The following is a 54,919-nucleotide window of genomic DNA, read 5'->3' on the forward strand; positions in this document are numbered from 1 at the left end:
TTCGGGCTGTTCCAGCGCCGGTTCTCGGTCAGCCAGCGGCGGATGAAGGCGCCCAGCGAGGCGGCGTCCTCGCGCACGCCCCAGAACTCGCCCGTATCCGTATCGCCGACCGGATGGCTCCAGCCCGTGCCGACCGGATCGACGAAGACCAGATCGGCGACGTCGAGGATGGAATGCTCGTTCGCCACGATCGGATAGGGCGGCGCGCCGTCATCGGTGGCGTCGGACGGCAGCACCACCCGGCGCGGGCCGAACACGCCCATGTGCAGCCACAGGCTGGCCGAGCCCGGTCCGCCATTGAAGATGAAGGCGACCGGCCGCTCGGTCGGGTCGCCCGTGCCCTCGCGGATATAGGCGGTGTGGAAGATCGCCGCATTCGGCTCGCCATCCTCGCCATTGAGGATCATCTCCCCGGCGGTGACGCGGTAGCGGATGCGCTGGCCGTTGGCCGTCACCTGCCCGTCGCTGGCGAAGACGCGCGCGCCGTCCGTGCTGGCGGTCTCGGTCTCTTCCTGCGCACCGGCCGAACAGGCGGCAAGCGCGACGCCGAGCGCCGCGGCGATCCAGAATTTCATGGCAATCCTCCCCGAAGTCTCTCCGGGGCCGAACCTAACGGCGATGACCGGGCAGGGCTAGCTGGCGCGCTTCTTCGGGTTCAGGTGGGCCGTCATCCATTTCGACCCGAAGCAGACGATGTCATTGGCGGAGAACAGCTCGGCGCGCGCCCGGCCGACCCGGCCGAACGACGCTTTTCCGCTAGCGAGGAACTCGTTGAGAATATCGCCGAAATAATCCCCGTCCCACGCGGCGATCCCGTCGGAATTGTCGAGGCTGTCGACATGGACCACGCGCGACCCGGCGTCGTCCGTGATGTGGTACCAGCGCCGGGCGCGGCGCTTGTCCGCCACGCCGGCATAGTATTCCGCCAGGTGCAGCGCCGTGACCGTGTTCTCGTCAGCCCCGAGACGCAGGATCTTGCCCTGCTTGTCGCACAGCCGATCGAGCGGCGAGTCAGGGCCGAGATAGTCGTGCAGGGGAATGTCCCTGACGATGCGCTCCGCGGCCGGTCCGATCGCCGCGAAGCGTGAATCGGGATGCAGTCCGACGATCACGCCCGGCGTGGTTCGGAACGCCTCGGCCAGCGCGCCGATTTCCGGATCGGCTGCGGCCGTGCGGATGTCGACCGGTGCCTGTGCCTTGAGCGCTTCGACCTGTTCGGCTTCGGGAAGATGCTTCACGGCTTCTCGCGCCGAATGATCGACGCCCAGCACCATCACCATCGTGCCTTCGGGGCCGATCGTGTCGAGGATGGCGCCGATCACGCTGTCTGCCCCACCCTCGACCGGGCCGATGGCGCGCAGTGAAGCATGCACCATGACCAGGTCCCCGGGCTTCAGCGAAAGCCGGGCGAGATCCTCGGAAAGATGGGTGCGGGTCGCGGTCATTCCGTCACGTTAAGCCGGTCTGGCGCGCACGTGACCGCACAAATCCGTGAACGGGCCGGGGTCTATTCGCTTTCGGGCACGAAGACCGTGTGCGTGACCAGCACGCCGATCGCCGGTTCCAGCAGCAGGAGACGTTCGCGCAGCCCTTCCTCGTCGGGTCCGTCAATCAGGCCCTGATAGAGGGCGTAATGCCCGTTCCGGTCCATCTGGTAGATCACGCCGGCGGTCAGCCGGCCGGTTTCTGCGTCCTGCTCGCCGCCCCAGCAGCCGCGGAAACGCAGCGCGTTGCCCGCGCTGTCCTCGACCGTCTGGTCGACCATGGTCGAGGGCACGCCCTCGGCGCAATACATGCCTGACGGCGTCGCGCCCTCCGCGACCGAGAAGAAGGTCGCGCGCATTTCCATGTTGTAGTCGCCCGGTTCCGCGTCGCCATAGGTCATCACGACGGCGAAATGCTCGGCCAGTTCGGCGGCCAGCGTCTCGGTATTGATGAGCGCATAGTGACCGCCCGCCTCGCGCTCGACGGTTTCCGCGGCGAAACCGGCGATCTGCTGCGCATAGGCATAAGCGGCCGCGCGGGCCTCGTCGCTGATCTCCTGCTCGGCCTGCGGTGTGACCGGGGCCTGAGCGGTTTGCGCGTCCTGCGTGTCGAGCGCGAGCGCGAGAAGGGCGAGGGATAAGATCATGAAAGCCTCCTGAAGTCCCGCGCAGCCTAACCGATCGTCATTCTGCGTCGAGGGCAGGCTGCGGCTCCTGCTCGCCGCGCGCGATCACCGTGTGCCGGACCAGCGGCTCGATCAGGCGCTCGATATTCACCAGACGCTCGCGGATGCCGGCCTCGTTCGTGCCGGACACGCCGCCGCGATACTGGACGTAATAGATGCCGTTGTTGATCTGGTAGATATAGCTGCCGATCAGCTCGCCTTCCTCCTCGCCCTGACGGCCATACCAGCAGATACGGATGTTCAGTACATTGCCGTCCGGATCGGTCGTCGGCTCGTCAACGATCGTGTCGGGCGATCCGGCCATGCAGAAGGGGTATTCGTCGGACTGGCCTTCCCGGTTCCGGAAGGCGTTCACGGCATAGTCGAGCGAATAGTCGCCGTCATGTTCGCCTTCGAAATTGATCAGCGCGTCCATTGCCGGAGTAATCCGGGCAATGACGTCGTCGCGGTCGCGCAGGGCGAACACCTCGAAGGGCGAGTTCTCGAACACGGTCTCCGAAAGCCGGACAAGTGACCGGGCCGTGCTCTCCGACCCGTCATCCTCTTCCAGTTCGTCAGACATCTCGGTGAGGTCGCCCATCATGGTGTCGAGCGTTTCGACGAGCTCTTCCGGGCTCAGAACCTGCTCCTCCTGCATCAGAAGCGCGGCGGCCATTGCAATGATGATCATCGGAATCTCCCTGTCCGCCGTGAAATCTGCCCTGCAACTGGCCCGGCGTCGATCCCCTGAACAGGTGGGAGCAAGGCACTGGCCATTGACCGCGATTTGGCGCTAGAGGGGGGTCATGAATTACCGCCACGCCTTCCATGCCGGAAACTTCGCCGACGTGCTCAAGCACGTCGTCCTGTCGCTCTGCCTCGCGCATCTGAACAAGAAGCCGAAACCCTACCGGGTGATCGACACCCATGCCGGGATCGGCGTCTATGACCTCGCCGGCAACGAGGCGACGCGCAGCCCGGAATGGAAGGAAGGCGTGGGCCGCATCCTCAAGGCCGACCGCCCGGCTGAGGTCGACCGGGTTCTGAAACCCTGGCTCGACATCGTCCGCGCGATGAATTCCGGCAAGGATCTGACCACCTATCCCGGCTCGCCGGAGATCGCCCGCCGCCTGACCCGCAAGTCTGACCACATCCATCTGTGCGAATTGCACGAGGCCGACGCGAAGACGCTCGACAAGCGCTACGCGCTCGAAGGCCGGATCAAGGTCGAACGCCGCGACGGCTATGGCGCGATGGAGGGCCTGCTTCCGCCCAAGGAGAAGCGCGGCCTCGTCATCGTCGACCCGCCCTTCGAGCATCGCGACGAGATGGCCCACATGGCCGAGGCCATCAAGGATGCGCTGCCGAAATGGCCGACCGGCACCTATATCTTCTGGCGTCCGCTGAAGGATATGTGGGCGGCGGAGCGCTTCGATACCGGCCTCGCCGAGTGGCTGTTCGACGAGGAATACGCGACGCCGGAGAAGGTGCTGCGCGCCGACCTCTGGGTCCGCGACCTCGAGTCCGAAGGCAAGCTGGCCGGGGCCGGCGTCGTCGTGGTCAATCCGCCTTTCACGCTGGAAGAAGACCTCGTCACCGTGATGCCGTGGCTTTGCGACCTGCTGAAACAGGAGGCCGGAGCGGGCTGGCGCGTCGATGGCGCGCTGGCGGAAGAGGATTTCGAGGGCGAACCGGAAGCCTAGGCGGCTTCGTCGTCCTCACCGGTGCCGAACAGCGCTCCGCGCTCGGTCCAGAACACGATGGCGAGCGCAATCGCGCCCATCACCGTTTGCCCGGCGATCAGCGGCAGGCCGGTGCCATTGTAGAGCTGGCCGATCACCGCGCCGATGATCCCGCCCACAACGCCTGTGACGAAGCCATAGGCCGCGCTTGCCGTGCCGGCGATATGCCCGACCGGCTCCATCGCCAGCGCCGAGAAGTTCGCCGCGATCAGCCCCAGCAGCATCATCGCCGCGGCCAGGAGCGCGGTGTAGAGATAGAATTGCTCGTATCCGGCGACGAGGATCAGCGCATGCAGGGCGCTGATGATCGTGAAGGCGATCAGCGCGCCATGCGACAGCCGCCTCTGGCCCATCCGCCCGACCAGGCGGGAATTGAGGAAGCTCGTCACCGCCATCACGCCTGCAATCGCCGAGAAGGCGAGCGGGAAGGCCCCGCCGAGCGCGAAATGCACGGCGAAGATCTGTTCGGCGGAATTCAGGAAGGCGTAGAGCCCGCCGAAGAACATGCCTCCGGCCAGCGTATAGCCGAGCATCAACCGGTGCTGCGTCGTTTCCCAGAACGCCTTAAGCGTCGGTTTCAGCCGCAGCGGCAGGCGGTATTCCGGGTGCAGCGTTTCAGGCAGCCGGAAGGTCAGCCACGCGCCGAGCGCCAGCGAGAAGACAAACAGGAAGACGAATATCCAACGCCAGGGCGCGACGAACAGGATCAGCTGCCCCAGGCCCGGGGCGATGACCGGCACGACCATGAAAACGGTCATCACCATGCTCATCACTTCGGCCATCCGCCGCCCGCTGGTCAGGTCGCGGGCGATGGCGACCGCGATCACGCGCGCTGCCGCCGCTGCGCAGCCCTGCGCGAAGCGGGCCGCCAGCAGCGTTTCGAAACTCGGCGCGGCGATACAGACCAGCGTGGCGATCGCGTAGAGGCCGAGCGCGGTCAGGAAGACGCGCTTGCGCCCGAAGGCGTCGGCGAGCGGTCCATAGACCAGCTGCGCCAGGCCGAAGCCGAGCAGGAAGGACGAGATCACATACTGCCGGTCATTGGCGTTTTCCACGCCCAGATCGCTCGCGATCAGCCCCAGCGCCGGCAGCATCATGTCGATGGTCAGCGCCACCAGCGCCATCATCGACACGATCAGCCCAATCAGCTCCCAGAGGGAAACCGGCATGGGCCGCTGGTTGGCGGGGGAAGGGGACATGGCGCGCGTCTCCGGCGAAATCGGACGACGCGATGCGCCCGGACCGGCTAGATGCGCCTCTTGCCCGGATCGATCAAGGCTTCAGGGTTGAAGGCGGCGCGGTTCAGCGGTGAATGGCGGGATGGGTAGCGGTGTGTTTCGGAGAAATCTGGAGTTTCGCAGGTCCGAAATCTATAATTTCGCACCATGAAAACTTGTAATTTCGCACATTACAAATGTATAATTTCGCATCATCGAGCATGGGAGATGCAATGGGAGCCGGGCAAACCATTCTGCCGCGTTGGCAAGCAGACCAGATTTCAGAACGCCTGCGCGACCGCCGCGTCCTGCTGCTTGCCGGTGCGCGTCAGTGTGGAAAGACGACGCTCGCCAGACAGATGCGCAGCGACGCGGCTGAATATATCACGCTCGACGATCCCGGTGCACGGGAGGCCGCCCGGGCCGATCCGCTCGGTTTCGTGCGCAGGCGGGCGCGTACGCTGATCATTGATGAAATCCAGCGCGTTCCCGACCTTTTGCCGGCGATCAAGCTGACCGTTGACGAAGACATGAGGCCGGGACAATTCCTGCTGACCGGATCGGCCAATCTCGCGGCGATCCCCCAGGCCAATGAATCCCTCGCCGGACGGATTGCGAAGATCCGTCTGCGCCCTTTGTCCGCCGGTGAGCAGGCACAGGCCGGGCGCCGGTTTCTGGAGCGCGCCTTTGAGGGAGATTTCGCTCGAACCCCGACTGCCGTGACGCGCGACGAAATTGTGCGCCGCGCGCTTGCTGGTGGTTACCCCGAGGCGATCGGATTGAATGCCAGCGCCCGGCGCCGCTGGCACCAGGACTATATCGGGGCGCTGCTTGAACGCGATCTGAAGGACATCACACGCGTCCACCGCCTCGACGCCATGCGAAAACTTGTCGGGATCACTGCGGCCTGGTCGTCCAAATTGATGAATATTGCCGATATCGGTGCCGGCCTCTCGATCAGGCGCCCGACCGTGGAAGCCTATCTCGGGGCGCTGGAGGCCCTGTTCCTAGTCGATCGGGTGCCGGCATGGACAAGAGGCGACTACGAACGCGTCGGACGGAAGGACAAGCTTTTCATGGCCGACAGCGGCCTGATGGCGTCCATCCTGAATTGGAGATCCGAGGAATCCGCATTGAATGCCGACAGGATCGGCAAGCTGATCGAGACCTTCGTCTACAATCAGATCGCGCCGCTGACGGAGTTGTCGGACGAGTATCGCCTCTACCATTACCGCGACCGGCTGAAACGAGAGATCGACTTTCTGGTCGAGCGCGAGAGCGACGGGGCTATCCTGGCGGTGGAGGTCAAGGCTGCGCTGTCGGTCAAGGGCGAGGACTTCAGGCATATCCGCTGGTTCGCCGAGACCATGACGGACGGGCGGCCCTTTACCGGTATCGTGCTCTATGCGGGCAATGAGGTGTTTTCGTTCGGTGACGGGATGACAGCCGTTCCGATCAGCGCACTGTGGGCCGATTGATCCTTCCCGGATCGAGCAAGGGTCCAGGGGTGCATGACCCTAGACATCGAACCGGAGATGCATGACGTCGCCATCCGCAGCATAAATTGTATGATTGAACAAAATATTTGATCCGTGAGTGTACGCAATGACTGGGATTGGCTTGCCAACACAAGAAGGAGAGCGCCGAGTGCGCGTTCGTTGGTTGAACGAAAAGCTCCGGAATCTTCCAGTGTCTAATTGCTATTCGACAGTATCGGACATGGTTTCGTCGAATGATGGAAAGCTGACCAATTGGAGTGTCGTCATCACGTTCGACAACAAATCTCCATCCGATGAGATTTGGACCGGGAAGCTCGGCTTTCTGTCGCCCGATGGTCCTTGGGATCAATTGGCGAAGGGCAAGATTATCACGCTATACGAAGGCAGAACGATCTCAGCAGAGGTTGAGATCATTTAGCTGAATGTCGCAGGCAGACCGCTTGCTGATACAAGCTTAGGTGGGCTGACCTACGCTAAACATTAAACTTGAAGTGCATGACGTCGCCGTCCTGCACCACGTATTCCTTGCCTTCCTGGCGCAGCTTGCCGGCCTCGCGGGCGCCGGCCTCGCCATTGGCCGCGACGAAGTCGTCATAGGCGATGGTTTCCGCGCGGATGAAGCCCTTTTCGAAATCGCCGTGGATCACGCCCGCGGCGCGCGGCGCGGTCCAGCCCTTGCGGATCGTCCAGGCGCGCGCCTCCTTCGGGCCGACCGTGAAATAGGTGATCAGGTCGAGCAGCGTGTAGCCCGCATGGATCATGCGGGTCAGGCCGGTTTCCTCGAGCCCCAGCGCGTCGAGATAGTCCTTGCGCTCTTCGGGGGCGAGCACGGCGATTTCGGATTCGATCTTCGCGGAAATCACGACGCAGGGCGCGCCTTCGCCCTTGGCGTATTCCTCGACGCGGGCGGAGTGGGCATTGCCCGTCGCGGCGCTCTCCTCATCGACATTGGCGATGTAGAGGACGGGCTTGGCGGTCAGGAGCTGCAGCATGCGCCATTCGCGGCGCTTGTCGGCGGGCACGTCGGCGCGGCGGGCCGGGCGGCCGTCGCGCAGTTCGGCCAGCGCCAGCTCGATGAGGGCAAGCGCTTCCTTGGCTTCCTTGTCGCCGGTCTTGGCCTTCTTCTCGAGATTGGGCGTGCGCTTTTCCAGGCTTTCCATGTCGGCGAGCATCAGCTCGGTCTCGACCGTCTCAAGGTCCGCGATCGGATCGACCCGGCCCTCGACATGGGTGACGTCACCGTCCTCGAAGCAGCGCAGCACATAGGCCACCGCATCGACTTCGCGGATATTGGCGAGGAATTGATTGCCGAGGCCTTCGCCCTTCGACGCACCGCGCACCAGGCCGGCGATGTCGACGAAATTCATCCGCGTCGGAATGATCTCCTTCGACCCGGCGATCTTCGCCAGCACGTCGAGGCGTGGTTCCGGCATCGCCACGTCGCCGACATTCGGCTCGATCGTGCAGAAGGGATAATTGGCGGCCTGCGCCGCCGCCGTCTGGGTGAGGGCGTTGAAAAGCGTCGACTTGCCCACATTCGGCAGGCCGACAATGCCGCATTTGAAACCCATGACCGCACCCTTCTGTCTCGCGCGAAGGCGTGGGGTTAGCGCGGCCTCTGCCAAGGGTCAATTCGCCCGTCAGGAAAGCCAACGGCCGCGTCCTTATTGGGACGCGGCCGCCTCGGCTTTACGGGTCCGGCCTCGCAGGGAGGCCCGGGGAGGGACGGGACCGGACCGCCGCCGATCCGGACCGCCTATTGCGGATCGGCCATGTCGTCTTCCGGTTCGTCGTCCGAACCGTCGTCATAGGTCATGCCGGCATCGTCCGCGGCGTCATCCACCGGGTCTTCGAGCGGATCGACTTCGACTTCCGCGTCGACGGCGGCATCGGCCCAGACGCTGTATTCGTCGAAGCTGAGCTGGGAATCCGCATCAGTGTCATAGGAGAGGAATTCTTCCTCGGTCACATCCGGCATCGCCGTCTGCACCTCGGCCAGCGACAACTTGCCATCGGCATTGGCGTCGATTTCGGCATGGTCCTGGGCGCCGGCGGCACCCGCGAACCCGGCCGCCAGCAGTGTGGCGGCGAGCAGTTTGGCTTTCATCAGGGTCTACCCTCGATTGCCGTTCGCGTCTTAACGGGCGGGGGACAGGGGAGGCCCGGGCGCGAACAAGGCAATTGCGGCCCCCAACCGTGACCCTTCGCGGGCAAGGCCGGGACTTTTGCAGGACCATCTCGGGCCAGATCGCATAACAATGGGGTAAGGCGTATCAAATGTTACGGGGCTTGGGAATACCTGCCGCGAAACGTGCTTGTTCCGGTGCGAATTTCCCCGATCCGCAAATCAGCGGATCAGCCCGGCGACCATCGCCGCGCCGATGGCGAGCATCAGCACCGCCACGACATGGCGCACGAAGCCGAGCGTGATCTTGTCGAGCGTCCGCGCGCCCACCCACGCCCCGGCAAAGGCGGCGAGGGTCGCCGCGCCGACCAGCGCCATGTCCCGGCCCGTGAAGGCCGCATCGCCCGCCATGCTGGCGGCATAGACCGGCAGCCGCGACACATCGACGAGGACGGCGATGAGCACCCCGGTCGCGATGAAGGCTTTCGCGTCCAGCCCGGTCTTCAGGAGGAAGGCGGAACGCAGCGCGCCCTGGTGACCCGTCAACCCGCCGAGAAAGCCTGTAACGAGCCCGCCGAGCGGCAGAAAGCGCCGCGGCGCGGCGAGTTTCCGGAACCAGTCCTGCCATTCGAGCAGGGCAAAGACGATCATCAGCACGCCGATGACGAGGCCGGCCGGGGTCGGTCCGAACGTCTGCCCCGCCATCCGCCATTCGAACACCGGGCCAGTGTCGCCCAGCTGGCCGAGGACCCAGGCCCCGGCAAGCGCCGCCGGAATGGCGGGCAGTCCGAAACGCAGGACGACGCCCCAGTCCGCGCCGCGCCACATCAGCCCGCCCTTGAAGAGATTGTTGAGGAGGTGCACCGCCGCCGTCGCCGCCACGGCAATCGGGGCGGGAAAGAAGAGGACGAAGACCGGCAGCAGAAGCGTGCCGAGGCCGAAGCCGGAATAGAGCGTCAGAAGCGAGGCGAAAACGGAGGCGAGGATGACCAGTGCGAAATCCATCCCGTTTCCTCCTGTCAGTCCGCATCCGGGCCGCCGCCCGGACCGGGGGTCTCGGGCGCGGGGGCGAGGTGCGTGACCTTCGTCTGGAAGGCGTCGAGGTCGCCCGCTGCAAGGAGGGGCAGGGCGCGCGAGATCGCGTCGAGCAGATTGCCCGCCCATTCCTCGTCGGCCTTCGGAATGTCGGACAGCACCCAGCCGGTGACTTTCGACTTGTCGCCGGGGTGGCCGATGCCGATCCGGCCGCGCCGCACGTCCGCGCCGACATGAGACGCGATCGAGCGCAACCCGTTGTTTCCGGCGTGGCCGCCGCCGGCCTTCAGGCGGAACTTGCCCGGCGCCAGGTCGAGCTCGTCATGGAAGACGATGATGTCTTCCGGCGGGATCTTGTAGAAATGCGCGGCTTCCAGAACCGACCGCCCCGCCTCGTTGTAATAGGTCTGGGGCTTCAGCAGCAGCACCTTCACCGGCCCCTTGGGGGTGTCGATACTGCCTTCCGCGGTCATGCCCTGAAAACGCGAACGCCACGGACCGAAATTCCAGTCCGCGGTGATCGCATCAAGGGTCATGAACCCGATATTATGCCGGTTGCGCGTGTATTTCGCGCCGGGATTCCCGAGACCGGTAATCAGAAGCATGGAACCGCTCCGCTAGGTCCGGTGTGAGCCGGCGCGGCGTCGCGGCGGCCGGGACTAGTCTTCCGACTCGCCCTCTTCGCCTTCCGCCGCTTCGACTTCGGCTTCGTCCGCGTCTTCGGACTCTTCGGCTTCGCCTTCTTCCGACTCGACCATCACGCGGGCGCCTTGCAGCGTCGCGATCGTGAAGTCACGGTCGGTGATGGTCGGCGTGACGCCTTCGGGCAGGGTGACGTCGGAGATGTGGATCGAGTCGCCGATTTCCTTGCCGGAAAGGTCGATGACGATCTCTTCCGGGATCGAGCCGGCCGGGCAGGACAGTTCGACCGCATGGCGCACGACGTTCAGGACGCCGCCGCGCTTCAGGCCCGGGGACTTCTCTTCATTGATGAAGTGGACCGTCACCTCGACGTCGATGACGGTGTCTTCCTCGACGCGGAACAGGTCGATGTGAAGCGGCTCGTCGGTCACCGGGTGGAACTGGACGTCCTTCGGGATGACCGGCTGCTTTTCCTTGCCATGCTCCAGCGTGACCATGTGGGACAGGAATTTGCCCGTATGGATCGCCTTGCGCAGGACGTTCGCCTTCACGGCGATCGAGACGGCGCCACGGTCGCCGCCATAGAGAACGCCAGGCACGAGGCCTTCACGGCGTGCTGCGCGGGCGGCGCCTTTGCCGGTGCCTTCACGCACCTCGACGGGGAGAACGATGTCGCTCATCAGTCCGGTCCTTCGAAAAATCTCGTATCAAACGCGAACGCCGCAGTCTCCGATCGCCCGGAACCGCGGCATCCGAGGTCGCACCGGGTTGCCCCGGCGCGTTTGAGCGGCGGCTAATAGCCGATCCCGGCAGGGCGTGCAACCGTCCCGACACGTGAAAAGCCGGTGCGTCGCAGCACCGGCTTTCCTTCTAGCGGCAGGCTCAGCGCCTGCGGTGTCGATTGGCGTTATCCGACCGAGGCATACATCTCGTCGGCGGCTGCCATGTATTCGTTCCAGCTCAGCACGGAATCATTGTCCGTGTTGAACGCGTCGAAACGATAGGCATAGCCGCTGTCGGACTGCCAATGGCCCCACTCTTCGCGGGAGACCATGCCGTTACCGTCCATGTCGATGGCGTGGAACAGCTGTTCCAGCCGCGACATCCGGTCCATGCGCATGGCGGCGGTCCGGACCATCGGATCGTCTTCGACCTCGATATCGGCGCGGATGCCTTCGGTTCCGGTCGTGCGCGTATCGCGCTGCCAGTCCCCTTGCGGGTCCGGATCATCGGAGAAGTCCTCCTCGACCCAGTCGTCATTGGTCAGGCGAGGCCCCATCGTGCCGGAGGTATCAACGCCGTCATCGTCGTAGAAGTCCTCGCTGCGCTGGACACGGTCCTGGCGCGTCGGGCTTTCGTTCATGTAGGCGTTGTCGGGGTCTTCGTACTGCGCGATCGCTGCCGGGGTGAATGCCAGCGCCGCCACTGCACTCATCAGAGTCATGCGGGTCATGGAATTCGCTCCTTGGTCTGCGCACCAGTATCGGTGCCGTATGCCAAGGCAACGGGACCCCCGGGGGGTGATGTTCCGGTTTTTCCGAAACTTTCTCAGTCGAACAGTTTCGAGACCGATTCGTCGTTCGCGATCCGGCGGATGGCTTCGCCCAGCAGCGGCGCGATCGAGATCGCGCGGACATTGCCGCCATCGGCCCCGGCCGAGGCCGCCGCGATCGAGTTGGTGCAGACCAGCTCGGTCAGTTCCGAATTGCGGATGCGCTCATGCGCCTTGCCCGACAAAACGCCATGCGTGACATAGGCCGCCACCTCGGTCGCCCCGCGTGCCTTCAGTTCGGCCGCTGCATTGCACAGCGTGCCGCCGCTATCGACGATATCGTCGAAGATGATGCAGCGGCGGCCGTCGACGTCGCCGATGATGTTCATCACTTCCGACTGGCCGGCCTTCGGGCGGCGCTTGTCGACGATGGCGATGTCTGCCCCCAGGCGCGTGGCCAGCGCACGGGCGCGCACCACGCCCCCGACATCCGGCGAGACGACCAGCAGATTATCGACCTTGAAATGCTTGTTGATGTCGTCCTCGAACACCGGCGTCACGAACAGATTGTCGGTCGGAATGTCGAAGAAGCCCTGGATCTGGCCGGCATGCAGGTCGAGCGTCAGGACGCGGTCCGCGCCGGCTTCCGCGATCAGGTTCGCGACCAGCTTGGCGGTGATCGGCGTGCGCCCGCCGGTTTTCCGGTCCTGCCGGGCATAGCCGAAATAGGGAATGACCGCCGTGATCCGCTTTGCGCTCGCGCGCTTCAGCGCGTCGATGCAGATCAGCAACTCCATCAGATGGTCGTTCGCCGGGTGCGAGGTCGACTGGATGATGAAAATGTCTTCGCCGCGCACATTCTCGTCGATGCGCACGAAGATCTCGCCATCGGAGAAGCGCTGGATTTCGGTCGTGGTCAGCGGGGAGTCGAGATAGTCGGCGATCTGCTTGGCCAGCTCCGGATTGGAGGTCCCGGACATCAGCTTCATCGGAGTGCGCCCCGCCATGGCAACCTCGCTTCGTTTGGCCCGCCGGTCACGTATCAGAGGCGGGCGCGCATTTGAACCTTCAATTCATCCGTGCGCGTCGAATCCCGGCGGTTGTGGCAATCCGGGCGACGAAATCGCGATCACCTTGAACAGCTGGCCCATCTGGTCCGCGTCGGTAAGGCGCCAGAGTTGACGGGCGATCTCGGCCTTGCGCCCCGGATTGGCGCGGAGGAGGGCGGTGGCGCGCACCTCGATCCCCATCCGGATCAGGAAGTCGGCCTGTGTCACCGGTCCCTGCACGTCGAGCCCGGCGTCCTTAGCGGCGCGGACGAGGCTGGCGAAGTCCACCCGGGTCGTCAGGTCGGCCGTGCCGGGATCGTCCAGCGGATCGACCTTCTCGTGCGACCGGATCGCCTGCAGCGTGTCACCGGCCTCCGGTTCGGCCGGGCCATAGTCGATGAACAGGGCACGGCCCGGATGTTTCGCGAACCGCGCCGCCAGCGCATCGACGACCTGCCGGTCGCCGGGGCGGAGTTCGACAAGGCTGCCGTCCGGCGCATCGCGCAATTCTGCAGCGATCAGCTCGACATCCGCCGGCGTCAGCTGCGGCCCGGTGCCGAAGGCCAGCTTCGACCCGTCCTCGGGATCGAGACCGACCATGCGCTCGCGCCAGACCCCGTCCTGCTTCACGGCCTGGCGTACGGGCAGGCAGTCCAGGAATTCGTTGCCGAGGATCACCGCGGGTCCGCCGGGCACCTGTTCCAGTCGATCAGCCCAGCCGGTCATCACGCCCGACGGGGTCAGCGTGCGGGCCTGGACCATTTTCAGCGCAGCACTGGCCTCGACCAGCGTCACCTCGACCGCTTCGCCGAAGCCCGGTGCGGCCCGTCCGGCGCGCAGCGCATCGGCCATCATCGCGCCCGTGCCGGGACCCAGCTCGGCCAGACGGAAGGGTTTCGGCTGACCCAGATCCATCCAGGCCTGCACGCACCACAGCCCGATCAGTTCGCCGAACATCTGGCTGATCACCGGGGCGGTGATGAAATCCTCACCCGCGCCGATCGGGTTCTTGGTCGCGTAGAACCCGTCGCGCGGATCGAACAGCGCCTCGGTCATGAAGGACGCGACGGAGACCGGGCCTTCGGCTTCGATCCGGTCACGTATGCGCTGGCCGACCGGGCTCACGCTTTTTCGGTTTTCTCGGTTTCGCGCACCGCCGGGGCCGGGGCGGGTCCCTTCTTCCAGGCCCGCCAGATCAGCCAGGCACCGATGATGATCATCGGAATGGAGAGCAGCATGCCCATCGTCACGATACCTTGCAGCGCCTCGGGCATGTGGCGGTCGGGCTCACGTACGGTTTCCAGCAGCGCCCGCGACAGGCCGTAGATCAGCAGGAACAGGCCGGCATTCATGCCCGGCCGCGCCAGCGAGCGGAATTTCCAGGTCGCGATGTTGATCACCGCGAAGATCAGTGCGCCTTCGAGCGCCGCTTCATAAAGCTGGCTCGGGTGGCGGCAGGCGCCCAGCGGATCGTTCTCGAACCGCATCGCCCACGGCACATCAGTCGGACGGCCCCACAACTCGCCATTGATGAAGTTTGCAATGCGACCGAAGAACAGGCCGATCGGCGTCACCACGGCGGCGGCATCGCCGACACGGAACAGGTCCAGCTTGCGATTGCGGCAGACGAAGAACAGCGCCAGCGCTACCCCGATCAGGCCGCCGTGGAAGGACATGCCGCCTTCCACAATGCCGGTGACGATCCACAGGGGGCGCTCCCAGATCGCGTCGATCTGGTAGAACAGGACATAGCCGAGACGTCCGCCGCCCACGACGCCGATCGTGACCCACAGGAGCAGGTCGTCGATGTCCTCGACATTGAACGGTGTGCCGCGCGGCGGGACGCCCTGCGGCACGTAAAGCTTGGGCCGCCGCGACAGCGCCACCATGTAGCGCCAGCCCAGGAGCAGGCCGGCGATATAGGCCACCGCGTACCAGCGCAGCGCGAACGGCCCGATCTGGAAGATCACCGGATCGATCAGCGTGAAAGGCGGCAGACATTCATTCATGGCGCGTCCGGAGCTTGTGTGCGGTTCGCCGCATTGCGTCGGCGGGTCAGGCAACGCATATAGGAGGCGGAACACTTAGCCAATGGCACCGGTATGCAGACCCGTAATCCGCTTCTCAACGATTTCGCCGAGCTGATGAGCGACGCCTTCGCGGCCGCACAGGCTGCAGGCGATGAGGCGAAGACCGCGTTCAAGGCGCAGATGCGCCGTGCCTTGGCCGAGATGGATCTCGTCGAGCGCGAGGAGTTCGAGGCCGTCAAGGAAATGGCGGCCAAGGCCCGCGCCGAAGCGGAGGCACTCGCCAAGCGCGTCGAGGCGCTCGAAGGCGGGAAAATGGCGGCGGCGAAGCCCGCGGCGAAAGCGGCGGCAAAAACCGCCAAGCCCGCGGCCCGGACCCGTCCGCGCTCGGCGACGCGCAACCCGCCGGCGCGCAAGGCCGCGAAGCCGAAAAAAGACTGATCCCGCGATCATCCACAGGCCCGTCCGGCGGCGCAGTTGCGCGCGTGCCGGTTACGGCCCTACCGTCTTGTTGTCGCGCGCGATTCGACGGCGCGCCTGGAAGGGGAACCCCGATATGGAACTGGCTCCCGAATTCACCACGACGATCATCGATCCGCTCGATTCCGTCGAGCAGGCGGTGATTGCCGAACAATTGCCCTATGAACGCGACGACGCCGGCGAACTCCACATGAGTGCGCCGGGCGCATGGCGCGATCACCAGATCTGGTTCGCCTGGCGGCCGGAACTGGAGGCGATCCATATCTGCTCCAGCCTCGACCTGAAGACGCCGCCGAACCGCTTCCGCGAAGTGTGCGAACTGGTCTCGCGTCTCAATGAGAAGCTCTGGTTCGGCCATTTCGACGTCTGGGCCGAGGATGGCGGCATTCTCTACCGCCACGCCATTCCCCTGCCGCACGGCGAATCCCTGTCACCGGGCCAGGCCGCGGCGCTGATTCAGGCCGCGCGCGAAGCCGGCGACCGATTCTACCCGGCCTTCCAGTATCTCGTTTGGGGCGGCAAGTCGGTCGAAGAAGCCGCGCAGGCCGCGATGTTCGAAACCGCCGGGGAAGCATGAGCGAGCCTGCAAAACCCGGACGTACCGTTCTGATCGGGGCGGGCCGCATGGGTGCGGCCCTCGCCTCCGGCTGGCTGCGCAAGCGCGGCGCGGTTGATGCGGAAAACCTGCTGATCGTCGATCCGGGCCGCAATGAGACGTGCAAGGCGCTGGTGTCGAAATACGGGCTAAAACGCGTGCCGGAACTCGGTCCGCGCATGGCAAAGGACGTGTCGACCGTCGTCCTCGCGGTGAAGCCGCAGCAATTCGACGAACTGGGACCGAAACTCGGGGACATCCTCCCCGAGGATGCCGCCGTGATCTCGGTCATCGCGGGCATCTCGATCCGCCGCCTGAAAAGCGCGCTCGGCGATCGCCCGATCGTGCGCGCCATGCCCAACACGCCCGCCTCGATCGGCAAGGGCATCACCGTCGCCGTCGCCAGCGACGCCCCCGCTGCCGTCAAGCGGCAGGCGGAAAAGCTCCTGAAGGTCGGCGGCCCGGTCGAGTGGATCACCGACGAGCGCCATATGGGCGCGGTCACCGCCGTGTCGGGCTCCGGCCCGGCCTATGTCTTCTTCATGGTCGAGGCACTCGCCGGTGCCGGCTTCGCCGAAGGCTTGCCGCGCGAACTGGCCGAGCGCCTCGCCCGCGAAACCGTCGTAGGGGCCGCTGCCCTGCTCGCCGAAAGCGACCAGAGCCCGGCGGAACTGCGCCGCGCCGTCACCTCGCCGGGGGGCACGACCCAGGCGGCGCTCGACGTGCTGATGACCGGCCTGCCGGACCTGATGCGCAACGCCGTCGCCGCCGCCGAACGCCAGTCCCGCCGCCTCGGCGGCGACAACGGGCGGTAGGGTCTAGCTCGGGTTTGCGGTCCAGCGCACGTCGGCTTCGTCGTGGCAGCTGCCGGTGAAACCGTCGAACCCGGACGGGAAGCCCGTAGTCATGAACTCGATATTGACCCGGCCCCAGACATTCGAGACATGGCCGTCCTCCATCACCACGGAGACGTCACAGCTCCAGTCGGCGCGGCTCGGGTCGACAGCGATCCAGTAGCCCGCGAACAGACCGACCCGGTCGTCGTAATTGCCACCCAGGCCCGGCACGTAGACGCGCAGCTCGCCATAGCGCGGATGGAATTGCTGCAGCACGGCGGTGGTGCCGACATCCTCCAGATAGATGACGGTCCCGGCATTCGAGACCCAGGCTTCGTCGGCAAGAGCCGGCGCGGCCAGCGAGGCGACCATCGCCGCCGCGAACAGTGTTTTCATGACAATCCCTGTGTTGAACCGCTGCAGCCTACAGGGGCGCGGGACCGCCACAAGCGGAATTGCGTGTCACCACACGCCGGTGATGGTTTCGCCCTCATAGAGTTCCGCGATCCGCCGCCTGGCGGCACCGACGATCCCGTCAGGCAGGGCACTCGGCCTGAACCAGCCGGTCTCGGCGATTTCGTGATGCGCGGTCATCGCGCAGCCCGACCACTCGCGCACGCGGAACACGGCGACATGATCGCCGCGGAAGACCTGTTCGTTGGAGTAGACGCCGACCAGTTCGGGTATGCCCGCCGGGTCGATCCCGGCCTCTTCGCGCAATTCCTTGCGCAGGGCATCATAGATCGTCTCGCCGCGCTCCACCCCGCCGCCCGGGAAATGCCAGCCCGCCACATAGGTGTGCTTCACCAGGAGAATTTCCCCCGCCGGATTTTCCACGATGCCGCGCACGCCCAGCGTCATGCCGCGCTGGATCCGCCACCATCGCTGGATGAAGGGCCGGATCAGCGGTTCGGCGCGTGTTCGGAGATTCACCGTTTTTCCTTCACATGCCTGCTGCGGACTGCTAGCCCGGACGCCGCGTCCGGGTTATGTACCCTGCCACGTCTGTCTGTTTTGTGTGAGGAAATCCGCATGGCTGCCCTTGTTGTTTTCGGTGTCTGCTTCGGCGTTTTCGCGCTTCTCAACCTGATCGAATACAAGCGCATCGACTAGAGCCTCAACGGGCTTTCGCTCATGACGCTGCTCGCAGCTTTCGCGCTCATCCTCGCTGGCATCGTGGCCTTGCTGTTCGGCGGGGATTTCCTGATTCGCGGGGCGACCTCGCTCGCGAAGAAATGGAACGTGCCCTCCCTGCTGATCGGTCTCACGATCGTCGCCTTCGGCACGTCTGCCCCAGAACTCGTCGTGTCGATCGACGCCTCCCTGTCGGGCTATCCCGGTCTCGCCATCGGCAATATCGTCGGCTCCAACATCGCCAACGTGCTGTTCGTGCTGGGCCTCCCGGCGATCTTCGGCGCCATCGCCACGCAGGCGCCCGGCGTGAAACGCAATGCGGTCTTCGCCCTGCTCGCCTCCGGCGCGCTGATCTGGGCGGCCTGGGATGGCGGGATCCAGCTCTGGGAGGGCGGCATTCTCGTCGCGCTCATCATCCTCTTCGTCGGCTATATGGGCGTTCTCGCGCGCAGGAAGCCGGACGATCCCCTGATCGCCGAACTGATCGAGGCCGATGACGGCCCCGGTCTGCCGAAATCCGGCGCGGCGATCGCCCTCTTCCTGATTGTCGGTCTCGTCGCATTGCCGCTCGGCGCGCACATGATCGTCTCCGGCGGCACGCGCGCGGCCGAACTGCTCGGCGTGCCGGACGCGGTGATCGGCCTGACCGCGGTCGCCATCGGCACCTCGCTGCCGGAACTGGCCGCCGTGATGGTGGCCGTGATGCGCCGCAATGCGGAACTGGCGATCGGCAATGTGCTCGGTTCGAATATCTTCAACATCTTCGCGGTTGGCGGCGGTGCGTCGCTCGCGGTCGGTCTGACTGGCGGCACGCTCGCCGTGCCGGAGCAGATCATGACGTTCGACGTCTGGGTGATGCTGGCCGCGGCCGTGGTACTGGCGCTCTGGGTCTTCGCTGGCCGCGCGGTCGGACGCCTGACGGGTCTCGTCTTCTTTGGCGCCTACGCCGTCTATATCGGCGCGCTGGCCTGGATGAACCCGGTCAGTCTCGGCGACCCGGACGCGGAGGGTTACGACGGCCCGGTCGTGATAATCCTGGACGAGGACAACGGATGATCCGCACCATCGCCGCCCTGGCCGCCGCCGCGCTTCTGACCGGCGCGGCCCATGCCGGTCCCGACGATTTCAGCTACGGCCCGGTGTTCGACAGCTACGGCCGTGTCGCGGACATTCCTGACGCCGAGGCCCTGCCGGCCGATACGGTGCTCCGCGTTGCCTTCGATATCGCAGAAGGCGCGGATCCGGGCGAGGTCAGCCGCCGGATCGACAGCGCGGCGCGTTTCATCAACATGCATGCCCGCGCCGGGCTCGAGCCGATGAATGTCGAGGTCGCCATCGTGCTGCACGGCCGTGCAGCCTGGGACGTAACGACTGCGGACTGGTATGCCACCCATCAGGACGGCGCGGAAAATGCCAATGCCGAACTCGTCGCGCAGCTGATCGATCTCGGCGGCGTGCGATTCTTCGTCTGCGGCCAGACGGCGGCCTATTACGACATCACCGGCGACGACCTGCTGCCGGGCGTCCAGATGTCGCTGTCGGCGATGACGGCGCATGCCCTGCTGCAGCAGGACGGCTACACGCTGAACCCGTTCTGACGGGCTTCTATTTCTTGCGGAAGCGCGTCAGGCCGACCGATTCGGCCTCCTTGTAGACGTCCATCTTGCGCGTCGTGACGGCCGCGGCCAGCACGGCGTCGGGCGTCAGAGCGGCGTCGAGGATCGCGCCGCACAGCGTCTCCTGCAGGTCGAATTTCCGGTCGTTCAACGCGCGGATCGCGTTGAACAGATAGTCGTAATCGACCACGGTTTGGATCCGGTCGGTCCCGTCCCAACCCTTCGCCGACACCACGGTGACCACATCGATGCGCACGCGCTGACGGCGGCCGCGTTCGTGATCGTGAATGCCGATCTCGACGTCCACAACGACGCCGTCCAGCCGGTAGACGAACACGTCATTGCCGCCGGACTGGGTCAGGGCGTCTTCGATGATCTGGGCGAGGTTCACGGTTTGGCATCCTTCCGCACGGCGGGGTCGAACATCACGTCGCGATTGCGGGAGTCGAAATGCTGCCCGCCGTCGACCAGCAGGGTCGACCCGGTAAAGGACGGCGTGTCGAGGATGAATTGCAGCGCGCGAACCAGGTCTTCCGGTGTCGAGCCGCCCTGCATCGGATTGTGTGTATGCGCCCGCTCGAATTCTTCTTCGGTCTGATCCCCCGAGGGCAGGGTGATGCCCGGTGCCAGTCCGCACACCCTCACGTCCGGCGCGAAGCTGCGCGCCAGCAAGTCCGTCGCACCGTGCAGGGCCTGTTTCGCGACCGTGTAGGAGAAGAAGTCCGGGTTCAGATTCCAGAGCTTCTGGTCGAGCATGTTCACGATCACGCCGCTGTCCCGGCCCATGCCGCGATGCGGCCGGGCGAAGGCCTGGGCCAGCAGGACCGGCGCTTTCAGATTGAGGTCGATCGTTCGGCTGAACTGTTCGGGATCGATCTCGCCGGGCTGGTCGTATTCGAAAATCGAGGCCGAGTTGACCATGAGCCTCATGGGCCCGAGCCGCGATATGAGCCCGTCCATGAAGTCCGGCACGCCCCGCCAGTCCGTCAGGTCGAAGCCGGCGCACTCTGCCGACATCCCCTTCGCGGCGAGCGCATTGGCAAGCGCTGCGCCGCGATCGACCGACGCGTTCGCATGGATGACGACGTGAAACCCTCGCTCGGCGAGCGCCCGCACGAACACTTCGCCCAGCCGGCGGGCACCTCCGGTCACGAGGGCAACGGGCTTCATGCTGTCTCCTTTCCCGGAACGAACAACTGAGGCGCGTCACCCACCACCGCGCGCAGGAAGAAGAGCAGATCCTGAGCGTAATAAAGCTGCTGGCGCGATGAAATCAGAAAGGCGTCGTCGAGTTGCCGGATCAGCACGACCGACCAGCACGGAAAGCCGGGTGCATCGGATTCGCCGATGGCGGGATTGACCTTGTAGCCTTCTGCCGCCGCGCCTTCGATCGAATGCCGGAGCGCATCGAGTATCGCCTCGCGCTCCCCGCGATCCTTCGGGACATAAAGCACGATATTGATCTTCCGCACATTGAGTTCCGCCTTCATCCAGACGCGGAACCCGCGCTCGCCCGGCAGCTCGATGTCATAGAGCGCGATGCAGCTGTCGGCGTTCTTGCGCACCCTGACCTTCGTCTTCGGCGCAATGCGCCGGCTGCGGCGGGACGTGCCCGGATCGGAAAAGTCGGGCTGGGGATTGTCGAAAAAGGCGAGTGTCTGCGGCAGTAGCCGGGTCAGAAAGGCATCGGTCCGGTGCCTGAGATGGGCCGCGTCGCCCTGCGCGAATGACACGACGAACACGATCAGCAATAGCGGTAGAAGAACGCCGATCAGGTAGAACGAAGCCTCGATCCAGTCGGGTCTTTCGGTACTGTCCAGCAAGGCCCCGATGGTGAGAAACAGGCAGAAGCCAAGCAGCGCCGTCAGGGCGAGAACAATCAGCGTCCGCACCCAGGGCGGCACGAAGACATTCGCCAGATTCTGGAAGAGTTCCATTGCGCTACGACGCCTCGCTGGGTTGCGAACCCTATCTAGCGCGTTGTGCGGTCGCGGCAAAACCGGGCATAAGTCCGCGCGCGATTGCTGCACCTAGGCGCTTGCCTGCGCCTGTCACCAGGGCGATTTTGTCGGCCATGAAAGCCTCCCGTCCGGAACGTCCGCCGATCGAAGCGGCCGACAGACCCGCCCCGGTGCCCGAGGGCGCGGGCAAGCTGTCCGGCCCCGACATCATTGCGGGCTATGTAAAGAACCTGCCCGGAAAGCCGGGGGTTTACCGCATGTACGGGGAGGATGGCGAGGTTCTCTATGTCGGCAAGGCCCGGAATTTGAAAAACCGGGTGTCGAACTACGCAAAATCCGGCGGGCATACCAACCGCATCGCCCTGATGATCGCGCTGACAAGGTCGATGGAATTCGTCGTGACCGCGACGGAAACCGAGGCGTTGCTGCTCGAAGCCAATCTCATCAAGCGGCTGAAGCCGCGCTTCAACATCATCCTGCGCGACGACAAGTCCTTCCCCTACATCCTGGTTCGAAAGGATCATGGCGCGCCGCAAATCCTGAAGCATCGTGGCGCGCGGAAAGCCAAGGGCGAGTATTTCGGCCCCTTCGCCAGTGCCGGCGCGGTGAACCGCACGCTGAACACGCTGCAGAAGGCCTTCCTGCTGCGCACCTGTTCCGACAGCGTCTATGAGGGCCGGACCCGGCCCTGCATGCTCTACCAGATCAAGCGCTGTTCCGGCCCCTGCGTCGATCTCGTCTCGCTCGATGACTACCGCGAACTCGTCGGCGAGGCCGAGGCCTTCCTGCGCGGCAAGTCCAACACGTTGCGCGAGGAGTTGAGCGCAAGGATGCAGGCCGCGTCCGAGGAACTCGACTTCGAGACCGCCGCTCGCCTGCGCGACCGCATCCGCGCCATCGCGGCGGTGACCACCGACCAGGGCATCAACGCCGAAGGCGTGGAGGAAGCCGACATCGTCGCGCTGGCCCAGGAAGGCGGGAAGAGCTGCGTCCAGGTCTTCTTCTACCGGGCCGGGCAGAACTGGGGGAACCAGTCCTTCTTCCCGCGCCATGAACAGGACAGTGCGCCCGAAGACGTGCTCTCGGCCTTCATCGCGCAATTCTATGACGACCGTCCGGCGCCGGGCCTGATCCTGACTTCGCACGCCTTGCCCGAAGGAGAGCTGATCGCCGAGGCGCTGACGCTGAAGACCGGGCGCAAGGTGACGGTCCATGCGCCCTCGCGCGGCGAGAAGAAGAAGCTGGTCGAGCAGACGCGGCGCAATGCCGAGGAAGCACTTTCGCGCCGCATGTCGGAAACCGCGACCCAGACCCAGCTACTGAAGGGCGTGGCAAAGGTATTCGGCCTCGCCGAACCGCCGCAACGGATCGAGGTCTACGACAACTCCCACATCCAGGGCACGAATGCGCTGGGCGCGATGATCGTCGCCGGGCCGGAAGGCTTCACGAAGAACCAGTATCGCCGCTTCAACATGAAGCCGGAGGATGTCGGCACGAATGACGACTTCGCGATGATGAATGCGATGCTGAAACGCCGCTTCTCGCGCATGTTGAAGGAAGCCGACCAGGGCGCGCCGGTCCCGGACCTCGTTCTGATTGACGGTGGCAAGGGCCAGCTCTCGGCCTCGCGCGCCGTGATGGAAGAGCTGGGGCTGTCCGACATTCCGCTTGCCGCCATCGCCAAGGGGCCGGAGCGCGATGCGGGCCGCGAGGCCTTCTACATGGACGGCCGGGCGCCGTTCAAACTGCCGATGAATGATCCGGTGCTGTACTATCTCCAGCGCCTGCGCGACGAGGCGCACCGTTTCGCGATCGGCGGGCACCGCGCCAAGCGCGAGCGCGCCATCCGGGAAAACCCGCTCGACGGCATTCCTGGCGTCGGTCCGTCGCGCAAAAAGGCCTTGCTGGCGCATTTCGGATCGGCCAAGGCGGTGAGGGGGGCGGCGCTTTCCGACCTCGAAGGGGTGGAAGGCGTCTCCAAAGCCATGGCAAAACGCATCTATGACTGGTTCCGCGATGCTTAGATCCCTGCCGAACGCCCTGACCGTCCTGCGCATGGCGTCGGCACCGGCCGGGGCCGTGCTGATGATCCTCAGTTATGGCAGCAGCGAAGGCCGGCCCTTCGCGGGGATCGACCTGTCGGCCTTCCAGGAAGAGGCGGACGCGCTGGCACTGGCGGCGATGATCTTGTTCGTTCTTGGCGCCCTGACCGACATGTTCGACGGATGGCTGGCGCGCGCACTGAATGCCGTAACGCGGGCCGGGGCCTTGCTCGACCCGATCGCCGACAAGGTCTTCGTGGCCTTCTGGCTGTTCGTCTGGGTCTGGATCCTGCCCTTCAATCTGATGATCGTCGTGCCCGCCGCCGCCATCATCGCGCGCGACATCATGCTGACCGTGATCCGGCTTCAGCGCCTGGGGCAGGAATCGGTCCCCATTCCCGTCAGATTCGACGCCAAGATGAAGACGACGGCGGAATTCATCACCCTGGCCTTGCCCTTCCTGGCCGGCCTGCTGGCCGTCAACGGCATCGGCCTGACAGACTGGTTCTTCATCGAGATCTGGATGTCCTTCCTGTGGTTCTCCGCCGCGCTCAGCCTCTACACGGCGATCCGCTACCTCCTGCCCCGGAAGCGCGCATGAACGCCCCGGCGGACACCGAGCCGCACCTGCTCATCGTCGATGACGACGACCGCATCCGTTCGCTGCTGAAACGCTTCCTGGCCGAGCGCGGCTTCCGCGTGACCACCGCACCGGACGGGGCGAAGGCCATGTCACTGATGAAGGGGATGGCATTCGATCTCCTTATCCTCGACGTGATGATGCCCGGCATGGACGGGTTCGAACTGACCGGCGCGGTGCGCGAGAAGGGCGATGTGCCGATCATCCTGCTGACCGCACGCGGCGAGGCCGACGACCGCATCCGGGGGCTGTCGCTCGGCGCGGACGACTATCTGCCCAAGCCGTTCGAGCCGGAAGAACTGGTGCTGCGGATCCGGTCCATCCTGAAGCGCGCCCGGCCGACCGGCCCGGCGCATGCCAAGGTGCGCTTTGGCGGCTGGGAATATGATCTGCATCAGGAAACCCTGTCGAAGGGCGGGGCGCGGGCGCGCCTGACCGGCGGGGAAACCGCGCTTCTCTCCGCGCTCGCCGCGACCCCGTCGCGCGCGGTCAGCCGGATTGCCCTGTCGGAAAAGACCGGCGGAGGGGAGCGCGCGGTCGACGTTCAGGTCACCCGCCTCAGGCGCAAGATCGAGCGCGATCCGCGCCAGCCCCTGCACATCCAGACCGTGCGCGGGGAGGGCTACAAGCTGATCGCCGACGCCGTGTTCGAGGATAGGGGCTGATCGTGGGGCCGCTGAAGCGATACCTGCCGAAAGGCCTGTTCGCGCGGTCGATGCTGATCTTCGTCCTGCCGGTCATGATGATGCAGGCTCTGATCGCCTGGGCCTTCTTCGAGGAACACTGGGAAACGGTCACAAGCCGCCTGTCGGAAGGCGTGGCCGGTGATGTCGCCATGATGACGGCGCTGTTCGAACAGGTCGGCGAGGACGAGACGGCCTTTGCGCCCTACGCCCAGAATGCGCGGGACACGATGCGGCTCGACGTCGATTTCCGCCCCGGCGACACGCTGCCGACCAGCCGCCGGACCTCCTTCTTCCGTACGCTCGACCGCACGCTGCGACGAGCGCTGACGGCGCAGATCGACAAGCCGATCTGGTTCGATACCACCCGCTATCCCCAGTATGTCGATATCCGCGTCCAGACCGACACCGGCGTGCTCCGCTACATCGCCTTCCGCGAGCGCGCCTTCGCCACGACCGGACACATCTTCATCCTGTGGTTATTGGGCGCTACGGCGATCCTGACCCTCATCTCCGTCATCTTCATCCGCAATCAGGTCAAGCCGATCCGCCGGCTCGCCGACGCGGCGGAGCAGTTTGGCCGCGGCCAGGACGCCGACTGGTTCAAGCCCGCCGGCGCGCGCGAGGTGCGTCAGGCGGCCCACGCCTTCCTGGAAATGCGCCGCCGCATCCAGCGTCATATCGACCAGCGCACCGGCCTGCTCGCCGGGGTCAGTCACGACCTGCGCACCCCGCTGACGCGTCTGAAACTCCACCTCGCCCTGATGCCGGAAGGCCCGGACCGGGAGGAGGCGCGCCGCGACGTCAGTGAGATGGAACAGATGCTGGAGGAATACCTGACCTTCGCGCGCGGCGAGGCGGGGGAAGAGACTCAGGTGACGGACCTCTCCGCCCTGGTCGCCGAGGCGGTCGGCGATGCCGGACGCACCGGCGCAAGGATCGACCTCAAGGCCGCCGGGGCGGTCGAGGCCGCGGTGCGGCCCGGCATGGTCAAGCGCGCGGTCGCGAACCTCGTCGCCAATGCCGCCGCGCACGGCGACCGGGTGGCCGTCAGCCTCCGCCGCGCCGGCAGCCGGATCGAGATCCTCGTCGATGATGACGGCCCCGGCATCCCGCCGGACCGCTATGAGGAGGCGTTCAAGCCCTTCTCCCGCCTCGACGAGTCCAGGAATCAGAACCGCTCCGGCGTCGGGCTCGGCCTCGCCATCGCCCGCGACGTGGCGCGCAGCCATGGCGGCGACGTGACGCTGAGCGAGAGCCCGCTGGGCGGACTTCGCGCCAGCCTGTCGATACCGGGCGGCTGAACGACAATCGCCCCGGCGGGAGGGCCGGGGCGAGTGGGTCGTCACTCGAAGGGAGATGTGTGCGCCCTTGAGGATTCTTCCGCTAGGTGAGAGCGGCGGACCGGATCCCTGCGAGGGATGAACGGGGCCCGGCCCGCCTCTCAAGGAGCGCACGCTGTCGAACCTAGGGTCTGGCCGCTGAACGCCGCGTGACGGGACGCATCTTTGTTTCGCCACGCTTGCGGCGGGCCTGCCATTCTCCTGTCAGGGGAGGGCCATGCCGGGAATTCGTGTTTCCGGTTTGCCCTGAAGTTTAAGCTGTGGTTAACTTTGACCTATGCGCCGGGGGGCGGTGCAAAAAGGACCGGAGTTTCTGATCCTCATGAAACGACTTCTCATTGCCACCGCACTGGCCGGCCTGATCGCCGGACCCGCGCTCGCCGAAGGCATGGACAATGCCGTGGGCAACACCGTTCGCGTGATCATCGACGAGGCCGGCAACGGCTTCGACGCCTATTTCGATGCCGACGGCGCCTATTCCGACAGCCTCGGGCGCTCTGGCGCGTCCTGGACCGCCTCGGGCAGCGAGCTTTGCCTCAATCCGCCGGAAGGCGCGATGAATGAGGACGGCAGCCCGGCCACGGCCTCCTGCGGCCCGTGGAACCCCGATCTCGCAGTCGGGGACAGCTGGCAGACCGACGGCTGGGGCGACGGCATGATCACCATTTCCATTCTCGAGGGCCGCGGCCACACCGCGCCGACGCCGCCCGCACCGGGAACGGAATAGACAGGCTCGCGTAACTACCCCTCCATCTCGGGGCGGCCCCTACTCCTTCACGGGACAAAGGGCCGCCCCTTTTGTTTGCGCGCGCGAGGCGGGGATGCAGTTTTTCCTTCTCCCCCGGGGGAGAAACGCCGAGCATAATTCCCTCTCCCTGCAGGGAGAGGGTTAGGGTGAGGGGTCTTCAAGTCAGAACAATCCCCGCCCATTCCCGCGCGGCCTAACCTCGCGGGCATGACCTGCCCCGATCGAGACGCCATTCACGCCGCCCTCCGCGCAATGGGTTACACCCTGTTCACCAGCCCCAGGGGCTATGACCTCAACATCGTCGCGGTGCGCGCGCTGGAAACAGAAGCTGGCGCCTTCGACGACTGGCTGACGCTCAGCTGGCGGGCGGGCGCGGACTGGCAGTATCTCGCCTTTCCCGTCACCACCGATCCCGGCCAGCATTACCTCGACCACCCGGTCCACCCGAAGGGCACGGCAACGCTGATCCCGGGGCAATACCGGTCTTCCCACCACATCGCGAAGCACAAGGGCCGCTATGACGCGCTCTGCCAGCGCCCGGGCACCACGCTCCCGGTCTGGCGCGGCGGCGTGCGCCATGACGACGGCACCGGCCTCAACCTCCACCGCGCCGCGGCCAGCGGCACGACGCAGACCGTCGGGCGCTGGTCGGCGGGCTGCACCGTCTTCGCCAATGCCGACGACTTCGCGCTGTTCATGGGCGTCTGCCGCATCGCCGCCCGGGTCTGGGGCAATGCGTTTTCCTATACGCTGCTGGAGGAAGGGGATTTGTGAGGCTTCCTTCCGATTGACGTTTCCCGGACGGCGAAGCCGATCCGGGATCCATCTGGCCGAATGTACTGGGCCCCGGTCTTCGCGTTCCGCGAAACCGGGGAACGTCCGGAAAGGCGAGACGGAACACCCTCCGCTCTCCGGGATTTTCCCCTCAGACACGAAGCGGGGTTCGGCCCGTTTCTTGCCATGTTAGGCTGGTCTGATATCGGGGACTGAAAAGGGGAGCATTCCATGGGCATGATCTTGGGGCGGGTCACATCGACCTCGCTGACGCTGTTTCTGGCCTTCATCCTGGCCCTGGCAATGCTGGTCTTCCTCGGGCTTTACGCCCCGCACGTCCTCAACTGGGTGCTGAACGGCGCGGAGATGGTCGAGGACTGGCTCACCCATACCGGCCTGCCCAACCAGTACAACAACTGGGTCCGCCTCTTCCTCGGCGACGAACAGCTCACCTTCCTCTTCTTCACCATCATCGCGCGCATCGTCATCGCGATTGTCGGCACGGCGTTTTCCGCCATGCTCTTCCCGAAGGAAAAGCCGGCTTACGAGAAGCGCTTCGGCTAGGGCGGTTTCGCGCCTCCCTTCTCCCCCAGATGGGGGCGAGGGGAAGGCACCCCACCCCGCTCCCGTCTTGCGTTCGCAAGCCGCTCGCGTCCCTCCCCCTCAAAGGGAGGGAGGCTCCGACTCCCCCTCCACCCATTTCTCCGGCCGCCAGGGCCACATCAGCGCCGCGCGCGGCACGATGGGATAGGTGCCGCCATTGGCCATGGGCAGGCCGGAGGCCGCATGGTGCCTGCCGCAGATATGCTCGCCGGGTTCGGGCGGCGGCGGCATTTTCGACGGGTCGGCGATGAAATCCTCGCGCAGCCCGACCGACAATTGCAGCGACATGCGATAGCCCAGGATCAGCCGCGCAATGTCGAGCGGCATGTTGCTCGGCGGGCGATAGCCCTCCGGCTTCGGCAGGGCGGCCAGCGCCTTGGCGGCGTCCAGCATCCGCTCCGACAGCCGCATGGCCAGGTCCGCGCCGCGAAAATCCCCCGCCTCCATCAGCGCCCGCGCCAGCCGCCCTCCGCCGCCCAGCGATAGAGTGTCGAGGCCGGCAGGGAGAGCGCCTGCGCCGTCTCGGTCACGCTCGCCCCGCCCGCGCGCTCTCCCGCGCGCGGGCTTTCAGCGCCTCGGTCTCCTCTGGGGTGCGGATGGGCAGGGGCATGCGTTGTCCTGAGGCGCCCGCGTTAGCGGGCCACGAAGGGGGCGGAGGATAGGCCGCACGAGGGGAGGGGCGGGTAAGGCGGCTCTGTAACCTCCCTCCCCTTGATGGGGAGGGACGCGAGCGGCCTTCGAAAGAAGGACGGGAGCGGGGTGGGGTGACGGGCCGGCTCCGGACCATCTCCGGGACGGAGAAAAAATTGAGGCTTTCCGTCACCCCGGCGGAAGCCGGGGTCCAGCTTCACCTTCATCCGACGTTCCCCGGTTTCGCGGAACGCGAAGACCGGGGCCTACCCACGTGTCCGGGTTACCCGCTCGCTCCGGTAGGTCCCGGAATAAATCCGGGACGGAGGAAAAATTGAGGCTTTCCGTCACCCCGGCGGAAGCCGGGGTCCAGTTTCACGGATGCTCTGGATTCCGGCGTCCGCCGGAATGACGACCCGGTCTATTGCCCGAAGATCACGCCGATCCCCTCGCCGGCGGGGACGGTGAACAGCCCGCCATTGGCGGCCTGCCACGCGGCATGGCCGTCCTCGAAACTGGCGGTCATCACTGTGCGGGATTTCTCCCCCCGTTTACGGGGGGAGTGCCCCGGACCGGGTCCGGGGCGAGGGGGGGAGACCCTGCGCTACTGACATTCCCCCCTCCGGCGGCTTCGCCGCCACCTCCCCCGCAGGCGGGGGAGGAAACCGGGGCGGGCGCTACCTTAACCGGGCGGGCCGCTCACCCCGGTCAGGGAGACATGCACCGCCTCCAGCTCGCCCCACGGCTCGATCGGCTGGATCGTCACCCGCGCCGCTGCCTGTCCCTCGCCCTCGATGGTCCAGACCTGGCCGGGGCTCAGCTCCGGTCGCGCTCCGCTGTCCGGCTCCTGTACGAAGGCAGGCCCGGCAAGACACAGGGCAGCAACGACGGAGAGAAGGGTGTTCATGGCGAGAGGCTAACGTCAGCAAAGCGATCAGCCAACGGGGCTGCCCAATCCATAGGGGTGCCACCGGTGCCACATTGCCTTTCGGGCGCAACGAGGGCCGGGCATGCGGGTCCAACGAGGATCGGGCTTGTTGTCTCGATTTTTCGCTTCGGTCATTCCGTCGTCGATCTAAGCAATTTCATTTTCAGTCAAGTCGAATGAATTAATTGATTTCGTGCATTTAAGGTTGAAAATGTTGTTCTATGTTCTATAAATGTTCCGAAGACGGAGGGCGACATGGAACAAATCCCATTCGGAAGTACGGCTACCGACATGAAGCTCGATGTAATTTCAGAGTATTTAACTCAGTATAAACGTGTGATGCATGGCGCCCAGGCTAAACAACGCAGGAATGGATGGCGGGTTTGGGATACGATGTATATAGATGCGTTTGCGGGTACTGGCGGGCGTCCACTTAAAAAAGAAGATATCGAGAATCAGGATAAATTATTAGAAACTGACGAGAGTATTGAAGAATTTAAGGTTGGGTCCGCGTTGCGGGCTTTAACAGGTAAACAATCTTTTGACCATTATATTTTTATAGAAGAAAAGCGAAAAAAGCTCAATGAACTTCGAGAGCGTGTCTCCGATCACGCTTTGGCGGAGCGTTGCGTATTTGTTCAGGGCGACTCGAACCAGAAGTTGGTGGAGCTCTGCGAGAACACAAGTTGGCGAGATCGTCGAGCAGTTGTGTTTTTAGATCCTTTTGGCAATTCTGTTGCGTGGGACACAGTAGAAAAAATTGCACAAACCAGAGCCATCGACCTTTGGTATTTATTCCCATCGGGAAACGGTGTCTTTCGTCAGATTTCGAACTTGGGACGTGTGACGCCTGAGTCCGCAAAATCACTTGACCGCTTGTTTGGAACACCTGACTGGCGGAATGAGTTTGTGGCAGAAGAAGTGCGCGAAGGACTATTCGGACACACGGTTGAACTCGTCAAAGCGGTTACCCCAGAATCGGCAACAGATTTTATGATCAAACGCATGCGGAGCGTTTTCGCCGGTGGAGTGCTGGACCACACGCTACCACTTGGAGACCTGAGACATGGCTACCCCTTGTATTCATTAATTTTTGCTTGGGCGAATGACGGTAAACGTGCGGGAGAGATTGCTAGCGGAATCGCGAAATCAATCATTGAAAGCCGGAGGGAGAAAAGTGGCTGGTTATTCTGACATCGAATGGACCGACGCAACATGGAACCCGGTATCCGGTTGCCGTATCATCACCGCTGGCTGCTCAAACTGCTACGCGATGAGAATGGCAGCGCGGCTCCAGGCGATGCGTCATGAAAGCTACCGCGACACCACTAGGAAAAGTGGAAACCGTTATGTATGGACGGGGACGGTACACCTTAACGAACAGGCATTGGGTATTCCCGATACTTGGCGTAAGCCAAGGTTGGTATTCGTGAATTCGATGTCGGATCTGTTTCAGGACGCAGTGCCGTTCGACTTCGTTGACAAGGTTTGGGCCGTCATGAAGCGGAACCCGATACACACTTTCCAGATTTTGACAAAACAACCCGAAAGAATGAAAGATTACCTTATCTGTGGGGGGCAACCCCCGCTGCCAAATGTTTGGATCGGGACGTCAGTCGAAGATTCGAGGGTTACTTTCCGGATACAGGAATTGTCCGAATGTCCGGCTACCGTGCGGTTCATTTCGTTTGAGCCGCTGATCGGCTCGGTAGGGAGAGTAGACCTATCCAATATCCATTGGTCGATCGTAGGTGGAGAGTCCGGTCCAGGTGCACGCCCAATGGACGAAGCTTGGGTTAGGGAAATCTTCCGTCAGTGCGAAACGCAGGGAAGCAAATTTTTCTTCAAGCAATGGGGCGGTGTGAACAAGAAGCGAACCGGTCGTGAGTTTGATGGCCAGACTTGGGATGAAATGCCCGCGCCGAACATCGCATAGCCGATTTATCGATTACTCCCCCTCCAACCGCTTGATCTCATCCTGCTTCGCTCCTGACGGAGCTACGCAGGACCAGTCCCTTCAAGCTTTTTAATCTCGTCCCGCAACCTGGCCGCCTCTTCAAACTCCAAATTCGCCGCCGCTTCGCGCATCCGCTTTTCGAGGTCGGCGATGACGGCGTTGATGTTCGAACCGTCAAAGCCCGCGGCCTCCTCGCGCGCTGACAAGCGTTTTCGATCCCGCGCCCGGGCGCTGCGGCCCTTGGCGGTCTTCTCCATCACGCCTTCGAGCACGTCGGAAATGCCGCGCACGATCGTGGTCGGGGTGATGCCGTGCTCGAGATTATGGGCCTCCTGCTTCTCACGGCGGCGGCTCGTCTCCTCCATCGCGCGCTGCATCGAGCCGGTGATGCGGTCGGCATAGAGGATGACCTTGCTCTCGCTGTTCCGCGCCGCGCGGCCGATCGTCTGGATCAGGCTCGTTTCGGAACGCAGGAAGCCTTCCTTGTCGGCGTCGAGAATGGCGACGAGGCCGCATTCGGGAATGTCGAGACCTTCCCGCAACAGGTTGATCCCCACCAGCACGTCATAGGCGCCGAGCCGCAGGTCGCGGATCAGCTCGATCCGCTCCACCGTGTCGACGTCGGAGTGCATGTAGCGGACCTTCAGCCCCTGCTCATGCATGTATTCGGTGAGGTCCTCGGCCATGCGCTTGGTCAGCGTGGTGACGAGGGTGCGCATGCCGGCCTCCGCCGTGGCGCGCGCCTCGGCGATGACGTCGTCGACCTGGCTGGCGCCATCCTTCGCCACCGGGCGCACCTCGACCGGCGGATCGACGAGGCCGGTCGGGCGGATCACCTGTTCGGTGAAGACGCCGCCCGTGCGGTCGAGTTCCCACGGGCCGGGCGTGGCCGAGACCGCGATCGTCTGCGGGCGCATCAGATCCCATTCCTCGAATTTGAGCGGGCGGTTGTCGAGGCAGGAGGGCAGGCGGAAGCCGTGATCGGCCAGCGTCTTCTTGCGGTTGAAGTCGCCGCGGTACATCGCGCCGATCTGGGGGATGGCGACATGGCTCTCATCGACGAAGATGAGCGCGTCTTCGGGCAGGTATTCGAACAGCGTGGGGGGCGGCTCGCCCGGCTTGCGGCCGGTGAGGTAGCGGGAATAATTCTCGATGCCCGCGCAGCTGCCCGTCGCCTCCAGCATCTCGATGTCGAACTCGGTGCGCTGGGCGAGGCGCTGGGCTTCCAGCAGCTTGCCTTCCGCCTCCATCCATTGAAGCCGCGCCTTCAGCTCCGCCTTGATGCCGTTGATCGCCTGGTGGAGGGTCGGGCGCGGCGTGACATAGTGCGAATTGGCGTAGACCTTCACGCTTTTGAGGTCCGCCTGCGCCTTGCCGGTCAGCGGGTCGAATTCGGTAATGCGCTCGATCTCGTCGCCGAAGAAATCCACGCGCCAGGCCCGGTCGTCATAATGCGCCGGGAAGATTTCGAGCACATCGCCTTTCAGGCGGAAGGTGCCGCGGGTGAAGGCGGCCTCGTTGCGCGTGTATTGCAGGGCGACGAGCTGTTTCGCGACGGCGCGCGGGTCGGCGCTCTCGCCGGCCTTCAGCTCGAACGTCATCGCGGTATAGGTCTCCACCGAGCCGATGCCGTAGATGCACGAGACCGAGGCGACGATGATCACGTCGTCGCGCTCCAGGATGGACCGGGTCGCGGCGTGGCGCATCCGGTCGATCGCCTCGTTGATGTTGGACTCCTTCTCTATGTAGGTGTCCGTGCGCGGCACATAGGCTTCCGGCTGGTAGTAGTCGTAGTAGGAGACGAAATACTCCACCGAATTCTCAGGGAAAAAACTCTTGAACTCGCCATAGAGCTGCGCCGCCAGCGTCTTGTTCGGCGCCAGCACCAGGGCCGGGCGCTGCACCGCCTCGATCACCTTCGCCATCGTGAAGGTCTTGCCCGTGCCCGTCGCGCCGAGCAGCACCTGGTCGCGCTCGCCGGCGTTCAGGTTTTCGACGAGCTCCGGGATGGCCGTACGCTGGTCGCCCATCGGTTCGTATTCCGAGACGCAGCGGAACCGCACCCCGCCCTCGGATTTCTCCGGCCGGTCGGGGCGGTGCGGCGTCCAGGCCGCGGGCACGTTCGCGACGCGGTCGAGCACGAAATCGGCCTGGCCGAGATCGGTGACCGCGCTGTCGTCTGTGGTGAGTCGGGCCATGCGATCCTTATAGGGATGCGGGCGGCCTGTTTCCAGTTTGTTCTATGCTATTGCACCGCGCCTTCGGGCAGGCCTTCGGTCGGCATCGCGGCGAGGCTCTCCCACTGATCCGGGTAGATCAGGCCTTCGGTGTCATAGCCAAGGCTCTGCAGGAAGCTCAGCCTTTCCTCGATGAAGGCCTCACCCGGCTGCGGGTCGCGCGACAGGATCCACAGATACCGTCCGGCCGGTTCGGATACGACCGCCCAGCTGTAGTCCTCGGCCAGTTCCAGGATCCAGTAATCGCCGTAGAACGGCCCGAAGAAGCTGACCTCCAGCTTCGCCGTGTCACCGGGATCGGCGAGGCGCGCGCGGCCTTCCGCCACGTCCAGCTCACCGTCGAGCGAATCCTTCCAGCAGCGGTTGATGACGCGGATGTCCCCGTCCTCCCGGTATTCGTAATACGCCGTGACGCCCTGACAGCCCTCTTCGAAGCCGTGTTCAGCGCGGGCAATCTCGAACCACAGGCCGAGATAACGGTCGAGATCGACACTCTCCACCGTCGGGGGCGGGGCATCGCCGGCCAGCCGGTCAGGCGGCGACGACATGCACGCCGCAAGCGGCAGGGACAGAGCGGCGGCGGCAAGGACGGGTTTCAGCATCGGAGGTTTCCTGAACGGCGCGTCAACAAAAACGAATGTAATCCGCCCCGGTTCCATGGCAATTGGGGATCGATTTACACACTTGGTTAACGGCCCCCGGCGCAGTTTCGAACGTGGGCAAGAGCGGATTTTCAGCGCGAGGGCGCGCACAGGAATGTCAGGCAGCTTTGATCGCGTGCGGGTCCTCATCGTCGAGGACAACCCGCATATGTCTAAAATCCTGCGGGTCACCCTGCAGGGTTTTGGCGTGCGCATCATTGAGGAATGCCGAGACGCCGAGACCGCGATCGATTCCATCGCTGCCTTCAATCCGGACATGCTGGTGGTCGACTACATGCTGGGCGAGATGAACGGGCTGGAACTGACCCGCCACATTCGCAACAGCGACAGCAGCCCGAACAAGTATCTGCCCGTCCTGATGGTCACCGGCTACACCGACCGCTCGCGCGTGATCGAGGCGATCAATGCGGGCGTGAACGAATTCCTCGCCAAGCCCGTTCGCCCGGTTGACCTGTATCAGCGTCTGATCGCAATGATCGAACGGCCCCGCCGCTTCGTCCGCGTGCCCGACTATTTCGGACCCGACCGCCGCCGCCGGCAGGACCCCCGCTTCCATGGTCCGTGGAAGCGCGCCCGCGACGAACACAAGGTCGAAGCGCGTGATTCAGACGAAGGCGAGGACAGCGACGCCGCCTAGGCCCGGGCCGCGTCCAGCAGAGCGTTGACATCGTCTTCCCGTGTTGACCAGCTCGCCACGAGCCGCGCCGTGCCGTCCGGCCATTGATAGAAGCCGGCCCCCGCCGCGCGCATCTTCTCCGCCACCGCCTCGGACAGCGACACGAAGAGTTCATTGCCATCGACGGGATGGGCCAGTTCCACGCCCTCGATCGCCGACAGCCCGTCCGCCAGACGCGCCGCCATCGCATTGGCGTGCGCGGCGAGATCGAGCCACAGCCCGTCCGTCAGCCAGGCGTCGAACTGCGCCGCGACGTACCGCATCTTGGCGACCATGTGTCCGGCGCGCTTCTGCCGCGCCTGCAGTTCGCCATACCGGTCCATGACGGACGGGAAGAGGATGACGGCCTCGGCCGCCAGCGCGCCATTCTTCGTCGCGCCGAGCGACAATATGTCGGCCCCGGCCTTCCAGCTCGCCTGCGCCGGGGTCAGGCCCGACCCGGCGAGCAGATTGGCAAACCGCGCGCCGTCGAAATGCACGCCCAGCCCCTTGGCTTTTGCCGGTCCGGTCAGCGCGGCGAGTTCGGCCGCGCTGTAGGCGCAGCCCGATTCGTTGAGGTTCGACACCGACAGCGCGCGCGGCGGCGTGGTGTGCACGAAATCCTGCGGCCAGCTGTTGAGCACGGAGTTCAGCGCCGCGGGGTCGATCTTGGCGTGCGCGCCGGTCAGGGGGATCAGCTTCGCCCCGCCGGTGAAGAATTCCGGCGCACCCCGTTCGTCGCGGTGGATATGCGCCTCGTCATGGCACAGCACCGCGCCGTGCGACGGACAGAGGATGGACAGGGCGAGCGCGTTCGACGCCGTGCCCGAAACGGTGAAAAGGACTTTCAGATCCGTCTCGAACACCTCTTTCAGCCTCTCCTCCACCCGCTGACACAGCGGATCATTGCCATAGCTGGCGGCATAGCCGCCATTGGCATGGGCGATGGCATCCAGAAGCGCGGGATGGGCCGGGGCGGTGGTGTCGGACAGGAAGTTCATGGACCACGGTTTACGTGCAGAGTGATGTATCCTCAACGACGATGACATCATGCCCCTGCATGCGGAAGACCAGTCGCTCGGCCCATTCCCCGCGCCATTCCCACCAATCCTCGCCCATCGAAGACCGGACGATGTCGAGATCACCTGATTGATAGTCGACGAGCCCGCGGGACTCTGGATCAGGTCTGTGGTACGGGCGATTTTCGACTTCAGCTTGGCCGCACTGGCCGTCGGCATAGGAGACGGCGTTTCCCCCGGTCAGGGCAACGAGGCATCGCCGCGTACCCCGGTCAAACACCGTAACTCTGTCTGGTGCGTGATAGTAGAACGGGGAATGAAAATTCACGTCATCCAGAAACCTTCCGATGATCGATCCGGTTTCCGGGTCGATCAGGGTCACGCGATGAAACCCTACGGAAAGATCGCCCTCAGTGAGCTGGAACGCTCCGGCATCCGTAAGTATGGTCGGCCGTCCGTCGGGCGTTAGTCTGACGACCGCTACAAAGGCATCACCTCCGCAAGTGATAGGGCTTCGGATGACGGTGAGATTGACCGTATCCTCTGCCTCGCCGTTCAATCTGCCGCGAGCACGTACCGAGTAACGATCAAAACCCTGCTCGTCATATCCTGGGTCGCTCGCCTCTTCCTCCCATCGAGAGACGTGCAGACGGGAACCTTCGCCGGAGAAGAGTGGCATCGCGACACAGGCCTGCGAACTCGGGAGTTCGGCGGGACATTCGCTCAGAGCTCGGATTGATTGAGGCGCCTCAACCGTGTCCGCTGATTGGAGTAACGCGAATGCCAGCAAAGCCACTGTGGAAACATCCATATCCCTCTCCCCTAATCCCCGAAGGCCGGGTCGGGGCGCGAGGCGGGCAGGGCGTCGCGCATCTGGTCGGCCGTCGACAGGTTTCGCCGCGCCGCCGGATTGTCGAGCGTCGGCTGGTCCGCATAGATGTGGTCACTGTCGCCGAATAGCGCCCGTATCTGGTCCGTACTGAGGTCAAATCCGGCCGCCAGATCCTCCGCCGGCGCTTCGATCCTTGCATAGCGCCGCGCCTCATCACCGCATACGCCGGTGCGGGCGAAGCCGTCCGGATCGCCGGGGCATTGCAGACCCGACAGGACCGAGCGCGTACCGGGCGAGACGGCATAGACATCCCGGTCGCCGCTGGGCGGAGATTCGGGGGCCTCATCCACCGACCGGGCCGAGACCGACGCATTGCTCGGAGCAGGTTGGGACTGCGCGGGAGCGGGCGTCTCGGGCGAGCGTTCCGCGACCGGTTCCGGTTCGGGCGTAATGTCCTCGGCCATGGGTTCGGGCACCGCCTCTTCGACGATCTCGGGCTCCGGCTCGGCAGCGGGGACAATGAAGGTCACGTCGATCACCCGGAAGGGCTCGATCGTGCCGGGCGGAATCCGGATCAGGCCGAAAATCAGCAGGGCATTGATCAGCGCGCCGCCGCCAATGGCGGCGAGACGCTGGTGCCGGGACAGCATTGTACGGGCAAGATCGGCCACGCCGCCTCACTCAACTACCTACACCCCGCTCACCTCTCCCTACAAGACAGCCGCGGTTCGCGCCACTAGCATCGCCGCATGAGCGAAAGCGATATTCCGGCACGCCTTTGATGAAGAAGCTCGGCGCCAGGCCGGGCATGCGGGCGCTGTTCGTCGGATACCCGGGCGGCATCCCGCAGATTGACGCCTTTGCTGACTGGTCGGAACGGATCGACGCCGATGGGGCAAACCTTCCCGAAGGCGGATTCGACTATGTTCATGTTTTCGTGAGGCAAGCTGCGGCTCTTGAGGCGCTCGCCGGCGAATTGAAGTCACGCATGGCGCCGGCCGGCATGGCCTGGATCTCCTGGCCCAAGAAGGCATCGGGCGTGGAGACGACGCTGGACGGCAATGCCGTCCGGCGCATCGGCCTCGATGCCGGACTGGTCGACATCAAGGTCTGCGCCGTCGATGCGGTCTGGTCGGGTCTGAAATTCGTGATTCCGGTGAAGGACCGGAAGGTGCAGCAATCAATCAGCGTGGAACGACCATGAATTTCGGGGTTCCGCCGCACAACACGTCAAGGCAAGTGCTGCCCGTTACGAACTGATAGTGATCCAAATTACTCGTCTTCCAAACAAGGGACTCATCTTGCCTGAGGCGTGCGCCCTCCACCCGGTATGCGAAGTGATTGGGTATCAGTCCGACTTTGTCGCCGGCTCCATCCTCAGTGCTCAGATAGAACTCGTCGAGAAGGCGAACGATACACGTCTGCGAGAAGACCACCCTCAACATTTCATGATCTGATTGACGAAGATCGAAATCGGCAACGATTCCGTCGGGCGACCACTCAAAATGGATTAGGTCGCGTACATTCGCGGGTCCGGGAATTTCGCAATCTATCGGAAAATAGCGCGGCATTAGGTCGATCTAGATCGACAGGCTAAAGATCACAAGATCGCGATAGTTAGGCGGCTTATGTTTGTGCGATAGAGTTGCAGAGGCGGCGCGAATGGCACCCTAGTCCATCGCGGCGGTGATCACCGGCTCGTCGGACGGGACTTCGGCCCAGACCAGCCCGTGTTGCGACGGCTGGGCGCGCATGAAGACGAAGGCGGTGGCGGCAAGCATGGCAAGGGCCAGAACAAAGCCGGTGACCGAGCCCATTCCTGCGCTTCTGCGATGTGCGTTTTGCTGTGCCATCATTCCCTCACAACACGCTGTTGCGCTGTGTTGTTCCGTAGATGAACGCTACCAAAGGCAGGTGAAGGGCAGGTTTATGACCATGGTTGCCAATATGTGACCGGATTGCGGCAGACGGGGCGTATCGCCCTATTGGCCTTGATCCCGGCGCTCGTTACGTTCGGCGAAAATCAGCCGGAGTTCGCCCTTCCATGACCATCCAGCAGTCCGATGCGCTGAAGCGCGTCCAGCCCTCCGCCACGCTCGCCGTCACTCAGAAGGCACGCGAACTGAAGGCGCAGGGAATCGACGTGATTTCGCTGGGCGCGGGCGAGCCGGACTTCGATACGCCGGACCACATCAAGGCTGCCGCGATCGAGGCGATCCACGCCGGCAAGACGAAATACACGCCGGTCGACGGCATTCCGGAGCTGAAGGCGGCGATCGTCGACAAGTTCAGACGCGAGAACAATCTGATCTACGCGCCCGAGCAGATCTCCGTCGCGCCGGGCGGCAAGCCGGTGATCTTCAACGCGCTGACCGCGACACTCAATCCCGGCGACGAGGTGATCATTCCCGCCCCCTACTGGGTGTCCTACCCGGACATGGTGCGCCTGTGCGGCGGCGAACCGGTCATCGCGCGGGCCGCGCTCGAGGACGGGTTCAAGCTGCGCCCGGAAACCCTCGCCGCGGCGATCACGCCGAAGACGAGATGGCTGATCTTCAATTCGCCGTCCAACCCGACCGGGGCAGGCTATACAAGCGGCGAGATCCAGGCACTGGCCGATGTGCTGCTCGACCATCCCCATGTCCTCGTCATGACCGACGACATGTATGAGCACATCGCCTATGACGGCTTCGAGTTTTCCACAATGGCCGAGGTCGAGCCGCGGCTTTACGAGCGAACGCTGACCACCAACGGCGTGTCGAAGGCCTTTGCCATGACCGGCTGGCGCATCGGCTATGCCGGTGGTCCGAAGCCGTTGATCGACGCCATGCGCAAGGTGATGTCGCAGACCACCTCGAACCCCTGTTCGATCAGCCAGTGGGCGGCGGTCGCCGCGCTGAACGGCCCGCTCGACTTCCTCCCGCAGCGCAATGCCGCCTTCAAAGCGCGCCGCGACCGCATGCTGGCCGACATCAACGCGGCACCCGGCCTGACGGCTCCGACACCGGAAGGGGCGTTCTACGTGTTCGCTGACTGCTCGGGCGCGATCGGCAAAACCACGAAGTCCGGCCACCGGATCGAAACCGATATCGATTTCTGTGCGTTGCTTCTGCAGGACGAGGCCGTGGCGGTCGTTCCGGGGTCCGCATTCGGCGCCGCCCCGGGTTTCCGCGTCTCCTACGCCACGGACGATGCCTCGCTCATAGAAGCGGGCAAGCGGATCAGGCGCTTCTGCGACGGCCTCTCCTGATCATTGATCGAATCAATGGGTTCGACAGTAATTAGTTGTTTGATTTATTGCTCGGTCGAGCCCATATCCCTATCGAAGCAAGGCGGGTGCCTCCCCGCCGCCATGCGAGGAGACTGATATGACCATCAAGATGGGCCTGTCCCAGGAACAGCGCGAAACCATGGCCGACGCGGTCGCCGCGGTGCTGGCCGACACCTACGCGCTCTATTTCAAGACGCACGCCTACCACTGGAATGTGACCGGGCCGCGCTTCCATGACCTGCACATGCTGTTCGAGACGCAATACAACGAGCTCTGGACGGCAACCGACGATCTCGCCGAACGCGTCCGTGCGCTGGGCGTGGCGGCACCGAATTCCTACGCCGCCATGGACAAGTTCGCCACGGTGAAGTCCGAAGCGACCGAGACCAAGGCCGACGCCATGCTGAACGATCTGCTGAACGGCCACGAAACCGTGGTCGCGACGATACGTTCCGCCTTGGCGAAGGCTGGTGAAACCGGCGACGAAGCGACCGCCGACATCCTCTCTCCGCGCCTGTCGGCGCACGAGAAGATGGCCTGGATGCTGCGCTCGACGCTGGGCTGACGGTCTTCGCCTCTGGCCATCGATTTGGCCAAACCGGAACTGCCCCGGGCGCATCCGCGTCCGGGGCTTTTTCATGCGCGGAACGGCGTTGAGGGGGGCAAAAAAGAAATGCGCCGGGTCCGAGGGGAGGGAACGGACCCGGCGCAGTGTCGCATACTCTCGGGGAGGAGACGGTATGCAATCGAAGGGGAACGTGGCGCGCCTGCGCGCCGTGTTCGTGAAGCGTATATGCGTGAGGCCGGGCGATTGTTCCAGAGACGTTCGGTCAAAACGGCCATGCGTTTTTGCTGCACTGCGTCATGACGCGTTCAGCTTTCCCAGTCCTTGGCTTCCTGCAGCAGGAATTCGCGGAAAACCGACAGCCGGCTCGACCCGCGCAGTTCGCCCGGATAGACGAAATAGACGTCAAAGCTCGGCCCTTCCGTTTCGGGCAGAACGGGCACCAGAGTGTCGTGGCCGCGCGTGACATAGTCGGGCAGGCCGGCAATGCCGATGCCCGATTCCACGGCCCGCAGGATGGCGTAGATCGTGTTCGCTTCCATCACGGCGGGGCGCGGCGGTTCGCCCGGCTTCCGCCCGATCGAGGCCGCCCATTCGAGATTGCGGATCGGCGCCATCTGCGGCGGACCGTAGCGGATGATCTGGTGGTTATCGAGGTCGGCAACCGATTTCGGCGCGCCTTCCCGGTCCAGATAGGACTGGCTGGCGAACAGGTGCTGGCGTGCGGTCAGAAGCTTGCGCTGGATCACGTCATTCTGGGTCGATTCCCACGGACGAATCGCGCAATCGGCCTCGAGGCCTGCGATGTCGAATTCGTGGTCGTCGAGCAGCAGGTGGACCCGGATATCGGGATAGGCGTCGCGGAATTTCGCGATACGCGGGGCCAGCCAGATCGCGCCGAGCGCCGTCGGGGCGGTGACACGCAGATCGCCGGAGGGGTTGTCGTGGCTGTCGTCGACCACGGACCGGGCCAACGCGACCTTTGCGGCGATCTCTTTCGTCACTTCGTGCAGCAGGCGGCCCGGCTCGGTCGGGATAAGCCCGCGCGCATGGCGGTGGAACAGCTTCACGCCGAGCGTGTCCTCAAGGGCCGCGATCTGCCGGCTCACGGCGGATTGCGACAGCAACAGGGAATCGGCGGCGCCGGTCAGCGAACCGGCCTCGGCCGCGGCATGAAAGGTTTTCAGCTTGTCCCAATCCATGGGCATTCTCCCCGAGCCCCGGTTGTTCCGGCTTTGCGCCAGCCCGTCAAGCGAAAGCGCCCTGTGAGCAGAGCACGGAACGCCGTGATCACATTTCATTACAGGCGATCACGGCCCTTGCGGAATCATCCGGGCAGGAGCATATGCCCGCCCGCGATCAAGAAATCGCGGTGCCGGCCCCGGGGCCCGCACCAACTCATTCCTCAGGAAGACCGCGCAATGCGCACCCGCCTTATTCTGGCTACCGTCGCCTCCCTGGCGATGATTTCCGTTGCTGCCTATGCCACGCAGCACGACGACCACACGCCGGCGATCCAGGAAGCGACCGAAGTCGCTGCCGACGTCGTCTCGACCGACGAAACCGTCGGCGTCGAAGCCGAAGCCCTGATCGTCGAAGACGTTGTCGCCGAAGGTGAAGACGTCGTCACCGACGAAACCGTCGTCGAAGAGGTCGTGACCGAAGACGTCGCCGCCGAGCCGACCGACGAAACCGTCACGGAAGTCGCTGAAGAGCCGGCGCACTAACAGCGCGCTGCCTTTGCGGACGAACAAATGGCGGGGCCCGTCCGGGTCCCGCCATTTTCGTTTCCGCGCTGGGGAAGGCGTCAGCGGTTGACCGCGGCCATGCCCATTTCGTTATAGCGCGCGCCCTGGACCTTGTCGGCGAGCGGTTCGAGCCGCTTCAGATGGCCTTCGCTCAGCGTCACCGCCGCGGCATCCAGATTGGATTCGAGATTTTTGAGCTTCGTGGTGCCCGGGATGGTGACGATATCCTCTCCGCGAGACAGCACCCAGGCGAGCGCGACCTGGCCCGGCGTGGCGCCGATCTCGTCGGCAATCGCCTTGACCTCGTCGACCAGGGCGAGATTGGCTTCATAGGCACCCTCGGCCCAGCGCGGCTGCATGTCGCCGGATCGGAATTCGCCTTGTCCGCCCGGCTTGTGATCCTTCGAGAAACTGCCGGTCAGCATGCCGCGGCCGAGCGGCGAATAGGCGACCAGCGTTGCGCCGGCGGCCCGCAGCTGGTCGAACAGCACGGTTTCCACGTCGCGGGTGAAGATCGAGTACTCGCTTTGCACCGCGGCGACGGGATGAGTGGCGTTGGCTTTCGCGAAGGTGTCGCCATTGACCTCGGACAGGCCGATGGCGAGGACCTTGCCTTCCTTCACCAGCTCGCCCATCGCACCGACGGTTTCCTCCACCGGCGTGTTCGGGTCGAGGCGGTGCAGATAGTAAAGGTCGATATGATCGGTGCGCAGATAGCGCAGCGAATTCTCGACCGCGCGGCGCATGTTCGCGGGCGAGCCGTCGATGGTCTGACCGACGCGCTTGCCGTTCTCGTCGAAGGTGAATTTCGGACCGAACTTCGTGGCAATACGGATCCGGTCGCGCAGGCCTTCCAGAGCCTCGCCCAGCAATTCCTCGTTCCGGCCGTAAAGCTCGGCTGTGTCGAAATGGTCGACGCCGAGATCGACCGCCTGCCGCAAGAGGCGGACAGCCTCGGCATGGTCGGTGGGCGGGCCGTAGAAGGCGGACAGGCCCATGCAGCCCAGGCCGATGGGGTTGACCTCGAACGGGCCGATCTTGCGCTTGTTCATGAAAAACCTCCGGGGTTCGGCGGAAAGTCTAGACCGCGAACCCCGGAGGTAAACCCGTCAGCTTTGAATGGGCCTCAACGCTGGGATTCGTCTTCTTCCGTGTCCGGATCGTCCGTAGGGATGTCACGGACATAGACCCGGCCGTAGGTGCCGTTCCGGATCAGCTCCAGGCGGCGGACCTGCACTTCGGTCATCAGTTCCACGGCATGCTGGGGAAGCGTGCCGCACATGCTCGGCCCGCGAACCCCGTTGCCCGAATAGGACTGGATCGTCAGGTCACCCGCGCCGCCCGTGCACCGGCTCGACCCGTTGATGAGGTCGGCGATCTCCCAGGCCTCGACATCGGCATCGACCCGGCCGCCACGGCGGACCTGATCGTAAGCGGAATCGACGGCAAGCGTCGTCAGGTGTTCGCGCAGGTCGCGCTCCCAATCAGGGAAGAAGTACGGCTGGGCATCTTCGTAGATGACCGAGACTTCGAGCTCGTGCTGCGCCGTGCCGACCCCGCGAAGCGAGTTGACGAACTCGGCGCCGTTGTTGCGCAGCGACGTCCAGACGTTCTCGCCGGTATAGGCGTGGCGGAGAATGTTCGGCCCGCCAATCGCGCCGTTGAAGAAGCCGTACATCACCAGCGGGTCATTCCACTGGGAAAACACGATCCGCAGGCGAATGTCATTGAGGCTCAGCGGCACACCCGCCACGGTCAGGATCGGCGCGTCGTAGACTGACTGGCCGTTGATCCGGAAATTGTTCAGGCGCGTCACCGGGTAGTTGATCGCGATCTGCTCGATCACCGCCACATTGTGGAGATTGATCCAGTAGGCCAGTTGCTCGTCCGATGACAGGCGCGAGAAGTCGATCCGGTCCGGCAGGGTTTCGAGGTCGCGGCGATATTCCGAGATCGCGTCCCGGTATTCATCCGACATCGTGTGATAGACGACGCGATTGCCTTCGAAGCGGAACCGGCTGGTATTGCCCGTATTGATCCGCGTTCCCGTCAGGATCGGGCGTCCGGCCGGCGGATCGCGGTCCGAAAGACCCACGTCGAGTACGATATCGCGCAGCAGGCCGGTCCAGACTTCGTAATCGACTTCGGGACCGTTCGCCTGATTGGAACGGGCAAACGGGGCGAATTCAGGAGCCAGACCGTTCTGGGCCATGGCTGCCGGAGCGGAGAGGCACAGCGCCAGCGCGGTGGCAGCGGCGCGGAAGGGGAATTTCGTGATCATTCTTGAACGTCCCTTACTCAATCGACATAACCGGATTCTATGTTTGCAACCGCGCAACTTCTCGCACGCTTACGGCCCACTTAATTGAAATTAAGCCGGCGGTCGATGGGGATAACTAGGACGCGAGTCCCGCCAGTCTAGTGCCCGGCCAGCCAGCGTTCCGCATCGAGTGCCGCCATGCAGCCCATGCCGGCGGCCGTCACCGCCTGGCGGTATTTGTCGTCGGTCACGTCACCCGCGGCAAACACGCCTTCAACAGAGGTTTCGGTCGAGCCCGGCTTCACCATCAGATAATTGCCCGGCTTCATGTCGAGCTTGTCGAGGAAAAGCTCCGTCGCCGGCTGGTGACCGATCGCGATGAACACGCCGTCGGCCTTGTGCTCGGTCACCTCGTGGGTCTTCAGATGCTTGATCTTCGCACCGGTGACGCCCGGCGGGTTCTGCTCGCCGAGGACTTCTTCCAGCACACTGTCCCAGATCACCTCGACCTTGGGGTGATTGAACAGGCGTTCCTGCATCACCTTTTCGGCGCGCAGGGAGTCGCGGCGGTGCACCAGCGTCACCTTCGAGGCGAAATTCGTCAGGAACAGCGCCTCCTCGACCGCGGTGTTGCCGCCGCCGATCACGAAGACTTCCTTCTCGCGATAGAAAAAGCCGTCACAGGTCGCACACGCCGACACGCCGAAGCCGCGATACTTCTCTTCGGATTCCAGGCCGAGCCATTTCGCGCTCGCCCCCGTCGCGATGATCAGCGCGTCAGCGGTGTAGGTCGTGCCGCTGTCGCCGGTCAGCGTGAACGGGCGCTTGGACAGGTCCACGTTGGTGATGATGTCGCTGACCATTTCCGCGCCGACATGTTCGGCCTGGGCGCGCATCTGCTCCATCAGCCAGGGGCCCTGGATAACGTCCGCGAAGCCGGGATAATTCTCCACGTCCGTGGTGATCGTCATCTGCCCGCCCGGCTGCAGGCCGGCAATCACCATCGGCTTCAGCATGGCGCGCGCGGCATAGATCGCAGCGGTGTAGCCGGCGGCGCCGGACCCGACGATGACGACTTTGGAATGGAGGGGTTCGGACATGTGGGAAAGGCTCCGGAGGAATCGGGTATCGGCTCTGTGGGCCTCTAGTTAGGCCGCAGCCCCTTGCGGCTCAAGGCCGAGCCTCAACACCACCTCGCGCGCGGCCTGCGCCGTCGCGTCGAGCGGGGGATAGGTCCAGGATTCGACCGGGCCGAGCAGGGGTCGTAGCGCCCCGTGGGCTTCCAGCGCGCCATAGAGCCGGGAGAACTTTCCGGGGTCACCATCGAGTGGCAGGGAATAGACTGGCCTTCCGGTCGAGGCGGCCTCGACCAGCATGTTGGTGGAATCTTCCGTGACGCAGATCAGGTCCGCCGCGGCGAGGAAGGCGAAATACGGATTCTCGCCCATGCCATCGAACAGCCAGACACGCTTGTCGCCGTCGAACCGCGCCTTCAGCGCTTTGGTCAGCGCCTCCGGCGTGCGCCGCGAGACCGACAGCATCAGGGAATAGCCTGCGTCGAGCAGATCGCCGATCCGCGCTTCCAGATTGGCGGAAACTTCGGGTGTCACCTTGAAGCGCTTGTTCGGCCCGCCGATCAGGACTGCCGCGCGCGGCGCGGGCAGGGCTGCCAACTCCTTCGCGAACGCGGCCTTGCCCTCGGCGAGCCGGTCCGGGCTCACCCGGTGCGGCGAGCCGATCATCGAGATCGCGTTCGCCTTGCGCACCCGGTCATGTCCCGGCGCGACGATCAGGTCGAAACGGTCATAGTGGTTGCGCGGGTCCTGGACGTAGACGAAGCGAGCGGCGGGAAAGATCTTGCGATGCCGCCGCGCCAGCTTCAGCGCCGGCCGGCCGCAGCCGATCCAGACATCGGGCGTATCCAGCTCGGGCAGTGTAACGAAACCGTCGTCGCGGATGGTGACGCGCGCAACGACAGCGTTGCCGAGTTGCCGCGCGACAGCTTCGGCCAGGCCGACGGCCTGGTTCTCGACGCCGCGGCGGGTGTCTGCGACCGCCCAGATGACCTTCGGAGTCGTGCCCATACACCCGTTTAGCAGGCTTCCTGGGCGGGGCGTCAATCACATGCTGCTTGACACGAACCGCATACATGCGACAAATGTCACATCATACCTGTGGTGTGTCGTGGAAAAACCCAGCCCCTCCGAGATGTCGGTTCTGAAAGCCCTGTGGTCGCAATCGCCGCTGGGCGCGCGCGAGATCCATGATCGAGCGGGCAGCGGTCAGAACTGGTCCTATTCCACAACGCGCACGCTGATCGCGCGCATGGTCGAGAAGGGCCTGATCGGGCGCGGCGACGCGCACGGCCTCGCTGTCTTCGCGCCGAAAGCCACCAAGGCGCAGGTTCTGAGCGCGATGATCCGCAGCTTTTCCGCGCAGGTCTTTGACCTCGACGAACCGCTGCCGGCCTCGGCCTTCGCGTCGAGCCCGCTGCTCGATCCCGCCGATATCGCCGAGCTTGAAAAACTCCTCGCCGAAAAGCCGGAGGACGAGGCATGAGCGTGATCGGGATCAGTCTCGCGGCGGCCGCCAGCCTCGCCATCGCCGCGCTCGTCTGGGTCTTCGGCCGGGGACGGGAACGCGGTGAAGCGTACTGGCTGACGGGATACGCGCTCGCCGCTCTTTCCCTCATTGTCGCCGCCGTGTCCCCCTGGTTGAACGCGGCGCTCCCGTCGCTGGCCGAACCGCTTGAGCCGGTGACGGCTCTGATCGCGCCGCAGCCCGCCAGCGGTGCGGAACCAGCCGCGCTGGCGATCACGCCCGGCCTGCGCTGGGACCTGATACTGCTGGCGCTCTGGGGTGCGGGGGCGGCCCTGCGCGGGGTCGTCGAACTCCGCCGATCGCTTTTGCTCCATCTGCGACTGAAGAAAACGCAACCGGCGGACAGTGAAACGCGCGCGCGGGTCACCCGGGTCGCCCGATCCATGGCGGTCAGCGCGGTGATCGACGTGCGGATCGATGCGGTGCCGTCGCCCTTCGTCTGCGGCCTGTTGCGACCGATCCTGGTTCTGCCGCGCGACAACGGGACCGACGATCTCGTTCTCGCCCATGAACTGGCGCACATACGCCGCCGCGACAGCCGAACCCTGCTCGCCATGCGCCTCGCCGGGCTGGCGCTCTGGTTCAATCCCTTCGTCTTTCTCATCGAGCGCGAACGCCGCTTGGCGGTGGAGATCGCCTGCGACCGCGCTGCGCTCGAAACCCTCGGTAACGGCAGGGCACGATCCTACGCCCGTTCCCTGCTCCAGGCTGCCTGCGCGAATTCGGGGCCGCAGGCCGCACTCGGTTTTGGCGTGGAACCCAGGAAGGCACTCGAAATGCGTATACGTTCCATTCTCTCTCCTGCCCCGAAAACCCGCTCTGCGGGCGGCATGGTCGCGCTCGCCGCGCTCGCCGTGATGGCGCTTCCGGTCGCCGGACTTCAGGTCGCGGAAGCCTCCGGCATGGCCGCCGATCCGGACTTCACCGCGCCGGTCGTCCAGGGCCGTACCACGTCCCGCTTCGGCCCGGCCGCGCCCGGCCCCGATGGCCCGCGCAATCACACGGGCCACGACATCGCCGCGCCTGCCGGCACGCCGGTCATCGCGCCGGCAGGCGGCCGCGTCACTTATGCCGGCAGCGGCTATAACGGTCAGGCAGGGTGGGGCAATGTGGTCGAGATCGACCACGGCAGCGGCTGGACCACCGTCTACGCCCAGCTTCAGGACTATGCCGTCGCCCCGGGCGACGCGGTCCTCGCCGGTCAGGTGATCGCCCGCGTCGGGTCTTCGGGCGTGTCGACCGGTCCGCACCTGCATGTCGAAGTGCACCGCGACGGCGAGCGCCTCGATCCCGCCGACCATCTGCCGGGCCTTGCCTCGGCCACGCCATCGGACGGCTGACCCCGAACCGCCGCCGGTAACAGAAACGCCGGGACGAGGACCGTCCCGGCGTTTCGATTTCAGTCAAATGGTCCGGATCGTCAGATCCATTCCACCTTCAGGATTTCGTACGATTTGAGGCCGCCCGGGGCGTTCACCTCGATCACGTCGCCGACTTCCTTGTTGATCATGGCGCGCGCGATGGGGGAGGTGATCGAGATCTTGCCCGAGCGCACATCCGCCTCGTCTTCGCCGACGATCTTGTAGGAGGCTTCTTCCTCGGTGTCCTCGTCGACGACCGAAACGGTCGCGCCGAACTTCACCGTGTCGCCGTCCAGCTTGGACACGTCGATCACTTGGGCGCGCGCGATCTTGTCCTCAAGCTCGGCGACGCGGCCCTCGATCCAGCCCTGGCGTTCCTTCGCCGCGTGGTATTCGGCGTTCTCAGACAGATCGCCATGCTCGCGCGCTTCGGAAATCGCCTGAATCACGGCGGGCCGCTCAATCGTCTTCAAACGCTTCAATTCTTCGTCGAGGGCCCGATAGCCCTCGTCGGTCATCGGTACTTTGCTCATGTTCGGTAATCTCGCTCGGAAATGGGGAGCTATTCTCAATCCCCACGAGAGTAGGATTGGAGCGAGCGCGGTTCAAGCGCGCCTGCATCGATCTTTTTCAGCGACTTCACCGCCGCCTCCGCCGCGGAGGCCGTCGTGTAGCACGGGATTTTCAGTTCCAGTGCCGTGCGACGGATGGAATAGCTGTCCTTGTGCGACTGGCGGCCTTCGGTCGTGTTGAAGATCAACTGGACTTCACCATTCTTGATCGCATCGACGATGTGCGGGCGGCCCTGGGACACTTTCTTCACCCGGGTCACCGGAACACCTGCGGCTTCGAAATGCGCCGCCGTGCCGTCGGTGGCGAGCACGGTATAGCCCATCTCGGCCAGCATCTTCGCGGCCGGGACCATCATGTCCTTGTCGGATTCCTTCAGCGAAACGAAGACCGCGCCAGACTTCGGAAGCTTCACGCCCGCGCCAAGCTGGCTCTTGGCGAATGCGCTTTCGAAGTCGGCGTCGATGCCCATGACCTCGCCGGTGGAGCGCATCTCCGGGCCGAGCACCGGGTCGACGCCGGGGAAGCGCGCGAACGGCATTACCGCTTCCTTCACCGCGACATGTTTCGGCGCCGGGTCTTTCAGCTCGAAAGACGAAAGGGTCTCTCCGGCCATCACTTTCGCGGCGATCTTCGCCACCGGCACGCCGATCGCCTTGGCGACGAAGGGCACGGTGCGCGAGGCGCGCGGATTGACTTCCAGCACGAAAATCTCGCCGTCCTTGATGGCGAACTGGACGTTCATCAGCCCCTTCACGCCGATCGCTCTCGCCAGGGCGATGGCCTCGGTCTTCAACTCCTCGATGGTGTCCGAAGACAGCGAGAAGGGCGGCAGCGAGCAGGCCGAGTCGCCCGAATGCACGCCCGCCTCCTCGATATGCTCCATCACGCCCGCGACGAAGACGTCCTCGCCGTCGCAGATCACATCGACATCGACCTCGTCGGCATTGTCGAGATAGCGGTCGACCAGCAGCGGTGTCTTGCCGGTCACATGGACCGCCTCGCGCAGATAGCGTTCCAGGCCTTCCGGTTCGCGCACGATTTCCATGGCGCGGCCGCCCAGCACGTAGGAGGGGCGCAGCACCAGCGGGAAGCCGAGCGTTTCCATCGCCGCGAAGGCCTCGGCCTCCGAATGCGCGATCACGTTCGGCGGCTGGCGCAGATTGAGCGTGTCGAGCAGCGCCTTGAAGCGTTCGCGGTCTTCCGCGAGGTCGATCGCGTCCGGCTGCGTGCCAAGGATCGGGATGCCGGCTTTTTCGAGATCGCCCGCCAGCTTCAGCGGCGTCTGCCCGCCATACTGGACGACGACGCCCGCCAGCGTGCCGTTCGAGCGCTCGGTCTCGATCAGCTCCAGCACGTCTTCCGTGGTCAGCGGTTCGAAATAGAGGCGGTCGGCCGTGTCGTAGTCGGTCGAGACCGTCTCCGGGTTGCAGTTCACCATGATGGATTCAAGGCCCATCTCGGCGAAGGCGAAGGCCGCGTGGCAGCAGCAATAGTCGAACTCGATGCCCTGGCCGATCCGGTTCGGACCGCCGCCGAGAATGATCGCCTTGCGGCGGTCGGTCGGCTGGCTCTCGTCATCCGCCGTACCACCGAACGGCGCGGTTTCGTAGGTCGAGTACATGTAGGGCGTCGCCGCGACGAATTCGGCCGCGCAGCTGTCGACCCGTTTGTAGACGGGGCGGACGCCGAGATCGCGGCGCGCGGCGCGGACAGCGTCCTCGTCCTGGTCGGTCAGCTTGGCGAGACGGGCATCGGAGAAGCCCATCGCCTTGATCGCGCGGAAGCCGGCGGCATCCTTCGGCAGGCCTTCCATGCGGACCCTATGCTCTACCGCGACGATTTCCTCGATCTGGCGCAGGAACCACGGCTCGTAGGCGCAGGCGGCGTTGATCTCGTCGACCGTCATGCCTTCGCGGAAGGCCTGGGCGACATAGCGCAAACGATCCGGCGTCGGGCGGGCGAGCGCGGCGACCATCGCTTCGCGCCGGGCTTCCGGCGTCTTCGCCTCGCTGAGGCCCTCGACATGGATCTCGTCGAAACCGCTGAGGCCGGTTTCGAGCGACCGCAGCGCCTTCTGGACCGATTCCTGGAAATTCCGGCCCATCGACATCGCTTCGCCGACCGACTTCATCGACGTCGTCAGGATGTTGGAGGCGCCGGGATATTTCTCGAAGGCAAAGCGCGGGATCTTGGTGACGACATAGTCGATCGTCGGCTCGAAGCTGGCCGGGGTCGCGCCCTTGGTGATGTCGTTGGCGATCTCGTCGAGCGTGTAGCCGACGGCCAGTTTCGCGGCGACCTTGGCGATCGGGAAGCCGGTGGCCTTCGAGGCCAGTGCCGAGGAGCGCGACACGCGCGGATTCATCTCGATCACGACCATGCGGCCGGTCTTCGGATCGACGGCGAACTGCACGTTCGAGCCGCCGGTTTCCACGCCGATTTCGCGCAGCACGGCGATCGAGGCCGAGCGCATGCGCTGGTATTCCTTGTCGGTCAGCGTCAGGGCGGGGGCGACGGTCACGCTGTCGCCCGTGTGCACGCCCATCGGATCGATATTCTCGATCGAGCAGATGATGATGCAGTTGTCCGCGCGGTCGCGGACCACTTCCATCTCGTATTCCTTCCAGCCGAGGACGCTTTCCTCGACGAGGATTTCATTGACCGGGGAGGCGGCGATACCCGCCGCGCAGATCTCCTCGAACTCCTCGATATTGTAGGCGATGCCGCCGCCCGTGCCGCCCATGGTGAAGGACGGGCGGATAATCGCCGGCAGGCCGATCTCCGCCTGCAGCGCCTTGGCCTCTTCCAGCGTGTGCGCGACGCCCGAGCGCGGGCTTTCGAGCCCGATGGAGTCCATCGCCTCGCGGAAACGCTGGCGGTTTTCTGCCTTGTCGATCACGTCGGCGCGCGCGCCGATCATTTCAACGCCGTACTTCTCGAGCACGCCGCGGCGGTCGAGCTCCAGCGCGCAGTTGAGCGCGGTCTGCCCGCCCATCGTCGGCAGGAGGACATCCGGCTTTTCCTTGGCGATGATTTTCTCGACCATTTCCGGCGTGATCGGCTCGACATAGGTCGCGTCGGCCAGGCCCGGATCGGTCATGATCGTCGCCGGGTTGGAGTTGACCAGGATGACCCGGTAGCCCTCTTCCTTGAGGGCCTTGACCGCCTGAACGCCCGAATAGTCGAATTCACAGGCCTGACCGATGATGATCGGCCCGGCGCCGATGATCAGGACGCTTTCGATATCGGTACGTTTCGGCATGGTTCTTCCCGTCTCGTCTCGCGCGCGAACACCCGGCCCGGCTCCACTTTATCGCGCGGGTCCGGCGGGGTGTCGATTGAACTGTCGTGCTAGGCGCCCGTACTAACCGTGAATCGCCGCCTTGGCGAGGGGTTTAAACGCCCCTTATTTCAGCCCCGCCCCACAGCATGGGCTGGATCGTCTCGGGCAGGCCCTCGACCCGGTCGGAGATGAGCCAGAAGGCCCGCTCGTGGAACAGCGGAACGACGACATTTTGGCCGAGAATGATCGTCTCGGCCGCGCGATAGAGTGCATCGCGTTCCGTGTCGTCCACCGCCGCGCGCGCTTGAGCGATCAGGGCCGTGAACTCCGCAGAGGCCGGGTTCTCGCCCGCATACCAGTTCATGTTGTCGGCGAACTGGCCCGGTGCGAACGGTTCCAGCATGAAGTTGGGCTCGCCTTTCAGACCCCGGTCGAAATGCGCCAGCGCCAGATCGTAATCACCTGCATCGACGGCCTGGTAGAGATCGGTCGCAGGGGTCGCGAGGATGTCGACCTCCAGGCCCGAACGGCGCAGATCGTCGGCGACTACCACGGCAATCCGCTCGCGTTCACCGCTCAGGCAACGGAGAAGGAGGGGCCGGTGCTCTTGCGGCATCGCGACCACGGTCAGCGTTGTGAACACGTCCGACCCTGGAATGATCGATTCCGTCGGTGTGGCCACGCCGGGCAGGAGATTGTCGGCGATGAAGGCGCGGTCGATGGCCTCGGCGCACCGCTGCCGCGTGACAGCGTCCACCCGGGCCATATTGCATTTGAAGTAGGTGAATTTCGGCGCAGCATAGCCGTGCAGCCGGTCACCGATCTGCTCGCGCAAGAGGGCGATCTGGTTCGCCATCGGATTGTCGGCGAGGTCATAGTCCCCCGCGCGGAACAGGCGCTGGCGCGTCGCCGCGTCTTCCACCGCCTCGATATGCACATTCTCGATCCGCGCCGGATTGCGCGCCAGCGGATTGCGCCGCAGCTGCAGCGACAGGGCGCCGGCTCCGGACACCACAAACGGCCCGCAGCCGACGAAGTTTTCCGGCCGTGTCCAGCCTGAGCCGTGCGCCTCGATGGCGTGGCGCGGGAAGGGATAGAATTCGCGCATCAACAGCGGGAAGAAGCTGATCGGCGCAGTCATCTCGAACTCGATCGTCAACGGATCGAGCGCGCGCACGCCCATGGCCTCGGGCGGGGCTTCCTGGCGCAGGACTTCCGGCGCGTTGAGGACGGAGTAGAAATCGCCGATCTGCGCGAAGGTGGAGGCCGGATCGACGATCCGACGGGCCGACCAGACAATGTCCTCGGCGTCGAGCGGTGTCCCGTCGGACCATTGAAGGCTTTCGAAAAGCCGGAACGTCCAGCGCGTGGCGTTATCATTGGCAAACCAGTGCGCTGCCAGCCCGGGTGCGACACCGCCGTTCGGGCCGTAATCGGTCAGCGGGCCATGGATCTGCTTGTAGACGAGGGCGGCCGTGGCGAACTGGCCGATCGCCGGGTCGAGCGAGTCCGGCATGCCGCCGATCGCGACGCGAAGGAGGTCACCTTCCGCCGCCGCCTGCCGCTGACCACAGGCGGACAAGCCGGCGAGCGACAGCCCGCCGAGCATCAGGGCGCGGCGATCGACCGGAAACCGGGGAGGGCTCAGCCCAGCACCTCGCGCTCGGGATCAACCTCGCGCTTGCTGGGGTCTGCGAAGTAGAGGCCGCCGGTATTCCAGCGCTCCACCGGGCCATAGGCCGACATCGCGCCGAGCGCGGTATAGTGCGTGATGATCGCCTTGCGCATCGCGTTCGGATTCTTCGCCACCGTTCCGCGGTGCAGAAGGCGGGCATGCCAGATCAGCGCGTCACCCTTCTCGGCGAGGAAATCGACCTTTTCGAGGTTTTCTTCCGCGATCTTGGA

The 54,919-nt window shown here is 64.6% G+C and carries 60 protein-coding genes (2 of these 60 only partly in view); 24 read left to right on the top strand and 36 right to left on the bottom strand.

Annotated elements, in window-relative coordinates; translation table 11 throughout:
* From L5876_RS00285 to L5876_RS00300, 4 genes are all read right to left on the bottom strand, one after another.
* On the bottom strand, positions 1–575 hold the 5' end (the start) of the coding sequence (locus L5876_RS00285) for a S10 family peptidase (protein ID WP_236954093.1). The gene continues 928 nt to the left of window position 1, outside the view; only the first 575 of its 1,503 coding nucleotides appear in the window; it begins with the start codon at positions 573–575; the stop codon falls past the left edge of the window.
* Between the two features lie 57 nt (positions 576–632).
* Positions 633–1,445, bottom strand: coding sequence for an aminoglycoside N(3)-acetyltransferase (locus L5876_RS00290; protein WP_236954094.1), 813 nt, complete (start codon positions 1,443–1,445; stop codon positions 633–635).
* Positions 1,446–1,507: 62 nt separating this feature from the next.
* Entirely contained in the window at positions 1,508–2,131 is a 624-nt protein-coding gene (locus L5876_RS00295) for a hypothetical protein (RefSeq protein WP_236954095.1), read from the bottom strand.
* A 37-nt stretch (positions 2,132–2,168) separates the two neighbouring features.
* Positions 2,169–2,840, bottom strand: a complete 672-nt coding sequence (locus L5876_RS00300) for a hypothetical protein (RefSeq protein WP_236954096.1) — start codon at positions 2,838–2,840, stop codon at positions 2,169–2,171.
* Between the two features lie 115 nt (positions 2,841–2,955).
* Here L5876_RS00300 and L5876_RS00305 point away from each other — a divergent pair, with 115 nt between their 5' ends.
* Positions 2,956–3,852, top strand: a complete 897-nt coding sequence (locus tag L5876_RS00305; protein ID WP_236954097.1) for a 23S rRNA (adenine(2030)-N(6))-methyltransferase RlmJ — start codon at positions 2,956–2,958, stop codon at positions 3,850–3,852.
* Here L5876_RS00305 and L5876_RS00310 read toward each other — a convergent pair.
* Complete coding sequence (locus L5876_RS00310; RefSeq protein ID WP_236954098.1) at positions 3,849–5,090, bottom strand: multidrug effflux MFS transporter; 1,242 nt, start codon at positions 5,088–5,090, stop codon at positions 3,849–3,851. The two genes, L5876_RS00305 and L5876_RS00310, sit on opposite strands and share 4 nt — an antisense overlap.
* A 251-nt stretch (positions 5,091–5,341) precedes the next feature.
* Between L5876_RS00310 and L5876_RS00315 the strand changes: the two genes are divergently transcribed.
* Positions 5,342–6,586: an ATP-binding protein gene (locus L5876_RS00315; protein ID WP_236954099.1), complete on the top strand. Its 1,245-nt coding sequence runs from the start codon at positions 5,342–5,344 to the stop codon at positions 6,584–6,586.
* Between the two features lie 127 nt (positions 6,587–6,713).
* Positions 6,714–7,025, top strand: coding sequence for a hypothetical protein (locus tag L5876_RS00320; RefSeq protein WP_236954100.1), 312 nt, complete (start codon positions 6,714–6,716; stop codon positions 7,023–7,025).
* A gap of 55 nt (positions 7,026–7,080) precedes the next feature.
* On the opposite strand, the gene ychF is transcribed toward L5876_RS00320, so the two are convergent.
* From ychF to lgt, 9 genes are all read right to left on the bottom strand, one after another.
* The gene (gene ychF, locus L5876_RS00325) at positions 7,081–8,178 is read right to left on the bottom strand and encodes a redox-regulated ATPase YchF (RefSeq protein WP_236954101.1); all 1,098 of its coding nucleotides are present in this window, start codon (positions 8,176–8,178) and stop codon (positions 7,081–7,083) included.
* Positions 8,179–8,363: 185 nt separating this feature from the next.
* Positions 8,364–8,714, bottom strand: coding sequence for a hypothetical protein (locus L5876_RS00330; protein ID WP_236954102.1), 351 nt, complete (start codon positions 8,712–8,714; stop codon positions 8,364–8,366).
* 240 nt (positions 8,715–8,954) lie between these two features.
* Positions 8,955–9,737 (bottom strand): sulfite exporter TauE/SafE family protein, encoded by a 783-nt coding sequence (locus L5876_RS00335; protein WP_236954103.1) that lies wholly within the window; start codon positions 9,735–9,737, stop codon positions 8,955–8,957.
* A 14-nt stretch (positions 9,738–9,751) separates the two neighbouring features.
* Entirely contained in the window at positions 9,752–10,372 is a 621-nt protein-coding gene (gene pth, locus L5876_RS00340; protein ID WP_236954104.1) for an aminoacyl-tRNA hydrolase, read from the bottom strand.
* A gap of 54 nt (positions 10,373–10,426) precedes the next feature.
* On the bottom strand, positions 10,427–11,089 hold the full coding sequence (locus L5876_RS00345) for a 50S ribosomal protein L25/general stress protein Ctc (protein WP_236954105.1): 663 nt from the start codon (positions 11,087–11,089) through the stop codon (positions 10,427–10,429).
* Between the two features lie 227 nt (positions 11,090–11,316).
* Positions 11,317–11,862, bottom strand: a complete 546-nt coding sequence (locus tag L5876_RS00350; RefSeq protein ID WP_236954106.1) for a hypothetical protein — start codon at positions 11,860–11,862, stop codon at positions 11,317–11,319.
* Positions 11,863–11,957: 95 nt separating this feature from the next.
* Positions 11,958–12,890 (bottom strand): ribose-phosphate pyrophosphokinase, encoded by a 933-nt coding sequence (locus L5876_RS00355; protein ID WP_236954578.1) that lies wholly within the window; start codon positions 12,888–12,890, stop codon positions 11,958–11,960.
* Positions 12,891–12,974: 84 nt separating this feature from the next.
* A complete protein-coding gene (locus tag L5876_RS00360) occupies positions 12,975–14,075 on the bottom strand; it encodes an SAM-dependent methyltransferase (RefSeq protein WP_236954107.1) in 1,101 nt (366 codons plus the stop codon).
* Entirely contained in the window at positions 14,072–14,959 is an 888-nt protein-coding gene (gene lgt / locus L5876_RS00365) for a prolipoprotein diacylglyceryl transferase (RefSeq protein ID WP_236954108.1), read from the bottom strand. The genes L5876_RS00360 and lgt overlap by 4 nt, the downstream gene beginning before the upstream one ends.
* A 93-nt stretch (positions 14,960–15,052) precedes the next feature.
* On the opposite strand from lgt, the gene L5876_RS00370 reads away from it, so the two are divergent.
* The 3 genes from L5876_RS00370 to proC all read left to right on the top strand — a co-directional run bounded on the left by L5876_RS00370 (position 15,053) and on the right by proC (position 16,867).
* Complete coding sequence (locus L5876_RS00370) at positions 15,053–15,418, top strand: accessory factor UbiK family protein (protein ID WP_236954109.1); 366 nt, start codon at positions 15,053–15,055, stop codon at positions 15,416–15,418.
* 115 nt (positions 15,419–15,533) lie between these two features.
* Positions 15,534–16,034, top strand: coding sequence for a YbjN domain-containing protein (locus tag L5876_RS00375; protein ID WP_039719218.1), 501 nt, complete (start codon positions 15,534–15,536; stop codon positions 16,032–16,034).
* The gene (gene proC / locus L5876_RS00380; RefSeq protein ID WP_236954110.1) at positions 16,031–16,867 is read left to right on the top strand and encodes a pyrroline-5-carboxylate reductase; all 837 of its coding nucleotides are present in this window, start codon (positions 16,031–16,033) and stop codon (positions 16,865–16,867) included. The genes L5876_RS00375 and proC overlap by 4 nt, the downstream gene beginning before the upstream one ends.
* Before the next feature lie 3 nt (positions 16,868–16,870).
* On the opposite strand, the gene L5876_RS00385 is transcribed toward proC, so the two are convergent.
* On the bottom strand, positions 16,871–17,284 hold the full coding sequence (locus L5876_RS00385) for a hypothetical protein (RefSeq protein WP_236954111.1): 414 nt from the start codon (positions 17,282–17,284) through the stop codon (positions 16,871–16,873).
* A gap of 66 nt (positions 17,285–17,350) precedes the next feature.
* Complete coding sequence (locus L5876_RS00390; RefSeq protein WP_236954112.1) at positions 17,351–17,821, bottom strand: NUDIX domain-containing protein; 471 nt, start codon at positions 17,819–17,821, stop codon at positions 17,351–17,353.
* A gap of 201 nt (positions 17,822–18,022) precedes the next feature.
* Here L5876_RS00390 and L5876_RS00395 point away from each other — a divergent pair, with 201 nt between their 5' ends.
* Complete coding sequence (locus tag L5876_RS00395) at positions 18,023–19,078, top strand: calcium/sodium antiporter (protein ID WP_236954113.1); 1,056 nt, start codon at positions 18,023–18,025, stop codon at positions 19,076–19,078.
* Positions 19,075–19,620, top strand: coding sequence for a DsrE family protein (locus L5876_RS00400; RefSeq protein WP_236954114.1), 546 nt, complete (start codon positions 19,075–19,077; stop codon positions 19,618–19,620). The genes L5876_RS00395 and L5876_RS00400 overlap by 4 nt, the downstream gene beginning before the upstream one ends.
* A gap of 7 nt (positions 19,621–19,627) precedes the next feature.
* Here L5876_RS00400 and L5876_RS00405 read toward each other — a convergent pair whose 3' ends face one another.
* From L5876_RS00405 to L5876_RS00415, 3 genes are read right to left on the bottom strand one after another with little or no spacing between them, the layout of a single operon-like run.
* Entirely contained in the window at positions 19,628–20,029 is a 402-nt protein-coding gene (locus L5876_RS00405; RefSeq protein ID WP_236954115.1) for a dihydroneopterin aldolase, read from the bottom strand.
* Complete coding sequence (locus tag L5876_RS00410) at positions 20,026–20,808, bottom strand: SDR family NAD(P)-dependent oxidoreductase (protein WP_236954116.1); 783 nt, start codon at positions 20,806–20,808, stop codon at positions 20,026–20,028. Before L5876_RS00410 ends, L5876_RS00405 begins: the two co-directional genes overlap by 4 nt.
* Entirely contained in the window at positions 20,805–21,575 is a 771-nt protein-coding gene (locus L5876_RS00415) for a hypothetical protein (protein WP_236954117.1), read from the bottom strand. The genes L5876_RS00410 and L5876_RS00415 overlap by 4 nt, the downstream gene beginning before the upstream one ends.
* 137 nt (positions 21,576–21,712) lie before the next feature.
* On the opposite strand from L5876_RS00415, the gene uvrC reads away from it, so the two are divergent.
* The 7 genes from uvrC to L5876_RS00450 all read left to right on the top strand — a co-directional run bounded on the left by uvrC (position 21,713) and on the right by L5876_RS00450 (position 28,393).
* Positions 21,713–23,623 carry an excinuclease ABC subunit UvrC gene (gene uvrC / locus L5876_RS00420; RefSeq protein WP_236954118.1) on the top strand — a complete coding sequence of 637 codons (1,911 nt, stop codon included), beginning with the start codon at positions 21,713–21,715 and terminating at the stop codon, positions 23,621–23,623.
* The gene (locus tag L5876_RS00425) at positions 23,616–24,242 is read left to right on the top strand and encodes a CDP-alcohol phosphatidyltransferase family protein (RefSeq protein ID WP_236954119.1); all 627 of its coding nucleotides are present in this window, start codon (positions 23,616–23,618) and stop codon (positions 24,240–24,242) included. Before uvrC ends, L5876_RS00425 begins: the two co-directional genes overlap by 8 nt.
* Positions 24,239–24,946 carry a response regulator gene (locus L5876_RS00430; RefSeq protein ID WP_236954120.1) on the top strand — a complete coding sequence of 236 codons (708 nt, stop codon included), beginning with the start codon at positions 24,239–24,241 and terminating at the stop codon, positions 24,944–24,946. The genes L5876_RS00425 and L5876_RS00430 overlap by 4 nt, the downstream gene beginning before the upstream one ends.
* 50 nt (positions 24,947–24,996) lie before the next feature.
* Positions 24,997–26,268 (top strand): ATP-binding protein, encoded by a 1,272-nt coding sequence (locus tag L5876_RS00435; RefSeq protein WP_272906803.1) that lies wholly within the window; start codon positions 24,997–24,999, stop codon positions 26,266–26,268.
* Between the two features lie 361 nt (positions 26,269–26,629).
* The gene (locus L5876_RS00440; protein WP_236954122.1) at positions 26,630–27,034 is read left to right on the top strand and encodes a hypothetical protein; all 405 of its coding nucleotides are present in this window, start codon (positions 26,630–26,632) and stop codon (positions 27,032–27,034) included.
* Positions 27,035–27,262: 228 nt separating this feature from the next.
* Positions 27,263–27,829 carry a hypothetical protein gene (locus L5876_RS00445; protein WP_236954123.1) on the top strand — a complete coding sequence of 189 codons (567 nt, stop codon included), beginning with the start codon at positions 27,263–27,265 and terminating at the stop codon, positions 27,827–27,829.
* A 231-nt stretch (positions 27,830–28,060) separates the two neighbouring features.
* Complete coding sequence (locus tag L5876_RS00450) at positions 28,061–28,393, top strand: hypothetical protein (protein ID WP_236954124.1); 333 nt, start codon at positions 28,061–28,063, stop codon at positions 28,391–28,393.
* A gap of 99 nt (positions 28,394–28,492) precedes the next feature.
* Here the strand turns inward: L5876_RS00450 and L5876_RS00455 are convergent, their stop codons facing one another.
* Together L5876_RS00455 and L5876_RS00460 are read right to left on the bottom strand one after the other, a co-directional pair.
* Positions 28,493–28,843, bottom strand: a complete 351-nt coding sequence (locus L5876_RS00455) for a hypothetical protein (RefSeq protein ID WP_236954125.1) — start codon at positions 28,841–28,843, stop codon at positions 28,493–28,495.
* A gap of 901 nt (positions 28,844–29,744) precedes the next feature.
* Positions 29,745–29,969 carry a hypothetical protein gene (locus L5876_RS00460; protein WP_236954126.1) on the bottom strand — a complete coding sequence of 75 codons (225 nt, stop codon included), beginning with the start codon at positions 29,967–29,969 and terminating at the stop codon, positions 29,745–29,747.
* A gap of 276 nt (positions 29,970–30,245) precedes the next feature.
* Here L5876_RS00460 and tcmP point away from each other — a divergent pair, with 276 nt between their 5' ends.
* Both tcmP and L5876_RS00470 read left to right on the top strand, forming a co-directional pair.
* On the top strand, positions 30,246–31,184 hold the full coding sequence (gene tcmP, locus L5876_RS00465; RefSeq protein ID WP_236954127.1) for a three-Cys-motif partner protein TcmP: 939 nt from the start codon (positions 30,246–30,248) through the stop codon (positions 31,182–31,184).
* On the top strand, positions 31,168–31,926 hold the full coding sequence (locus L5876_RS00470) for a DUF5131 family protein (RefSeq protein ID WP_236954128.1): 759 nt from the start codon (positions 31,168–31,170) through the stop codon (positions 31,924–31,926). Before tcmP ends, L5876_RS00470 begins: the two co-directional genes overlap by 17 nt.
* 62 nt (positions 31,927–31,988) lie before the next feature.
* Here the strand turns inward: L5876_RS00470 and uvrB are convergent, their stop codons facing one another.
* Together uvrB and L5876_RS00480 are read right to left on the bottom strand one after the other, a co-directional pair.
* A complete protein-coding gene (gene uvrB / locus L5876_RS00475) occupies positions 31,989–34,145 on the bottom strand; it encodes an excinuclease ABC subunit UvrB (RefSeq protein ID WP_272906787.1) in 2,157 nt (718 codons plus the stop codon).
* 47 nt (positions 34,146–34,192) lie between these two features.
* Positions 34,193–34,786, bottom strand: a complete 594-nt coding sequence (locus tag L5876_RS00480) for a lipocalin family protein (protein ID WP_236954129.1) — start codon at positions 34,784–34,786, stop codon at positions 34,193–34,195.
* 154 nt (positions 34,787–34,940) lie between these two features.
* Here L5876_RS00480 and L5876_RS00485 point away from each other — a divergent pair, with 154 nt between their 5' ends.
* Positions 34,941–35,483 (top strand): response regulator, encoded by a 543-nt coding sequence (locus L5876_RS00485; protein WP_272906788.1) that lies wholly within the window; start codon positions 34,941–34,943, stop codon positions 35,481–35,483.
* On the opposite strand, the gene L5876_RS00490 is transcribed toward L5876_RS00485, so the two are convergent.
* The 3 genes from L5876_RS00490 to L5876_RS00500 are packed head-to-tail and all read right to left on the bottom strand — an operon-like array spanning position 35,480 to position 38,023.
* Positions 35,480–36,502, bottom strand: coding sequence for a low specificity L-threonine aldolase (locus L5876_RS00490; protein ID WP_236954131.1), 1,023 nt, complete (start codon positions 36,500–36,502; stop codon positions 35,480–35,482). The genes L5876_RS00485 and L5876_RS00490 overlap by 4 nt on opposite strands.
* A 10-nt stretch (positions 36,503–36,512) precedes the next feature.
* Positions 36,513–37,331: a hypothetical protein gene (locus tag L5876_RS00495; protein ID WP_236954132.1), complete on the bottom strand. Its 819-nt coding sequence runs from the start codon at positions 37,329–37,331 to the stop codon at positions 36,513–36,515.
* Positions 37,332–37,342: 11 nt separating this feature from the next.
* Positions 37,343–38,023, bottom strand: coding sequence for a hypothetical protein (locus tag L5876_RS00500; RefSeq protein WP_236954133.1), 681 nt, complete (start codon positions 38,021–38,023; stop codon positions 37,343–37,345).
* Positions 38,024–38,133: 110 nt separating this feature from the next.
* Between L5876_RS00500 and L5876_RS00505 the strand changes: the two genes are divergently transcribed.
* A complete protein-coding gene (locus L5876_RS00505; protein ID WP_236954134.1) occupies positions 38,134–38,556 on the top strand; it encodes a hypothetical protein in 423 nt (140 codons plus the stop codon).
* A 466-nt stretch (positions 38,557–39,022) separates the two neighbouring features.
* Here L5876_RS00505 and L5876_RS00510 read toward each other — a convergent pair whose 3' ends face one another.
* Positions 39,023–39,169 carry a hypothetical protein gene (locus L5876_RS00510; RefSeq protein ID WP_236954135.1) on the bottom strand — a complete coding sequence of 49 codons (147 nt, stop codon included), beginning with the start codon at positions 39,167–39,169 and terminating at the stop codon, positions 39,023–39,025.
* Positions 39,170–39,396: 227 nt separating this feature from the next.
* Between L5876_RS00510 and L5876_RS00515 the strand changes: the two genes are divergently transcribed.
* Positions 39,397–40,602: a pyridoxal phosphate-dependent aminotransferase gene (locus tag L5876_RS00515; protein ID WP_236954136.1), complete on the top strand. Its 1,206-nt coding sequence runs from the start codon at positions 39,397–39,399 to the stop codon at positions 40,600–40,602.
* Positions 40,603–40,720: 118 nt separating this feature from the next.
* Positions 40,721–41,188, top strand: coding sequence for a Dps family protein (locus tag L5876_RS00520; protein ID WP_039719237.1), 468 nt, complete (start codon positions 40,721–40,723; stop codon positions 41,186–41,188).
* 308 nt (positions 41,189–41,496) lie between these two features.
* Here L5876_RS00520 and L5876_RS00525 read toward each other — a convergent pair whose 3' ends face one another.
* On the bottom strand, positions 41,497–42,390 hold the full coding sequence (locus L5876_RS00525) for a LysR family transcriptional regulator (protein WP_236954137.1): 894 nt from the start codon (positions 42,388–42,390) through the stop codon (positions 41,497–41,499).
* A gap of 219 nt (positions 42,391–42,609) precedes the next feature.
* Between L5876_RS00525 and L5876_RS00530 the strand changes: the two genes are divergently transcribed.
* On the top strand, positions 42,610–42,915 hold the full coding sequence (locus L5876_RS00530; protein ID WP_236954138.1) for a hypothetical protein: 306 nt from the start codon (positions 42,610–42,612) through the stop codon (positions 42,913–42,915).
* Between the two features lie 80 nt (positions 42,916–42,995).
* Here L5876_RS00530 and L5876_RS00535 read toward each other — a convergent pair whose 3' ends face one another.
* The 4 genes from L5876_RS00535 to L5876_RS00550 form a co-directional block, all read right to left on the bottom strand.
* A complete protein-coding gene (locus L5876_RS00535; RefSeq protein WP_236954139.1) occupies positions 42,996–43,988 on the bottom strand; it encodes an aldo/keto reductase in 993 nt (330 codons plus the stop codon).
* 74 nt (positions 43,989–44,062) lie between these two features.
* The gene (locus L5876_RS00540) at positions 44,063–45,217 is read right to left on the bottom strand and encodes a DUF547 domain-containing protein (RefSeq protein WP_236954140.1); all 1,155 of its coding nucleotides are present in this window, start codon (positions 45,215–45,217) and stop codon (positions 44,063–44,065) included.
* 137 nt (positions 45,218–45,354) lie between these two features.
* Positions 45,355–46,296 (bottom strand): thioredoxin-disulfide reductase, encoded by a 942-nt coding sequence (gene trxB, locus L5876_RS00545; RefSeq protein WP_236954141.1) that lies wholly within the window; start codon positions 46,294–46,296, stop codon positions 45,355–45,357.
* A 48-nt stretch (positions 46,297–46,344) separates the two neighbouring features.
* Entirely contained in the window at positions 46,345–47,280 is a 936-nt protein-coding gene (locus L5876_RS00550) for a mitochondrial fission ELM1 family protein (RefSeq protein ID WP_236954142.1), read from the bottom strand.
* A gap of 40 nt (positions 47,281–47,320) precedes the next feature.
* Between L5876_RS00550 and L5876_RS00555 the strand changes: the two genes are divergently transcribed.
* Together L5876_RS00555 and L5876_RS00560 are read left to right on the top strand one after the other, a co-directional pair.
* A complete protein-coding gene (locus L5876_RS00555) occupies positions 47,321–47,755 on the top strand; it encodes a BlaI/MecI/CopY family transcriptional regulator (protein WP_236954143.1) in 435 nt (144 codons plus the stop codon).
* Positions 47,752–49,137 carry a M23/M56 family metallopeptidase gene (locus L5876_RS00560; RefSeq protein ID WP_236954144.1) on the top strand — a complete coding sequence of 462 codons (1,386 nt, stop codon included), beginning with the start codon at positions 47,752–47,754 and terminating at the stop codon, positions 49,135–49,137. The genes L5876_RS00555 and L5876_RS00560 overlap by 4 nt, the downstream gene beginning before the upstream one ends.
* A gap of 80 nt (positions 49,138–49,217) precedes the next feature.
* Here L5876_RS00560 and greA read toward each other — a convergent pair whose 3' ends face one another.
* From greA to L5876_RS00580, 4 genes are all read right to left on the bottom strand, one after another.
* Positions 49,218–49,691 (bottom strand): transcription elongation factor GreA, encoded by a 474-nt coding sequence (gene greA / locus L5876_RS00565; protein WP_039719245.1) that lies wholly within the window; start codon positions 49,689–49,691, stop codon positions 49,218–49,220.
* A 35-nt stretch (positions 49,692–49,726) separates the two neighbouring features.
* Positions 49,727–52,993, bottom strand: coding sequence for a carbamoyl-phosphate synthase large subunit (gene carB, locus L5876_RS00570; protein ID WP_236954145.1), 3,267 nt, complete (start codon positions 52,991–52,993; stop codon positions 49,727–49,729).
* 133 nt (positions 52,994–53,126) lie between these two features.
* On the bottom strand, positions 53,127–54,623 hold the full coding sequence (locus L5876_RS00575; protein ID WP_236954146.1) for a peptide ABC transporter substrate-binding protein: 1,497 nt from the start codon (positions 54,621–54,623) through the stop codon (positions 53,127–53,129).
* A gap of 35 nt (positions 54,624–54,658) precedes the next feature.
* Positions 54,659–54,919: the 3' portion of a phytanoyl-CoA dioxygenase family protein gene (locus L5876_RS00580; protein ID WP_236954147.1), read on the bottom strand. It continues 1,365 nt past the right edge of the window; only the last 261 of its 1,626 coding nucleotides appear in the window; its start codon lies beyond the right edge, outside the window — the gene reads right to left on this strand; it ends in the stop codon at positions 54,659–54,661.

The sequence above is a fragment of the Hyphobacterium sp. SN044 genome, from assembly GCF_021864465.1.
In the GTDB taxonomy this organism is placed as follows: Bacteria; Pseudomonadota; Alphaproteobacteria; order Caulobacterales; family Maricaulaceae; genus Hyphobacterium.

Bases quoted from the DNA above. Each gene is read 5' to 3' on its own strand.
- L5876_RS00315 (WP_236954099.1), top strand. From the start codon at position 5,342: ATGGGAGCCGGGCAAACCATTCTGCCGCGTTGGCAAGCAGACCAGATT.
- L5876_RS00335 (WP_236954103.1), bottom strand. From the start codon at position 9,737: ATGGATTTCGCACTGGTCATCCTCGCCTCCGTTTTCGCCTCGCTTCTG.
- L5876_RS00295 (WP_236954095.1), bottom strand. From the start codon at position 2,131: ATGATCTTATCCCTCGCCCTTCTCGCGCTCGCGCTCGACACGCAGGAC.
- L5876_RS00350 (WP_236954106.1), bottom strand. From the start codon at position 11,862: ATGACCCGCATGACTCTGATGAGTGCAGTGGCGGCGCTGGCATTCACC.
- L5876_RS00305 (WP_236954097.1), top strand. From the start codon at position 2,956: ATGAATTACCGCCACGCCTTCCATGCCGGAAACTTCGCCGACGTGCTC.
- tcmP (WP_236954127.1), top strand. From the start codon at position 30,246: ATGGAACAAATCCCATTCGGAAGTACGGCTACCGACATGAAGCTCGAT.
- L5876_RS00415 (WP_236954117.1), bottom strand. From the start codon at position 21,575: ATGGAACTCTTCCAGAATCTGGCGAATGTCTTCGTGCCGCCCTGGGTG.
- L5876_RS00560 (WP_236954144.1), top strand. From the start codon at position 47,752: ATGAGCGTGATCGGGATCAGTCTCGCGGCGGCCGCCAGCCTCGCCATC.
- uvrB (WP_272906787.1), bottom strand. From the start codon at position 34,145: ATGGCCCGACTCACCACAGACGACAGCGCGGTCACCGATCTCGGCCAG.
- L5876_RS00395 (WP_236954113.1), top strand. From the start codon at position 18,023: ATGACGCTGCTCGCAGCTTTCGCGCTCATCCTCGCTGGCATCGTGGCC.
- L5876_RS00460 (WP_236954126.1), bottom strand. From the start codon at position 29,969: ATGAACACCCTTCTCTCCGTCGTTGCTGCCCTGTGTCTTGCCGGGCCT.
- L5876_RS00480 (WP_236954129.1), bottom strand. From the start codon at position 34,786: ATGCTGAAACCCGTCCTTGCCGCCGCCGCTCTGTCCCTGCCGCTTGCG.
- L5876_RS00575 (WP_236954146.1), bottom strand. From the start codon at position 54,623: ATGCTCGGCGGGCTGTCGCTCGCCGGCTTGTCCGCCTGTGGTCAGCGG.
- L5876_RS00450 (WP_236954124.1), top strand. From the start codon at position 28,061: ATGGGCATGATCTTGGGGCGGGTCACATCGACCTCGCTGACGCTGTTT.
- L5876_RS00555 (WP_236954143.1), top strand. From the start codon at position 47,321: ATGCTGCTTGACACGAACCGCATACATGCGACAAATGTCACATCATAC.
- L5876_RS00440 (WP_236954122.1), top strand. From the start codon at position 26,630: ATGAAACGACTTCTCATTGCCACCGCACTGGCCGGCCTGATCGCCGGA.
- L5876_RS00400 (WP_236954114.1), top strand. From the start codon at position 19,075: ATGATCCGCACCATCGCCGCCCTGGCCGCCGCCGCGCTTCTGACCGGC.
- L5876_RS00375 (WP_039719218.1), top strand. From the start codon at position 15,534: ATGGAACTGGCTCCCGAATTCACCACGACGATCATCGATCCGCTCGAT.
- L5876_RS00385 (WP_236954111.1), bottom strand. From the start codon at position 17,284: ATGAAAACACTGTTCGCGGCGGCGATGGTCGCCTCGCTGGCCGCGCCG.
- L5876_RS00310 (WP_236954098.1), bottom strand. From the start codon at position 5,090: ATGTCCCCTTCCCCCGCCAACCAGCGGCCCATGCCGGTTTCCCTCTGG.
- L5876_RS00485 (WP_272906788.1), top strand. From the start codon at position 34,941: ATGTCAGGCAGCTTTGATCGCGTGCGGGTCCTCATCGTCGAGGACAAC.
- L5876_RS00430 (WP_236954120.1), top strand. From the start codon at position 24,239: ATGAACGCCCCGGCGGACACCGAGCCGCACCTGCTCATCGTCGATGAC.
- greA (WP_039719245.1), bottom strand. From the start codon at position 49,691: ATGAGCAAAGTACCGATGACCGACGAGGGCTATCGGGCCCTCGACGAA.
- L5876_RS00425 (WP_236954119.1), top strand. From the start codon at position 23,616: ATGCTTAGATCCCTGCCGAACGCCCTGACCGTCCTGCGCATGGCGTCG.
- L5876_RS00530 (WP_236954138.1), top strand. From the start codon at position 42,610: ATGCGCACCCGCCTTATTCTGGCTACCGTCGCCTCCCTGGCGATGATT.
- L5876_RS00520 (WP_039719237.1), top strand. From the start codon at position 40,721: ATGACCATCAAGATGGGCCTGTCCCAGGAACAGCGCGAAACCATGGCC.
- proC (WP_236954110.1), top strand. From the start codon at position 16,031: ATGAGCGAGCCTGCAAAACCCGGACGTACCGTTCTGATCGGGGCGGGC.
- L5876_RS00435 (WP_272906803.1), top strand. From the start codon at position 24,997: ATGCTGATCTTCGTCCTGCCGGTCATGATGATGCAGGCTCTGATCGCC.
- L5876_RS00455 (WP_236954125.1), bottom strand. From the start codon at position 28,843: ATGCGGCTGTCGGAGCGGATGCTGGACGCCGCCAAGGCGCTGGCCGCC.
- L5876_RS00550 (WP_236954142.1), bottom strand. From the start codon at position 47,280: ATGGGCACGACTCCGAAGGTCATCTGGGCGGTCGCAGACACCCGCCGC.
- L5876_RS00370 (WP_236954109.1), top strand. From the start codon at position 15,053: ATGCAGACCCGTAATCCGCTTCTCAACGATTTCGCCGAGCTGATGAGC.
- L5876_RS00525 (WP_236954137.1), bottom strand. From the start codon at position 42,390: ATGGATTGGGACAAGCTGAAAACCTTTCATGCCGCGGCCGAGGCCGGT.
- L5876_RS00535 (WP_236954139.1), bottom strand. From the start codon at position 43,988: ATGAACAAGCGCAAGATCGGCCCGTTCGAGGTCAACCCCATCGGCCTG.
- carB (WP_236954145.1), bottom strand. From the start codon at position 52,993: ATGCCGAAACGTACCGATATCGAAAGCGTCCTGATCATCGGCGCCGGG.
- uvrC (WP_236954118.1), top strand. From the start codon at position 21,713: ATGAAAGCCTCCCGTCCGGAACGTCCGCCGATCGAAGCGGCCGACAGA.
- ychF (WP_236954101.1), bottom strand. From the start codon at position 8,178: ATGGGTTTCAAATGCGGCATTGTCGGCCTGCCGAATGTGGGCAAGTCG.
- L5876_RS00490 (WP_236954131.1), bottom strand. From the start codon at position 36,502: ATGAACTTCCTGTCCGACACCACCGCCCCGGCCCATCCCGCGCTTCTG.
- L5876_RS00495 (WP_236954132.1), bottom strand. From the start codon at position 37,331: ATGGATGTTTCCACAGTGGCTTTGCTGGCATTCGCGTTACTCCAATCA.
- L5876_RS00300 (WP_236954096.1), bottom strand. From the start codon at position 2,840: ATGATCATCATTGCAATGGCCGCCGCGCTTCTGATGCAGGAGGAGCAG.
- L5876_RS00540 (WP_236954140.1), bottom strand. From the start codon at position 45,217: ATGATCACGAAATTCCCCTTCCGCGCCGCTGCCACCGCGCTGGCGCTG.
- L5876_RS00505 (WP_236954134.1), top strand. From the start codon at position 38,134: ATGAAGAAGCTCGGCGCCAGGCCGGGCATGCGGGCGCTGTTCGTCGGA.
- L5876_RS00345 (WP_236954105.1), bottom strand. From the start codon at position 11,089: ATGAGCGACATCGTTCTCCCCGTCGAGGTGCGTGAAGGCACCGGCAAA.
- L5876_RS00445 (WP_236954123.1), top strand. From the start codon at position 27,263: ATGACCTGCCCCGATCGAGACGCCATTCACGCCGCCCTCCGCGCAATG.
- L5876_RS00290 (WP_236954094.1), bottom strand. From the start codon at position 1,445: ATGACCGCGACCCGCACCCATCTTTCCGAGGATCTCGCCCGGCTTTCG.
- L5876_RS00410 (WP_236954116.1), bottom strand. From the start codon at position 20,808: ATGAAGCCCGTTGCCCTCGTGACCGGAGGTGCCCGCCGGCTGGGCGAA.
- L5876_RS00320 (WP_236954100.1), top strand. From the start codon at position 6,714: ATGACTGGGATTGGCTTGCCAACACAAGAAGGAGAGCGCCGAGTGCGC.
- L5876_RS00510 (WP_236954135.1), bottom strand. From the start codon at position 39,169: ATGGGCTCGGTCACCGGCTTTGTTCTGGCCCTTGCCATGCTTGCCGCC.
- trxB (WP_236954141.1), bottom strand. From the start codon at position 46,296: ATGTCCGAACCCCTCCATTCCAAAGTCGTCATCGTCGGGTCCGGCGCC.
- L5876_RS00355 (WP_236954578.1), bottom strand. From the start codon at position 12,890: ATGAAGCTGATGTCCGGGACCTCCAATCCGGAGCTGGCCAAGCAGATC.
- L5876_RS00515 (WP_236954136.1), top strand. From the start codon at position 39,397: ATGACCATCCAGCAGTCCGATGCGCTGAAGCGCGTCCAGCCCTCCGCC.
- L5876_RS00330 (WP_236954102.1), bottom strand. From the start codon at position 8,714: ATGAAAGCCAAACTGCTCGCCGCCACACTGCTGGCGGCCGGGTTCGCG.
- pth (WP_236954104.1), bottom strand. From the start codon at position 10,372: ATGCTTCTGATTACCGGTCTCGGGAATCCCGGCGCGAAATACACGCGC.
- lgt (WP_236954108.1), bottom strand. From the start codon at position 14,959: ATGAATGAATGTCTGCCGCCTTTCACGCTGATCGATCCGGTGATCTTC.